Below are 52,846 nucleotides of genomic sequence, written 5' to 3'. Positions count from 1 at the left end.
CTAAATCTCATTTTTACGTGTCCACTTTTTAGACTAACCTCAATAGAAACCGTCTAAGGGACATTTTGCCATGGGCTGCTGTTCGAAATGTCCAATAAAATCCATTTAAAAGACATTTTGCCATCGAATGGTGCCAGAAATGTCTAATAAAAGCTATTTAAAATACACTTAGACATCCACAGTGCGAAATGTCTAAAAAGTCGTTTTAAAGACAGGACTGTCTGACCAGAAGGGGAAAAAAGTCTTTAATCCTCGTTCTTAGGAATTGTTTTTCAGTAGTCTCGAACCGTCCCCATGAACCATGTTACCCTCTTTTCTTTAAGCGTCCTACAAGAGGGACTACAATGATGCCTGCTATTACGACCTGCATGATGTTTCCAGGGATGGAGCCGAATGGCTGGATCCAGTTCCCGTAGAGGATGACTTCGGTGAAATAGTAGCCTACAACTTTTATGACTAGTGCAGCTACAACGGCCAGAGAATATACAAGTACTCTTTTTCCGGGTACCTTTTCGGCAATGAGACCGACTACAAAGCCCATTGTACCTACGATGACAAAGGTAAATGGTGACCATAATGCCCATCCTGAGACAATATCAAACAAACCCATACCAAACGCCCCAGCAATGGCTCCGGTTCTTTTACCGTAAACCAAGGCTGCGATAAAAAGAGGAACGTTACCCAAATGGATTAAACCACCGTTCCCCATGATTGGGAGCCTTAAGTTGATGAACATCGTGGCTACGAAGGTTAAGGCAATGAAAAGTGCACTGATGACAATGGCTTTTGTTTTTGTTGATTCTGTTGTTGAAAATGTCGTATTCATATTTAACCTCTTCTTTTCTAAAAAAGTATTAGATTTAAATATATACGTAAATCTATTTGAAGAAAAGATAATTTTTGTACATTTATAAACTTGGGTTGAAGAAAGGGGTTGCGGCTATTCCCATTTTTCTTGCACTTCCGTTTTTTTGATTTTTAATTACCTTAGTAAAAACCAAAATATGAGTAAAGTGTTCCTCCAACTCATTCAAAAATAAAAAAATGGGTTACCCATTTTTGGCACAAACGATGCCTGTCCATACAAAGGCAATTACTATTGCATATGATGAGATAGAAAGGTGGTGGAAAACTTATGAGTTATTCTAATGGTAATGGGTATGATTACTGCAATGGGTGTTATAAACAAAAACAGTTTTGCACATGCCCAACTTCCTATTCTTCAGACCTGGTTATTCCGGAAGAACCTTGTAACCAAACGTTTACTGAACATAATCCATCATGTCAATCGATTGGGGAACAGGAGCAACAGCAGAAACAAGAACAAGGTGGACTTGAACAAACGCAAGGTCCACAAACGCAAGGTCCTCAACTGCAAGATCAAATTCAAGAAGGTCAGAGGCAAGGACCTCAATCTCAAGAACAAACACAGGGTCCTCAAACGCAAGGTAACCAAACGGAAGATCAACACCAAACCCAAGGTTCACAGGTACAAGCCCAAACAGAAGATCAAGACCAGACCCAAGGTCCACAGCTCCAACTCCAAAGACATGGGGATCAAACGATGACCAACAACCAAACCATTTCCACTCCGATAGATGTGGATGGGGTCACCTTGAATGTAAAGTGTGGAGATTGCCAGCCTATTATTTTCCCGGATTTTGAATTCTTTAAGAAGCGTAAGAATAGAAAACGTTGCGAGAGGGGGTGTCATGTTATGGAAAATTGCGATTGCGGGCAGTGTAATGAAGATTCATGTTGCAATTGTTGCGTCCGAAATCTTGCTAATTTGTTAAATAGCGTTCGACAGCTACAAGCGACAGCTACAGTTTCCAATCCAATCGATATCTTTTTTAGCGTCAGCAGCACATTGTCCAATCCTGCCACAGGTCAAATTATCACGAACGTAGTGGATTGTTCTACTGTCAGCTTTAGAAGTCCTGCCACAGCAGTACCAAATACAAGAGTGCAATTATGTGATGTCGCAGGGTTTTGCGTTGCCAATACCTCCCCTGATGTCTTTCAATTTCTGCTGGATCAAATCAATGCTACGGCACCGGTCACTGAAGACGACGATTGCAGTAAGAATCAGCCGTGCATTTGTCCAAGCTGTGCCGAGGGAATTGGACAAGAGTTGATGTGTGCTGCCAGCTTCGGACTACAAGTCAATATATTTATCAGAGGGTTAGTAACCAATCCCACAACGCCACTCCCTAATTATGTATTAGCAGTAAGAGACTGCTTGGTATTCTTGGGTAATGCCCCGATCAATCCGACCGAGATTTGCGTCTTCTCTTTATGTGCCATCACTGGATTCACTGTTCCTCCGCAAACGATTCCTGCGCCAACGATCTAGTTTACAGTACAAACTGTTCCAAGGTTCTATTCATTCAATAGGTTGTTTTAAAAATGGATGTATATACTGATTGATTAGCCTGTACCAAGAGTTCAATAGGACATACATTGATAGTGTGAAAAGTTGAAAAATCAAGGAGGAAATTTTAAATGAATTTCATGTCGGAGGTAAAAAAGTGTAACTGCGGACAACAGGAACAATGCACATGCAAAAAGAGGCATATGGTCCATTCCGGAGAATGTGAACAGAAACACCATCATTATGCAATGGGGGAAATGCGGAACCACTGTAATCATCAACACGAAGTATGTCCGGAGAAGGTGAAAGGGTTTAATTTATGTCGTCGGAGAAATGAGCTACGATGCTTTAAACAATGTGAACCTATTTCTCAACCATGCGATGGTTTATTTTATAACTACTTTACCAGCAGAACTAATTTTGAATTTAGCGGATTAGTTGTTGTTACCAATACAGGGAATCCAACTAGCGGCTGTTCTATGCAAGTTCGTGTGACAGATCGAGCAGGGACAGCGGCAGTAGTCGCAACCGTCAGTCCAGGTGCATCCGTACCAATTTTTGTGGAAGGTTTAACCTCACTGGATATTGCATGTGTTCCAAATCCAATAGAACTACCAGTTCCATCCATTTGTAGTGGTGAAATCCGCTTCGATTTGGAATATTGTGCTGCAACAGTATGTTTTTAAAAGAGTAAGAGATTATCATTCTTTCTAACACGTATGTATTCATTATCCCCCTCTCCACCGAAAATGGATGTTTGTACTGATTAAATAGCCTGTACGATAATTGCCTATTAGACATATATAGAAAGTATGGGAATATCTAAGGAAAACTTAGAGGGGGAAAAATAATTGAATTCTATGTCGGAAGAAAAAAACTGTGACTGTAAGGAAAAAGAATGTTGCACTTGTAAAAAAAGTTATAGGGGCTATTCTAGAGAACCTATAAAGAAACACCATCATTATGAAGCTTGTGAAATACAAAAAAACTGTGAACGTGAAAAAGAAAAGTGTCATCATGAAAAAGAACATTGTGATCACAAAAAAGAAAAGTGCCATCATAAAAAAGAACATTGTGATCACGAAAAAGAAAAGTGTCCAGATACTGTAAAAGGGTTTAATTTGTGCAGGAGAAGAAATGAATTAAGATGCTTTAAACAATGTGAACCTGTTTCGCAACCATGTGATAATAAATATTATAACTATTTTACCAGTAGAACTAATTTTGAATTTAACGGATTAGTTGTCGTTACCAATACAGGGAACCCGACCAGCGGTTGTTCTATGAAGGTTAGTGTGTCAGACCGGGTTGGTTCTGATGTAGTCGCAACCGTCAGTCCAGGGGCATCCGTTCCCATTTTTGTGGAAGGTTTAACCATGCTGGATATTAAATGTGTTCCGAATGAATTAGAACTTCCGGTACCACCCATATGCAGTGGCGAAATCATTTTCGATTTAGAGTACTGTGCTTCAAGAGCATGTTTCTAAAGATTTGAACAGCCTAGATATAATGAAAAAGGAATGTATTATTTTTTTAAAAATGACAATTAAAAAAACTAGCCTTTTCACTTTTACCGGGTAGGTCAATCCTGGGTGTGGGTGGAAATAGAAATTCTATATTATAAAAGAAATGACCCAGTAAAGTGGACTGGGCCATTTCTTTTTGCTGAAATCTTTTTTCTCATGTAATCATGCAGCCAGTTTCTTTTCCATACGATCATTTGGTAAAAAGACCGCGATCAACGAGCCTGCAAGCGGGAGCAGCGAGAGAATGGTGAAAACGGTCGCGATCCCAAAGATGTCTGAGATGCCGCCCATAAACACTGATCCAATTCCACCAGCCCCTACACCGAAACCAATCGAAAGACCGGAGGCCAGACCAATGTTCTTCGGAAGCATGCGCTGCATGTAAACCACACTGACCGAGAAAGATGAAAGAACACTGAAACCAAACAAGAGCAATACGAGAACCGACAACACCCCATGTACATGTGGAAAAATAAGAGCAAACGGTGTTGCAAGCAGCATGGAACTGACCAGTAAACGTTTCATGCCAAGTTTGTCTGCCAGAACCCCGCCGACAAAAGTACCAAGTGCTCCTGCCCCGACAAAGACAAAGCTAAGAATCTCTGACTGTTGGATGGTGAGGTTGTGCAGGTAAAAAGGCAAAAAGACGACAACGCCAATTTGGCACCAGGAACGCAGGATGATAACACAAGAGAGCAGGGTAGCTCCCAGTAAATTGTTGTCTCCAGTTATTTGTTTCTTAGATTGAAGTTTAGTAGTCTCTAATTTTTCACGCAGCCAAGGCAGAATTTGGCCAGTTAATAGAAGCGATAGGAACGCTACTGGAATGAGCCATAGGAGTCCCTGAATCCCTGAGTGACTTACGTAGAGGGATACTAATAATGGCCCAAAGGCTTGCCCGGCATTTCCACCGACTTGGAAAATAGCTTGGGCGAGTGCTTTTTTAGATCCAGAAGCAAGGTGGGTTGCTCGGGAGGCTTCTGGATGGAACGCGCCCGATCCGAGACCGGAAATCGAAATAAACAAAAGCAGCCAAGGCAGAGATGGTGCGAGTCCTGTTAAAGCCAGCCCCATAATCGAACAGAACACTCCTGCCGGATACAGCCAGACACGAGGCTTACGGTCCGCGAACATGCCGAACAGAGGCTGGGAGATAGAGGATGTTAGGTATGACATTAAAACTACTAAAGTAGACTGGGTATAGTTTAGGTCAAATGCTTGTTTATAAAGCACAACCATTGCCGGAACCATACCTGTGGTCACTAAATCATTTAAAAAATGTGATCCGCTGAAGGTAAAAACACCCCGGCGAAAGATGGGTTCTTTTTCTTTCATTATGGGTTGTGATGCTGTTTCCAATGGTGTGCTCCTCCAATCGATTGCAAAGCGATATTTTGTGGTACAAATTTTTTCCTTTTTTAATAATATCTCAGCTTCATATAATTGTCACTTTTTCAAACCTTAATTTGTAAAAGCACTTTTTGGAAGGACAATTGGTGATTAATGAAAAAAAGATGGGTGTTCCCCGTAAAAAATAGGGGAACACCCATCAATTTTTTAGATTGGCAGATGATTCACTTCATGGGCAACGCGAATGCCTGATTCAATGGCACCCTGCATCCAACCGTGGGTAAGTGTCGTATGTTCTCCTGCAAAGTGAACTCTGCCTTCTGGAATTGTAATATAAGGAAACAATTCATTTTCCTGACCAGGCTCAAATGCTACAACCGCTCCGGTGGCATGGGGATTATCCACCCAGCTATAAGAAATACCAGAAACAAATTCGGAATAGACCTGGCTGCCGAAAATTTGAGCTAGGTTGTTTAAGGCATATTGAATACGCTCTGCGTCGGAAAGACCATTCCATGTCATCGCTTCATCCGCCCATGTATAGCTTGCGACCACAACAGCAGGTTCAGATGTGCCGATCCCGCGACTCGGGTAATAGGTGAACCGAATGGGCAGGTCCGTGATAGATTTACCGCCGTATTGGCCGTACCTCTCCCAAAAATGGCTCTTAAACTGAATTCCGATTTTTGTCGCGGCCATATAGTTGATTTCACGAATGGCTCTGTGCTTGTAATAAGAAAAAGAATGGTAGGGTTCAATGGTTACAAATCGCATAACAGAAAAGGGGATGGTAATGATGGCAAGGTCACTAGTGGTAGTCGAATTTTTAAATGTACGAGGATCAGTCGAATGGATAGTGACACCTTGGTTATGTTGGGCAATTTTAGTGATTCTTTGGTTGAACCTAATCTCCTCTTTTAATTGAGGCAAAAATGCCTTCGGAAGCAGATCCATTCCACCAGTGATTTCATAGAAACGATTAGTTGAAAGGCCCGACGTTTCGCGCAAAACTTCAAGAAACGACATCCCCATAAAAGCTTCGTAGTCGAGAAGGACATCAATCATATCAATGGCACCATCTGAAAAAGTCGTTCCGTATTGATCATGAAACGAATTCAAGAACGTACCCAGTGACTGGTTTTTAAATTCTTTTTCGATAAGCGGCCAATGTCTCTCCGGGTCCTTATTAATAAATTGCACAACCGGATCTGTAGCTAATTTCCATAGTTCTTCTGCGCTCTTGCCTCTTTCATTCGGCCGGACAGGAAAGTTTAGAATTTCAGGATTTTTTTCAAATATGCTGAGACGGGTCATTACCCCATTTACATAAAGAATGTCTGCGGGAGTCCGGTTGATAAAAGGATTTACGGGCAACCCAAATTTTTTAATATACTCTAGAGTCAATAAATGGGTATCAGGAATACGCATAGGGCCGGCGTTTAAATAAAGTCCATTGCTGAATGGGCTGCGAATCGTATAAATACGGCCGCCCACCATGCTGTTGGCTTCTAAAATAGTAACTTTGTGCCCCGCCTCTTTCAAAAGGGAGGCTGCCACAAGCCCTGCAATGCCCGCACCGACCACGGTAATCTGCTTAGGAGTTTGTGTTTTATCAAGCCCATTCCTAATCATGTGAATCATTTGTTGGGGTGATATTGTCATTGGTCCATTCATATTTATTGGCATCTCACTACCTCGTTTAAATAAGGATTAATACATTTTATTCACTGGTTGAGATGTCTATGTGTGATGCATGGGGCCGGTTCTGATGCATCAATTATTTATGTATTTAAACTAAAAGAGAGGGTGCCTCTTCTTGTATTGATCCGCAAATATAACAGGAAGATTCGCAAATAAAAGGAGGAGATTCGCAAATATATAGCTGATTTGCGCAAATAACTTGAAGAGGCAGCCGCAACTTGTTTAGATCCGCAAATATAACAGGGGGATTCGCAAATAAAAAGGGGAATTTCGCAATTATTCTGCTCGGATTCGCAAATATTTTGTTTGAAATCGAAAATTAGGTTCAAAAAAAATGAGGAACATCACTCAGATGTTTCTCATTTTTTAAAGTTTTTTGGCGCGGTGCAAACAAGATCACGGTAGCTCCAAATAAGCAGATACCAGCACCGATCCAGTCATATAAGTCAGGTGTTTTTCGATCAATTCCCCATCCCCATAAGATAGACAGAACGATAAATACTCCTCCATAGGCAGCATATACTCTGCCGAAGGATGGGAAGGATTGAAATGTTGCTATGACACCATACAATGCCAGGATAAGCCCTCCGAAGATCCCCCAATACAATGGTTTCCCTTCTCTTAACCATAGCCAAACCAGATAACCGCCGCCAATTTCGGCAAGCCCTGCAAGTATAAATATTACGATTGATTTAATCAAATGACATACACCTTTCAAAAGCCTATCTAATTGGAATTATATTTTTCAAATAAGTTTGGGTCAAATCACAAACTGGTGTACTTCGGCAAAAGCAGCTTGGAAATCAGTCTGGTGAGTTGCTTTTATCTTCATTTTGATTATCACTGGTCCCGTCCAAAAAACGTTCAAGAGCTTCTTTATTTTTCACGAAATCTACTTCCAATACATCACCGAGCTCATCATCCCGTTTATTTTGAAAACTGCCATCCTCAGGAATGCGTAAAGTTTCAATCTCGCTGTTCTTTCTCGTAAGTATGTCTTTTCCAATTTCAATAAGGGTTGAACTGTTCATATTTGTCTCTAAATATTTATTCAAAAGACCGATTAGCTCTGGGAGTTTTAACACACTTTTAGGACCTAACGCTTCTTCCTTTAATTTTGAAATCACTTCCTGCTGCCTTTGAATCCGTCCGAAATCACTTAAACGATCATGTCGAAACCTAACATAGCCTAACAGCTCTTTACCATGGAGCCGCTGCTTGCCTTCTTCTAACGTCATGCCAATTCCATAAGACATCTCATACGGTATGTCCACTTCGATTCCCTTTGGAACAAGCAGGTCGACCGCTTTTTCGAAACCTTTAAAATCGATGATCGCATAATAGTGAATATCGAGTCCGAAATTTTCTTTGATCGTTTTACTTAGCAAATCAGTACCGCCAAAAGCGTAGGCGGCATTTAGTTTTTGCTGTCCATGATTGGGTACGGAAACAAGCATATCGCGCATTAAGGAAATCAGTTTAAATTGATGTGTTTTTGAATCGTAATGGGCGATCATAATGGTATCTGTTCGGGATTGTTTTTCTCCCCGTGAGTCACTTCCTAATAAAAGCACATTGACCTCATCGAGGTTACTCTTTGCATCTTGAATTGTATGTTTTCCCTCCACTTTTTTAAGCGGTGGGTTAATCGTTTTAATTTTTCCTTCTATGTATTGAAAAATGGTAAAGAGACCAACTGTGACAATACCAATTACAAGTAGGGCGGCAAAAACTCTGCCCCATCTTATTTTAATTCTTTTCTTTTTCTTTCGTGTCAAAACTTGCACCACCTAGGCTGAAATAATACTATCATCAATGGTTTATTTTATACTATTAAGCTCCCATATAGGAATAATTTAGAAAGCTCTGAAGTAATGATTATCCCATAAATAATTTTCAACTATTTAACTATCAGGTTACATTTATTTTTCATTTCTAATTAATATAGTACAAAAACAGGTATGACTAATTAGTAGTCATACCTTCCAAACTGTCCCTGTGTATCGTTAAAAGATTTCTTTAATGAAAATAAAATTCTTAAGAAGTTCTCTTTCATTGATGGATATCCGATTCGCCAAATCTTTCGTTCTCAAGACAAATTCTTTAACTCCGATAAATTCTGATTCACTAATCAAGTAAAAGTGAGTTCCTTTTTTATATCCATTAAACTGTCTTTTTAATCTATATACCTTCATTCAATAACCTCTAGTTTATTTTTTAACTATTCCTGAATTTACGCTAATTATAGTTCCTTAGATGTCAGCGGCAAGAACAGTTTAATCCCTCGCTTGTTAAATGGCAAGATTTTTAAATCAGCGATCAGGTGACTGATGTAACCAGCTAAACAGGTATAGAAAACACCGAGAATTCCAAGTGAAGATTCTAAATGGAAAGCAATGATCCCGAAGAAAACAACGCCTAAGATGGAATGAGTATAACTCCGATGAGAAGTCAAGGAAGCAACGATAAAGTAAATTCCTAATAGGATGATCCAAAGCTCCCCTAAAGATAACCCTCCAAGCAGAACAGCAATTCCCGAAATGGTTAACATATGTTTTTGCTTAATGAGGGAAGCAACCAAAACAATCAAAAGCCCGATTCCGACCCCCATCCATCGTTCTGCCGCCAGTTTCTCCAAGACACTATAGAAAATCATCAGCAATCCAATGATCATCGCAGCTAGCCGAACCATCTTATGCGATAGTGTAATTTTTCCACGAAGCTTCCCGTCAATATCCAAATCAGGCATCAATCCTGACACGGCTCCTAATCCGACAAACAAGAGTGTCGCAGAAGGAGACGTCTGATAGGTATTAGCCACAATATATCCTGTTGCTGATCCAATTACTGCATGTGCTGTACCATTCAATTTCATTCCACCTCAAAAATTATTAATCTAGTCAAACAGAAACAGATATTCCTATTCTACACCAAAACATCTGTTCTGTTTACAGATAAATAATTTATGAATAAATACGTTAGGCGGCGTAGTATTAGCTAGCGACGATTTTTTAAAAATTTGATTCAAAAATTTGGACAAATTAACGTGTCCCTCTGCTGTTTATATGAATAAGCTATTATAGTTTGATAGGAAAGGAGTGATATTGATATCTATGAGCAACAACACTAAAAAGTTTACTGCCGTATTAAGGCAGGAATTTTCTTTTTATGCGAACGAGGAAGTCCTTGACTCGGTTTTAGATGATATTGCGGATCAAGGAGTAACGATAGTTGCATTTACCATTACAAAGTTGGACATGGGCAGGGTGAACTTTGTCCGAATGGTTGTCGGTCCTGATAATTCAAATAGTTCCCGTGCTAACCAGATCGCGCGGGACGCTCTTCGCCGAGCAGGTGTACGGTTCCGTCAAGAAGAAGTTATCCAGATCATTGTTTCACCTGCTCCGGGAATCTTAAGAAACGTGTTACGAGCTTTGTCCCCTCGGGTAGTAGTGTTCGCTGCGTACAGTGGAATAAATTCCATCATCCTGAACGTCTCCGATATCCCAACTGCTCTACAATTGTTAAGGCAAAATAACATTATAGCTTAAGAGTTTTACCTTTTAATGTCTAATTGTGAAAGCAATTAGGCATTTTAATGTCAGGTTCAATATAAACTGATGAAGACCAAACGATTCGAAGTGCCCTTCATGAAGTACATTGGTTATATAAATCTGGTACAATTCAGTTAGATTCGATTGATTATATACGAGGAGATATTACAATGCAAACCATACATAAAATAGGCAATTCATTTTGGTATATGACAGCTGTTTCGGATACAGATCGACCGATTTTAGGGATGGTCGTGGGAAAAGAAAAAAGATTAATGATTGATGCTGGGAATTCGGAAGCACATGCTCAATTATTTTTAAAAATGCTGGAGGAACAAAATATCGGCCGTCCTGATATGGTTGTGTTAACCCATTGGCATTGGGACCATATTTTTGGACTTTCGGCATTAAAGGATAGTGTATCGATTTCTTCTAAAGCAACAAAATTAGAAATAGAAAAACTAATGCCTTTAGCATGGTCGGATGAGGCTTTAGATGAGCGGGTGAAGGAAGGCACAGAAATTCAATTTTGTGCCAGCTGCATTAAAAACGAGTTTGCAGATCATAGGAATATAGATATCACATTGCCACAAGTCGTTTTTGACAACGAGCTCGAAATCGATCTTGGCGGGGTAACTTGTGTATTGAAGCATGTCGGAGGGGACCATGCTTCTGATTCTGTTGTCATCTATATGAAAGAAGAGAAGATATTGTTTTTAGGTGATAGCATTTATCCTGATATATTTTCTCCCAAACGGAACTATACAACCAAACGAACAAAGGAACTAGCGGCAATCCTGGAACAGTTTGATGCAGAGACCTATATCCTTTCCCACTGGAAACCAATATCGCGGACTGAGTTTAACAACGAAATGCAACTGTTAAAGACAGTGGCCGATTACACAGAAAAATATAATGGTGATGCAGAACAAATTAAATCGGAATATGTACGAGAGTTCAATCGAGATTTAAACGAAGACGAATCTGAAACGATCGATTATTTTGTGAACGGATATGAACTAAAACGATAAATTTTCACTCAATCTCGTGAACTCAAATGCTTAAGATTCTCGTAATGTTCATTAAACACTTTAAAAAGTCTTTCATCCCCGCCGCGGTCGGGATGGAGGGCTTTTAGCAGTTTCTTAAATTCTTTTTTCATTTGATGGCTGCTAGAGTCTTGATTTAATCCCAATAACTCACCGTAGTGAAAAGTACTGGGTTCGGTGACTTCAATCTGTGTGTTTAGCATTTTTTTTAAGGTGCGTACCTTTGATTGTTCAATATGTATTCGGGTATTTAATATCTCTATTTGTTCCGTAAGACCACGTTTTTCTTGAAGTGACTCTTCTAATTGTGCAGTAAGTTGAGAGGCATGCGTTTGGATGATAAATTCAATTAGATCCTTAACATTGATTTTGTAGGTAGTTGTTCTTCTTTTGTTTATCTCGGCCTTCATTTTGCCTTTCTTAATCCACGCCATTACGTCATCGTCACTGGCTGCTATGCCAGCCGAGGTTAATTGCTCAACCGCTTCTTTTATATTCAGCATCATTTTTCACTCGCTTTTTTTAAAATCTAGCATTCTGTATTACAGATAGAACCATCATATCACTGAATTTTTTCAGAAAAAGAACAGGAGTGTGACATTAAATTAAAGTCTCTTTACATTGAGACATTTTTAATAAAAAGGATGCTCAAAAGGTACGAACATCCTAAATTTTATGAACAGCTGCGTTATTTATGAATAAAAACCTGCGTGCCAATTGGGACTAAAGATGACAATTCTAGAACATCGTGATTAAACATTCTAATACAACCATGGGAGACGTTCTTACCGATAGAAGATGGATTATTTGTTCCATGTATACCGTAATGAGGTCTTGACAATCCCATCCAAAGGACCCCGAATGGTCCGCCGGGATGAGGATCTTTGTTAGTAATCGAGTATGTTCCGGTAGGAGTTGGTGTCAATATTTTTCCAACTGCAATGGGGTAAGTTTTTAAAAGCTTATGACGATCAAAGAGTTTTAATTGGTGTTTTGATGTTGATACATCAATCCATTTCGCCATCTGAATCAACTCCATTTTTTGAATAGTGTATTAAATAAAACATGCAAATGTTCATTAACAAGAATTAGTGGACAGTTATTTTTACTTGCGAAACCAATTAATCTATTAATTTTAAACGTGTTTTGGAAACATTCTTTAAACCATCACCGTAAAATAGGCTCTTGATTTAGTGACAGCGACCTATTAGTAATCATAATTTGTTGAAGAGAGTACACTTTGAATCTAATGTTTGATTTACACAAAAATAATCATACAACTCTCGATATTTGATTAAATACAAAGGGGAGGACAAAATGCAGAATTTTCAAAATGAATTACAAGGGTTGGGAATCGATCCTTATCAAACTAGTCAGCTAGTTACAATGGATCCACAGAGCCAGGATCCGCGCCTGTTTGGTATGCGCTGTGGCGGCTTTCGTTGCGGCGGCTTTGGTCGTTGCGGAGGCTTTGGTCGTTGCGGCGGCTTTGGATTTCGTTGTGGAGGCTTTGGTTTCGGTTGCGGTGGCTGTTTCGGTTGCGGCGGCTGCGGCGGCTGCGGCGGCTGTTTCGGCTTCGGGTTTGGTTGTTTTGGCTGTGTTGGCATTGGTTTCGGTTTTATTTAATTGGTTTGGCTTTTGGCGATCACCGAAAAAAATATTTTCTTATGAAAAAAGGTGCCCCTGCACGGACTTGTGCCGTCAGGGCACTTCTTTACTATGTTTATCATATTGGACAAAAAATGATACATAAACTGATAGTGCGGAAGTTGTAACGATTAGAAATAAGGAGGAGCGCCAGTGACAGAACTTACCTCGTCCTCACGACTGAAGGTCAAAAGGGATACGTTTTTTCTCCCAGATAAAAAGGGGGGTGTCTATTTTAGAAATAACCAAAGTTCATTCCGAATGGAAGGCAATACCATCTATCAGTGGATTGAAAAATTGCTGCCGATGTTCAATGGGGAGCAAACAATGGGAGCTTTGACTCAAGGGTTAACGGGACCGTATCGTGACAGGGTATACGAAATCGGCGAAACGTTGTACAAGAATGGGTTTGTTCGCGATGTCAGCAAAGATACTCCCCATCAATTAAATCGTCAAGTTCTTGAACAATATGCTTCACAAATTGAATTCATCGAGAATTTTGTCGAATCAGGTCCATACCATTTTCAAGAATACCGCCAGGCTAAGGTTCTCACTGTCGGCTCTGGCCCCTTCATGGTATCACTGGCTGCTGCATTACTTGAATCGGGAATGCCCAAATTAAATGTCATGATAACAGATGCGGTTCTAACCAATCGGCAGCGGCTCCATGAACTGGTGCAGAATGCGAGAAAAATAGATTCCGATGTGGAAATGGTAGAAGTACCTTACCATCATGGTACAGGGATCAATTTTTGGAAAGAAGCTGTTCAGGATTATGATTGGATTCTTTACGTCTCTCAGGATGGAAATGTCAATGAATTGAGAGCTCTAAATCAGGTTTGTATAGAAGAAAAGAAGTCGTTCCTCCCGGCCATCTGTTTAGAAAAAGTGGGGCTATCCGGTCCGTTAACACATCCAGAATCAGATGATTGTTTCGAGTCTGCATGGCGAAGAATTCATCAATCTTTCGTGCAAGCCGATGGGAAGCCTCGAGGTTACTCTTCCACATCAGGAGCGCTTTTGGCAAATGTCTCTGTATTCGAATTTTTCAAGAAGGCTACAGGAGTTGCAGGTTCAAATCAAAGTAATCAAATTTATCTGCTTAACCTTGAAACGATGGAAGGAGACTGGCTTTCTTTCATCACACATCCTTCATTAGCAGCTAAACGTAATACACCTGAACTGATTGAAAATCTTGATGAAAGACTAAAACAAGAAACGGACAGGGAAGAGGAACCGGGTTTGATTTTGGACTATTTCAGTCGATTAACTTCAAAGGAAATAGGAATTTTCCATACCTGGGAGGAACGGGATTTGCTGCAGCTTCCTCTTTCCCAGTGCTTTGTTCAGGCCGTTGACCCTATGTCAGAGGGACCGGCAGAACTGCAGCCGGAAGTTGTTTGTTCGGGGATGACACATGAAGAAGCAAGAAGAAATGCTGGTTTGAAGGGTATTGAAATGTATGTGTCAAAACTGATAGATTCCCATATTTTTAGAGGCAAGAGTCATCCAGAGGGGTTTATTGGCATCGGTTCAGGAGAAACAATCGCAGAGGCTGTTTGTCGAGGTCTGCAAGCCTATCTGGATGAAGAATTGAAAAAAAGAAAGTCTAGTCAGCCAAATACGGTTTATCGTGTACCGATGGGAGCCATAGAGGATAAAACATGCAGATTTTATTTAAATGCCCTGACTACCTTGCAGGGTCCACCGGCGATTGGTGTAAAAGAGGAGGTAGCAGGCTTCCCGGTTGTTTGGGTAAGGTCAAACGGCCATTGGTACACAGCGGCCGGTTTAAATATAACATTGGCATTGCAAAACACACTCCAGCAAGCCCTTTTCGATGCTCAAAACGGGATCAGTTCCGTGGAGAGGAAAGCGACGGAATCGATGATTTATTTGGAAAAAAAGGATAGCAAATTTGATATCCGCTCTTGTGAAGACATGACACAATTGGAACTATTACAATCTGCCATTCAGGTCCTACACAGAAACAACATACAGTTAGTGGTCTATGATTTGTCGATGGAGCCTTTTGTAAAACAAGGGCTGGCAGGGGTGTATGGTGTGCAGGTTCGAGAGGGGGATTCCAAATGACTCCACAGATCCTCATTGACGGAGAAGGTTTATTAGCTGAATTTGTTTGTAATCAATTGTCCTCCAGCTATCTAGTAAATCGTCAAAGCATTTTTGAAGAGATTCCCGAAGAAATAGAATTGGTCTTGGTGCTAGACGATGCTTGGAATCCAGCCGTTCATCAAAAAGCGGAACAGAGATTAAAGACAGCCGGTATTCCTTGGCTTCGAGGTTTCGTTTCATTCGGAGAGGGGATCATTGGTCCATTGATACGCCACGACAAACCGGGATGCTCTCTCTGTGCTGACAAACGGCGTTTGATAGCCGGACCTGACCGCCTTGAAATGTGGGATATTCAGATGAAATTCGCATCAGGAGCAAATGTACTGCGTGATGCATGGGTTTCCCGGACGGGGTTATCGCAAATGGCTATCTTGATCAGTAACGAAGTGCAAAAAATTCTTAAAGGAGAACCCTCCTCCTTGGAAGAAAGAATGTTCATGACCAATCTGAGAACTTTAACGACCTCCAGCCACTTTTTCCTGCCTGATCCATTGTGCCCGATTTGCAGTCCAATCCCTGAAGACACACCGGAATTAGCACAAATTAGCTTGACATCCAGTCCCAAAATCAATGGGGAAGGGTATCGCTGCCGTTCAATAGATGAATTGAAAACAGTGCTAACCGCAGATTATCTGGATGAGCGGACTGGAATCATGAATGGGAAAATGGCGGATTTCAGGCTCCCATTTGCCGATGTATTGGTGAACATGCCGTTGTTTGGAGCGGACGAGGGGGTAGCGGGCCGTACTAATTCCTATGAATTGAGTGAACTGACGGCCATTTTGGAGGGGTTGGAGCGATATTGCGGAATCGAGCCTCAAGGCAAAAGGAAGAAAGTTCGAGAAAGTTATAACAATGTTAAACATATCGCATTAGATCCTGCATCAGTTGGTCTGCATGACCAGGAACAATATGCAAAGCCCCATTTTCCGTTTAAACCGTTTCATCCTGATGCCCCAATGAATTGGGTTTGGGGTTATTCGTTTTTACAAGAACGTCCGTTACTGGTTCCAGAGTTACTCGCGTATTATAGTTTGGGCCAAGGGGAGGGCTATGTTTACGAAACCTCCAATGGGTGTGCATTGGGAGGAAGCTTGGAGGAAGCCATTTTCCATGGGATTATGGAGGTTGTCGAGCGGGATTCCTTCTTGTTAACCTGGTATGCCAAACTGCCCCTTCCGCGTCTAGACCCTTTTTCTGCTAACGATAAAGAAGTAGAGCTGATGGTCGACCGGTTACGTGAGGTGGCGGGATATGATGTTTATTTATACAATTCGACGATGGAACAGGAGATTTCCAGCGTCTTTGCAATAGCAAAAAACAGGCAAGATAAGGGGGTAAACCTCATTTGTGCAGCAGGAGCGAATCCTGATCCCGTAAGAGCTGTTAAAAGTTCGCTTTACGAGCTTGCTGGAATGATGGTTCGGCATGACAAAATACTGGAGGAAAACCGGCACAAATATGAACAAATGCTGAAGGATCCATATGCAGTCCGTTTGATGCCGGACCATGGCCTGCTCTACGGTCTGAAGGAAGCGGAGAACCGGCTGGACTTTTTATTGGATGACAATCGTCCATTACGAACGTTTGCTGAGGAATTTAAACAGCCTCCCACGAATACAGATTTGAAGGATGACCTGCAGGATATTCTTCAGCGGTTCCGAGAGTTGGACCTCGAGGTTATTGTGGTGGACCAAACAACACCAATCACCAAACGGAATGGATTATACTGTGTAAAGATATTGATTCCTGGCATGCTCCCGATGACATTCGGACATCACCTGACCCGTGTCAAAGGGCTGGAAAGGGTTCTCCAAGTGCCCGTGAAACTTGGATACGCCAAACAGCCGTTGACGTATGAACAACTAAATCCAGATCCGCATCCATTCCCATAATGGAAAGGAAGGAGGTTTACTCTTGAAACTGGAGACATTTTTGCACCACCTTCACTTTGATCCGGAAAAAATCACTCCGCCAGAATGGCAAGTCGATTGGGACGATGCACCGCTTCCCTATAAACTATACCGCGGCCTACCCGAGATTCCATTAACCGGTGATGTACCGTTAACGCTTGAGAAGCGAGAAGCCCATGCAGAGAACGGACTAGAGGAGCTCGGGGCTTTCTTATGGTATGTGTACGGTCTAACGCGTTACGCACAATATGGTTTCCTTGAAGATCCCGAGGATAAAACTACTGTAAGCTATCTTCAGTTATTGCGAAGATTTGTTCCTTCTGGCGGGGCATTGTATCCCAATGAATTATATGTGTATGCAAAGATTAAGGACGTCCCAACGGGAATTTACCATTACGATGTAGCCCATCACAGCCTTCGCTTGCTCCGGGAAGGAAATTACGATTCCTACTTGTCCAGGAGCCTTGGGGATTGTGATGTTTCTGAGTGCTTCTGCACGGTTTTTGTCTCGACGGTTTTTTGGAAAAATTTTTATAAATATAATAATTTTTCCTACCGTCTACAAGGTCTTGATGCCGGTGTGGTCATTGGGCAAACATTAGAAGTAGCAGATCGGATGGGATTCTCGTCACGGGTATGCTACCAATTTCTTGATCGTTCGATTAATCATTTACTTGGGCTAACCGAACAGGACGAAAGTGTATATGCGGTGATCCCGTTATCTATTGATCCCTCTATCCAATGGGGTGACGACTTTAATAAAGAAGAATATGTGTCTACCGCTGAATTGTCCCAGGAAGTGCCGTTGCTGAAAACGGAAACCTATAACCGTTCAAAGAGAGTCCTTGATTACCCACTGCTCAGAGAGATGAATGAAGCATCGATATTTGAAACAACCCAGTCATTTGTGAAGATAAAAAAGGATGGTCGTGTTCAAAAGTCCTATGGTACGGAATTGATCATGCTCCCATTTACGGAGTCCTTTTCGTACGACCTTGCTTCTGTTTGTAGAGAGAGGCATTCTCCTGATATTGATTTTATTTTAGAAAAGGTCAGTCAAACTCAACTAGCAACTTTGTTTAAAGAGGTTTTTTCCAGACCTTATCAGAATGATCTTGACGGCACAGATGGAAAAACGGGGACTCGTGTTTCGTTGTACGGCTTTTTTTATAACGTGGAGGGTGTTTCAAATGGCGCTTACGCCTATGACAAAGGCTCTCATGCACTGAGTAGAATAACAGACGGGGATTTCCGTGAGATATTGCAAAATGCTTTAACCATGCCCACTGTCAATCTGTTTCAAGTACCGCTCTGCCTGCATTTGGTTGCAGACAAGGATCATCTTAAAGAAGAACTGGGCTATAGAGGATACAGAATTCAACAGATGGAAGCGGGAATACTCTTGCAACGGCTGCTATTGATCTCATGTGCCTTGGGTATGGGGGGACACCCTTTATTAGGGTTTGATGCGAAACTATGTGATGAACTTTATCAAGCTGAAGCGAAACAAATAACAAGCCTTATCCAAATCCCTGTGGGACCGTACCGTTCGCGTGCCTGGTTAAAAGGAAGTTTAAATAGTTAGACCAGTTTACCTTGTATATCCGATATCAGGTGCCCTAGTCCAAGGTTAATTTAAAGGACTAGGGTCATTTGTTATGATCCTAACCCTAAGTAACCTATCGATAAAAAATCCAGGCGAGTACACAATTGGGTATGTAACCCTCCAGGACATTTCTAGGGGGTTTTTATAGTGGTTAGCCCATACAAATTTTCTCCATTTACATAGTCTGTATTGACAGTTCGAAAGGAAGTATCAAATACGTGGTAGGTAACAGCAGTGGATTTGCATTAATCGTTGTTTTGTTTATCCTGCTAATTATTATTTGTGCTTCTTTTTGTGGTGTCTGGTAAAAAAATTTGAATGCTTTAAAGAAAGGATGATTATTGATGGATGGATTCGGTGCTTATGGCTACGGAGGTTGCGGATGCGTCGGTTATGGTTACGGAGGTTTCGGTTGCGGAAACCCGTTTGTTTTAATCGTTGTATTATTTATCCTGTTAATTATTGTTGGATGTGCCTGTTACTATTAAGCTTTTTTTAAGGTCCTTTAAAGGGCCTTTTTTCATGCAGAATCATTTAAGATATAATAAAGAAACGTTTGCGATAAACGCAAACGTTCCTTAAGAGAGGTGTATATGTTATGGTGCTTTTGGCGGCGGTCTAGTAATATTATATGCAACTAGAATAAAAGAGAGTGGACAAGCGTTGAATTTACAAAAGATTATTTTTTACAAGAAGAATCCGCCTCTTCTTCTTCTTCTTTCGATTTCAATTGCGATTCGTCTTCTTCTCTCTATTTCGATTTCAATTTCAATTACTCTTCTTCTTCTTTCAATTTCAATTTCAATTTCAATGGGAACGAATCGTCTTCTTCTAAAGCCGTCTGGAAAGGGAAACATGCATAAAACCTCCTTTCCTAAATATTAATATCGGGTAAAAGGACAGATTAATCTTACCCAACCTGTCCTTCACCAATTGGCAGTGCCATTAAATTAATAGCCGCCCATAAAGGAAGATCCTACGATGATTAGGAGAATGAACAAAACTACAATTAATGCTGCAACATTGTTTCTGCGTTCTCTGCGTTCTTCCATGTATACCACCTCCAGTCTAAATGGTTTTTATTCATTTGATTCTCTCATTTGGAATTAATAAGCAAAGCTAGTTAGTACAATGATTAACAGAATAAACAATACTACGATTAAGACAAAGCTGCTGCCACCGTAATACATAATCCTCACCACCCTTTGTTGGCTTCCATACGATTATCACCGATTAATAAGCAAAGCTTGTTAGAACGATAATTAAGAGAATAAACAATACTACGATTAACACAAAGCTGCTGCCGCCGTAATACATAATCCTCACCACCCTTTGATTATTAGGAGGAAAGAAACTTTCCTCTATGTATATATATTTATTTGGACAAGGATTGCGTGGACAAGCATCATGGTATTCTGAAATAATTATTATTTTTTAAATTTTTCCTTAAAAATATAAAAAAGAGGCGTCTGCAATTCGTGCAAACGCCTTAAAGGAGGTTTTGATATATGGTTGACGGAGGTAATAATAACATATTCATTCATTGTTAAAGTGTGTGGACAAGCGTATAAAAAAAGAAAAAACTTTTTTAGAATAATTTACAGTATATGCTTGAAATCAAAATGTAAATATTCTGTCACTATAATATCGTTGAGGTTATGAAATGATAAGTTTACACTTTAATTACTATTTGAGGAGTGATTAAAGTGAAAACAGTTTCAGTAAATGAGTTAAAGTTTAAGAAAAATTTAACGATGATTGAGCAATTTTCAATCCAAGATTTCCTATTTAAATATATTAGACAAACCACAGAAGAAATTGCTGATATTCTAAAACTTGAGTATTCAGAGAATGTCTTTGCCAAGATGGAGGCAAAGCTGGAACCAGCAATAATTATTAATGGGGTTGAACAATTCAGATATGTGACAATAACTGAAGATAATCAAATTGTAATTGGTGTTTTAGATTCCAATAAAGAGTTAAAGCATAGAATCATTTTTCTAGATGAAGTTTAATCGCTAGCATATATGGGGAAGGTTAAATAATTGTTCTACCTACATAACAAATCTTTTAATATAGTAATCTATTTTTGGACTTTTTTGAGAACATCTCATAAAACTTCAACGAAAAATAGGCTCTTTATTTAGTGACAGCGACCTATAAGAAATCATAAATTGTTGAAGAGAGTGCAAGGCGTGTTGAATGTTGTATCTTACACATTTATCTCTCTATTCAGGTTTAACCTGATGAAATACAAAGGGGAGGAAAAAATGCATAATTTTCAATTTGAATTGCAAGGGTTGGGAATCGATCCTTATCAAGCTGGTGAGTTAGTTGTGATGGATCCACAGGGCCTGGATCCGCGCCTGCATGGCGGCGGTATGCGTTGTGGCGGCGGCATGCGTTGTGGTGGCGGCATGCGTTGTGGTGGCGGCATGCGTTGTGGTGGTGGAATGCGTTGTGGTGGCGGCATGCGTTGCGGTGGCTTTCGATGTGGAGGATTTCGATGTGGAGGTTTCCGCTGTGGTGGATTTGGCTGTGTAGGTGTTAGCTGTTTCGGCATTGGTTTAGCGGTAGGCGGATGTGGCAGCTGCTATGGCGGCTATTATGATGAATACTACTATAATGGCTACTATTAACTGCTATAACTGTGTCAGCGTTGTTGTTATATAAACTATTCAAGGAACCAGCAGGATAGTTAAATAAGCATATAAATAATAAAGGGACAGTACTGTTTTTCGTAAGCTAATAAGAAAGTATAAACTTTCTGTCGAAAGCTTTATACTTACTTAACGCATAAATTCAACTACGCCTCTGTCTTCGTCCTCGCGGACTCGCCAATCGGCGAGTTTCCATTTTTGTCCCTTTCCGTTGAATTTGTATAAATTTTAATGTGCGAAGCTTAATTGCTTCGCTTTTTTGTTTTCCCAGTGAGACGTAGCTATTAGAATTTCATTCTTTATTTTTTAGACTCCCGTTGATTTATTGAAAAAAGGGTACAAGTCTAAAGCCTGTCTTATTCGTTTTTCATAGGATAAAGTACAACAACACAAGAGGGATAGATGGTAGGGGGGGACATCAGCGGAACAATTGAAGAGGAAGGTATGTGGTCTCAGGGATACGTCCTGAGAAATCACAAAATGAAGGGAGAAAAAATATGGTCCATTTAACCGTTTGGATCACCATCGTGACTTTTTTGGTTACCCTCGGACTTATTCTTTGGCGGCCAAAAGGCATCAATGAAGCGATACCTGCAGCAATCGGAGCGGTTATTGTCGTCCTTAGTGGAAGTGTTTCATTATCAGACCTGGGGATCATTTCAGAAACCATAAGTGGTGCCGCGATTACGATCATGGCAACGATTGTCATGGCGATTGTATTAGAAAGTTTTGGGTTCTTTAGCTGGATGGCTGAGAAACTCGCGGAAAGAGCAAAGGGGTCAGGGGTAAGATTATTCTGGTATGTCAACCTTTTATGCTTCCTCATGACTCTTTTTTTCAATAACGATGGAAGTATTTTAATCACAACCCCAATCTTAGTCATGCTGTTAAACAATATGGGCTTAAAAAACAAGCAAAAAATTCCATACTTGCTATCTGGTGCTTTAATTGCGACTGCTTCGAGTGCCCCAATTGGAGTAAGTAACATTGTAAATTTAATTGCGCTTAAAATCGTTCATATGGATTTGTGGCTGCATACAGCCATGATGTTTGTACCTGCAACACTTGGGTTGCTGCTGCTGACTTGGTTCTTGTTCCTTCGCTTTAAGAAAATCTTACCGAAAACCGTTCCTACGAATGTTTCGGGGCTGACAAGTTCCTCTTATCATCCCCTCAAACCAGTGAAAGGCATTGAACATCCTTCAGAAAAAGCACGTTCAAGATTTATGCGAAATGTTCTTCTGTTCGTGTTTGCTGTCCGTTGCAGCCTGTTTGTTGCTTCGTTTTTGGGTATTCCCGTTTCCCTCATGGCTGTAATCGGCTCGCTTATTCTTTTAGCATGGAGATGGGCATACTTAAAAATCTCCCCAGCCGATATGCTGAAGAAAACACCATGGTACATTATCGTTTTCGCCTTTTGTATGTATACCATCATATACGGTCTCAATAACATCGGATTGACAGACTGGTTGATTGGTTTCATGGAACCGATGGTTTCTGGAAGCCTTCTCCACGCGAGTGTCATGATGGGCGTGCTTCTATCCGTTCTATCCAATATATTTAATAATCACCCAGCCCTCATGGTTGGAACACTCACATTAACCCATATGGATCTTAGTTTGCTCGAATTGAAAATTGCCTACTTGGCGAACGTGATTGGCAGTGATATGGGCTCGTTACTGCTTCCGATGGGAACCCTTGCTACATTGATGTGGATGCATATCGTAAGGAAAGGAAAAGTAATGATCAGTTGGTGGGAGTATATCAAAATCACGCTCGTCGTCATACCGCCCGCAACTCTGTTTACCCTAGTCGTTTTATATTATTGGGTTTCTTGGCTATTTGGCGGTGCTCTTTCGCATTAAGATATTTTAGTAAAAAAGGAGAATGAAGATGCCGATCGATTTTGTTGATTTAATAGGAAAGAAAATTGAAGTTGAACTTTCGGGAGGAAATTTTCACAAAGGAATCCTGTTAGATAGCGGATTAGACATTATCGTCTTATACGATAGCAAAAACCATCGTTTCATTTATATTCCATTCATTCATGTACAAAGATTAAAAGAAACTGAATTAGAAGAAGAAGATCTTACTAATACTCCACCGGCGGAAAAACCAATTGAAACGGATGCCATATCTTTTCGAAAGGCATTAACTGTTGCTAAAGGATTGTTCTTGAAAGTTTATGTCACAGGGAATAAATCCATCCATGGCTACCTAACCAGCATTATGAACGACTATTTCGTATTTCACTCACCTGTATATAAAACAATGTGTATCTCAATGAATCATGTGAAATGGCTCATTCCCTACCCACCAAATACAACGCCATATTCCTTAAACAGTGAAAACTTGCCTCTTATGCCAAAGTCCACTCCTTTAGCAAGGTCGTTTGATGAGCAGTTGAAAAAATTTGAAAATCAACTTGTGATTATTGATGGAGGAGACCATCCTGAAAAAATCGGCGTACTCCAAAAGATTCAAAATAACAAAATTGCTTTAATCACAGCAGAAGGGGAACGGATCTATCGGAATGTGGAGCATATTAAAACAGTACAATTACCTTAACAACGATGTGAAAACTCGAGAGATTGATATAACAACATTAAAGAAAGTGAAGAGTGATGTCATGTTGGGTCAATATTTACAAAATGAATAATCCATCCTGTTGGCAGACGAGGATGGATTATTGAATCACCGTTAACACTGTATTTGGCCGTGTCGCTTTTGTCACGGTCTTTTTTTCTGGTGTCCTACCTATGGTTATGATATGTTATTGACTTTAATTTTGTTCAGGCTAAAAAGATTTTGTCCGTTCATCTTTCTTAAAATAAGTAAAATAAAGCAGCAAGTATTGGGACAGCACTGCTTGGGTTGGGGATTGTGTTGTTACTTATAATCTATTTAATAGCCCATCGGATAAGTAAGGCTAAATCATTTGAGCCTTTATAATAAATAGGGTCCGTCCCTTCTTTAAAATCTAAATTCTATCCCATTTTCTAGATAGATTGTGTTTTGAAATCCAGTTTGGTTTACCAGATATTCAAATACATTTTTTGCGGTCCTTCTGGTTATCACGACCAGACCTAAGTTGTCAAACACGCGCGCATAGCAACGGATAATCAACGTATCATTTTCTGAAAACAGATGATAATAGACGGTTTCTTTTTGTTTTTTCGAAAAACAGTGGATAAATAAATATTCATCTGTTGGTTCTATTCCTTTTATCAAAAGTTCTTTTTGAACGATTTGTTTTATTTCCGCTATTTGATTTTCTGATAAATTTATTCTCATTCGAAGTTCACCATCTTATTTTTTATCGATAATTTTAGCATGAAATAGGGCTTCCGGCAGGGGCCTTTTTTGTGTAAACAGAAAATAGAAAATTGTAATCAAAAAAGACATAAAACATTTTTCATTCGAATATTTAACATTGAATAGAACAAATGAACTATCAAAAGGGGGGAACACGATTGAAAAATTTTTTAAGTGCAATACCCTTGTCATTACAACATTTGTTTGCGATGTTTGGTGCAACTGTTTTGGTCCCAGCACTCACCGGTCTTGATCCGGGAAGTGCCCTAATTGCCAGTGGTTTGGGAACCTTGATTTTCCATCTTATTACGCGTGGAAAGGTTCCTACTTATCTAGGTTCATCGTTTGCCTTTATTGCTCCGCTTGCGTTGTATGTGGGGAAGCTGCACTCTCCGGGTCAAGCGGTCGCAGGACTTATTAGCGTTTCCATTGTTTATGCCATTGTATCATTGATTATTTCTTTTTTCGGCTTTGAAAAAGTCCGCAAGGTTATTCCTCCAGTTGTTGTCGGACCGGTTGTAAGTATTATCGGCCTTTCACTGGCAACCACAGCGGTGACCAGTATGGCGTCAACTCAATGGGATGTCGCGATCGTCAGCCTTCTTGCAGCGGTTATCGCAACGCTAGCAGGCACAAAGGTAATCCGCCTTTTGCCGATCATCATCGGTCTTGTTGTCGGGTATGTTTATGCCGCGATACGTGGATTTGTTGATTTTGAGACAATAGCTACTGCACCGGCTTTTGCACTTCCACATTTTGTTATGCCGGAATTCACCTGGGTCGTGATTTTCGGAATGGCACCGATTGCCCTGGTTACCATCATTGAAGACCTTGGTCATATGTTTGTATTAAATGAAATTACAGGAAAAGAAGTTACAAAGGAACCTGGATTTTCGAGCATCCTTTGGGGGAATGGCATTGCAACATTAGTCTCCGGCTTCCTGGGCGGACCAGCGCAAACTACTTACGCTGAAAATCTCGGGGTACTAGCCATCACACGCCAGTTTTCCAGCAGGATCATTCAAGGCGCTGCCGTTATTGCAATTCTCCTTGGATTGTTCGGTAAAGTTGGTGCGGCAATTCAATCCATTCCAGTTGCAGTGATGGGCGGCATATGTATCCTGTTGTTTGGGATGATCGCCGCAATGGGGATCCGTCACCTTTTAGAAGAAAAAGTGAGTCTAGCTAATATGAAAAATTTAGTAATAGTTGCAATCATCTTTATCATCGGTGTTGGATATGCCCACAATGGTATCGCCTACGCTACTATTGCTGGATTGCTTATCCATTGGCTCGTACCCGATTTTACGACAAAAAACGAGAGTTAAAATGACACATGGGGACGGTTCTTGTGCATCAATTTTTAGTTCGCACTTCAGTGAACCAAAATGACACAAGAGAACCGTCCCCATGAACCATTCTTTAATCGCGCATTGCTCCTGCCTCTCGGGAAGTCATCGCACCTTGTCCTGCACTTACATCTTTTTGAATTTCTTGTTTTACTTTTTGTGCATCAGTTCCAGCAAATTCCGGTTTCATCATGGAACCCGCATTCCCTTTAGCTTGTTGGTTCTGCTGCATATAAATCCTCCTTAATTTGTGGTTAAACGCTCTTATTATGGCTTAATTAAGGAAAACCATCCAATCTTCGAAAATCGACTTAAAAATTCATCCTTGATTGTCCGCCATCAACATTGATGCTGGCCCCGACAATCCAGGATGCTTTTTCAGAAGCAAGGAATACCGCAACATTAGCGATTTCTTCTGGGGTACCGAAGCGGCCAGCGGGAATTTCCTTATTCACAAACTCTTTGATGCCCTCCGGGTCTTCGTTCATGCGTCTTATCCAATTGCCAGTCTCGTGCAAAATACTTCCGGGAGCAATACTGTTCACTCGTATACCATAAGGAATCACTTCGTCAGCCAAAGACTTCGTAAAACTGATGAGTGCAGCTTTTGCATTATTGTAGGTAACTTTTCCGCCGCTTTCCCTACCATAAACAGAGGTAATATTAATGATTGATCCCGACCTCTGATTTTTCATGTGAATTGCAGCCAGTTTACTCAAATGTACTGCGGAAAAATAGTTCAGTTCCATTGCCTGATAAAAAAGCTCCATATCGGTTTCAATTGTTTTACCACCGTTGCTGCCACCGGCATTGTTAATCAGGATATCAATCGTTCCATTTTCCTCGATAAACGTGTGAATCAATTTGTCCCGTTCCACTTGATTAGTAAGGTCAGCCTGATAAATTGATACGTTGCCGCCAAGTACCGCTTTTGCCTCTTCTAAATAACCTAAACCTCTGGCGGTAATCGTAACATTTGCGCCTTCCGCAATAAATGCCTCGGCAATCGCTTTTCCGATTCCTTTTGAACCGCCAGTAATAAGTACGTTTTTGCCTTGTAATTGCAAGTCCATTGTTTAAAGCTCCTTTATTCAGATCATTTTTGTGTTATGTATGGGGGCGGATCAGCGGCTTGAGGGTTACCATCAATAACCGTCCCGGTGGTTTCCCGATTCCTGTTCATGAGCGATTTAAGTTGTGTGAGACTTTTTCTTTTTATTTAAAATAAAAATTTCTCTTATAAATGCACCCACTATCGAGGAAAGTATGATGACAACGATAAGATTCAACACTTTGATAAATACATAGGGTGAGCCAATCACTAATACACTATCAAAAATCACAATGATTCCAAAAAGAATGCAAAAAATAATGAGTTTGGCCGGCGTATTTACTTTCTCATTACCTATCTCTTTCCCCTCCTGGTCTGCTCCTTTATATACAACTTTCTTCTATTTTAGCACAAAATGGAAATGGGGTTTTTTGCTTTCTTAAAACAACTATAAAAATAATGAAAACAAATCCGTGATTAATCCGTTGAAACCTTCTCGAGTTATTAACGTATATGAGTACAAATATAGCGGTTTGTAGGAGAGGGGAACAAGTATATCTGAGAAGTGCTCTATAAAATGTGGAAGCAAAAATGCAGGAACAAAAGGGTCCCCGTGGCTTAGATTAAATAGAAGTAGAGGTTGTTAACAATGATTGGAAAAAGAACAATACATATTCTAAATGGACTAGCTATGTATAATTTTTACAAAAAGACAAATTTTCTTGAACAAGAATTAATGGTTCCCTTTAACGAGGCGATGTGCTATGGAAATACGAGTCCCAATCTATTTTCCAAAGAATTCATCCAAATACGTGCGAAGGTCCATCATGTAACGCCTAAACAATACACTGAACACACACTAACACCATTGCAGCCGCTCTTCTGCGGAAAATTTACTCATATTTCCTTATGGTTTGATGCCGATATGTTTTGTCAAATCAATATTCTGACCATCCTAGCTTGGTTAGACAAAGCAGAGCATATAGATGCTATCGATCTTTATATAGTCGATGATCAGTTTGAGCCTGTGAGCCAGTATACCTTAAAGGCGAAAGGATATTATGACATTTACAAACAAGTGTTGATTGATAAAACTATGTCTCAAAATATCAATCCCGAACCATTAAAGAAGGGGATAGGGCTATATTTGAATTACCTAAGAAAAGACAGTGATCTTATGCAGTATATTCGCAAACACCGTGATATTCCAGAAGAAGAACTTATGCTAACTTTACTGGAAAAATTTAAAGATTATGGTCTGGGCGATACACAATATTTTGAGATTATAAAATCTCAACGGCAAAATCATCTTTAAGAATCTATTTCCTATATTCCAGGAGTTGCGGATAGGAATGAATAGGGATGAACAGATTAAATCGTTTATTTTTCAGAAAATATAGAATACAATAACTATATTCACATTATTTACATACAACCCTAATTGGAAGGAGGACTAAGAAAATAGCAAATAGGGATCGTAAGTGGACGTTGTTACCAGACGCATCGAGCGAATTAGAGAAACTGAAAGAGATTTATGAAACGTATCAGCAAATGTTTCAGCATTCCGTAACAGGAGTGGTCATCACTGATAAGGACGGCAGGATTACCGAAGTAAATCCGGCATTTAAGGAACAAACAGGATTATCTGCAAGTGATGTGGTTGGCCGGAGGCATCGGGATTTAATAATCGAGGAAATTATCGACCAAACCGCTGAACTGCAGGTTTTTAAAGAAGGAAATCCTATTACCCAACTGACAAAACTCTATAATGGCAAGGAAGTTTTAGTAACCGCCATCCCTATTAAAAATAAACAAGGACAAATCATTAAAGTTGTCAGTCAGATGTTAGACGTAACGGTATTAAACCAGCTCAAGCATGAAATTTTTCAATTAGAGCAGGAGCATGAGGAAATTACTCAGCAGCTTGAGGAACTAAAATCTAATAAAAACGCCATTCATTCCATTGTTGCCTACGATATGAAAATGAAAAAAGTCATTGACCGCGCCTTACGAGTCGCTCAGCATGATTCGACCGTCATTTTATATGGGGAATCAGGAGTAGGTAAAGAGGTTGTTGTAAAATTAATTCATGAAAACAGCAATCGAAGCAGCCAGCCGCTTATCAAAGTGAATTGCGGGGCCATTCCCAATGATCTATTAGAATCTGAATTGTTCGGCTATGAACCTGGAGCGTTTACTGGAGCCAGTCCTAAGGGTAAGGTTGGTTTATTTGAACAGGCTGCTAAGGGGACTATTCTTTTAGATGAAATTGGCGAAATTCCCTTACACCTACAGGTCAAATTACTAAGGGTGCTGCAGGAATTTGAAATTACCAGGGTCGGCGGGACAAAGCCGATAAAAATCGATACCAGGGTGATCGCAGCAACTAATCAAAATCTGGAAGATTTAATCAAAAAAGGAGGGTTTCGGAAGGACCTCTATTATCGATTAAACATCATTCCCATTCATATTCCTCCGCTAAGGGAAAGACCAAATGATATCGTTCCGTTAACCTATCACTTTATCCATAATATAAGACAAAAATATGGCGTGAATAAGATTTTTTCAAAAGAAGTTTTGGATAGCTTTCAACGTTATCATTGGCCGGGAAACGTGCGAGAACTTCAAAACATAGTTGAGCGGCTGTGCATTATGATTGAAAAACCGATCATTACTGCTGAGGACATCAGAAATGAATTGTTTATACAGCAGCATAACGAAAAAACGCAGACTGAACCACAAAGGGAAAGTGACAACATCATCACTGAGCCGAACAATTTAAAGTCCCTAAAAGAGCAAATGGAACATTATGAAAAACAGCTCATCGATCGTGCCTTGAAAAATTACCCCAGCATTCGCGCGGCAGCAAAAGCACTAGACGTCGATGCATCCACGTTATCAAGGAAAGTACAAAAATATTCTAATTTCTAAAAACAGTGCGGAAATGCAACGTGTTGCAATTTTGCACTGTTTTTTTTGTTGTGTTTTTGCATTACCAAAGGAATGGAGCCTAAATAACCTGTCAATTTAGTTTGGCACAGAAATTGCATTATAAAAGAATAATGACCATGGGAGGGGCAATGGAATTGATTCAGGAAGAGATTCAAATGGTTCGTCATTTTATCCGGTCTATTGCTGAAGATTGCTTTCTTCCTGCAGCAAAAGATGTGGACCAACTTCAAAGAATACCGGACACCCACGTCAGGAAGTTAGCAGAAAATAGATTATTCGGAACAAGTGTACCTACTAGTTTTGGAGGTGGCGGCTTATCGCACTTGAATCAGTTGATCATGATTGAAGAGATTGCTCGCTGCTGCGGTTCGACATCCATGCTGTTGACGAATCAGGAAATGGTGATGAACCCCATTCTTCTAGGTGGTACGGAGGAGCAAAAAAAGAAGTATTTACCCCCTCTCACATCAGGTGAGTTAATAGGGGCGATTGGGATTACGGAAGAGGGAATCACCAGCGATCTCGAAACGGTTTATACAACTGCTGAGAAAATGGGCGATTATTATGTTTTAAATGGTAAAAAGTTATTTGTGTTTAACGCTGGGGTAGCTGATATTTACATGATTGTGGCAACCATGGACCCCAGAATAAAAAATGCAGGAATCACCTATTTTATTGTCGAGCAAGGTACACCTGGACTAATAGTAGGAAGAGAAACAGGGAAAATGGGTGTAAAAGGGATTCCCGCAAGAGAGGTTATTTTAGAAAATGTAAAAATTAACCAATCACAACTAATTGGAGGGGAGGGCAAAGGATTTAAAATTTTAAAAGAAACGCTTAATCGAACGAGATTAAATGTTGCGGCTCTAGCTTTGGGGATTGCACAAGGCGCATATGAAGAGGCAATAAAGTATGCCCATAAATTTATGCGCTCTTCGAGGGAGAGTTTGAGATTTCATAATACCCAGCTAATGCTGGCTGATATGGCAACAGAGATTGAGGCGGCAAGAAGATTGCTTTACTACGGTGGAGAATTGCTGGACAGCGGATCAGCTGAAGTGGCAGGTTCAGCCTCTATGGCAAAGCTATTCTGTTCGAATACCGCGGTGAAGGTGACCACGGATGCGGTTCAAATGCTAGAAGGCAGCGGCTACACCGATGACTACCCTGTGGAAAGAATGCTGCGGGATGCGAAAATTACCCAGTTTTATGAAGGTTCAAATTTGATACAAAAGCTTGTCATTGCACGACAGGTTTTACTATAAACATAGTTAATAGATGAATAGGGAGGAAAAAAGAATGTCAAAGAGAGATGCAGTGATCGTATCAGCCGTAAGGACTCCAATAGGAAGGCAGGGTGGGGCATTAGCCAGCCTGAATGCCCATGAATTTGGTGCAGTCGTGATTAAGGAAGCGCTAAATCGAGCAGGTGTTAACGCGAATCAGATTGATGATGTTATTTTTGGAAACGTTTTAAGCGGCGGCGGGAACATTGCCAGGTTAACAGCTCTGCAAACGGGGCTTTCCCTTGAAATTCCTGGTTTAACCATTGACCGTCAGTGCGGATCCGGTATCAATGCCGTCGTTTTAGCTGCCCAGGCGATTAATGCCGGAGCAGGTGATATTTATGTGGCAGGTGGGACCGAAAGCATGAGCCGTGCTCCTTATTTAATGGATCGCGCAACAAAAGCGTACAGTGCAGCGCCCCCAAGTTTTCGCAAATCGCAGCTTTCACCAAAGGAAATCGGTGATCCTCCAATGGGAATCACGGCTGAAAATCTAGTGAAAAAATATAATATTTCTAGAGAAGAACAAGATGCCTATTCATTAAGGAGTCAGCAAAGAATGGCAGCCGCTATGGAACAAGAATTTTTCAAACAACAAATTGTGCCTATTGAAATTCCTGTTAGAAAAGGGCAGCCTATCACATTTGCAGTGGATGAACATCCGAGATCATCAACGACGCTTGAAGGATTAGCTAAATTACCGCCAGCCTTCCTTGAAGGAGGAACTGTTACAGCCGGAAGCAGCTCAGGACTCAATGATGCAGCCAGTGCATTAGTGATCATGTCCCGTGAAAAGGCTGAAGAATTAGGCTTAAAGCCGCTGGCAGTTGTACGTGACTCAGCCGTAAGCGGTGTTGATCCTAATATTATGGGAATTGGTCCAGTACCGGCAACTAGAAAGCTATTACAGCGGACAGGTTTAAAAATCGATGATTTTGATTTGGTAGAATTGAACGAAGCGTTTGCTGCTCAAGTTCTTGCCTGTAACCGCGAGCTGGAAATTGACGAAGCAAAGCTCAATGTAAACGGAGGAGCAATTGCACACGGCCATCCACTTGGAGCAACAGGAGCCATTTTGATGACGAAAGCCGTTTACGAATTACAAAGATCAAATAAACAGCGAGCTTTGATTACGGCCTGTATCGGCGGTGGCCAAGGTATTGCAGCGTTGATTGAGCGAGAAGGATAAGTTTTGAATATTGCTAAAGTACTAACCGGTTAGTACCGGAAGGAGTGAAATCATTGAATATACAGGATGTAAAACATATTTCGGTGTTAGGTGCAGGGTCTATGGGACACCAAATTGCCATGTTATGCACGTTAGGCGGGTTTTCAACAACCATCTACGATATCCAGGAGAAGGCGTTGGAACAGGCAAAGGAAGCCCTTGATTTTCAAATGGGAAAATGGGTTCAAAAAGGGAAAATCAGTCAGGAAGGCTTGGATCAGGCCTTCGCCCGGTTGTCTTATACTACTAATTTAGAAGTGGCGGTAGGGAATACAGACTTTGTCATTGAGGCTGTAGTTGAAAAGCTAGATGTTAAACGAGAGCTTTTCGCTGTTGTTGATCGTTTGGCACCACCTCATGCCATTTTAGCATCCAATAGCTCCACGATTGCTAGTTCAAAAATTGCCGATGTAACTAGGAGGCCGGAGAAAGTCTGCAATATGCACTTCTTCTTTCCAGCTTTAGTGATGGATTGCGTCGAGGTCGTCATGAGTGAGACTACGTCTGAAGAAACGGCTGCTGTCACAATGGCTGTTTGTGAAAAAATCAATCGTACCGGCGTGTTGCTGCGCAAGGAAACATGGGGCTTTATAGCCAACCGTCTGTTGTTTGCCCTAAATAACGAGGCGCTCAAGCTGTATGAAGAAGGCATCTGCGATTATAAAGACATTGATACGATTGTCAAAAAAGCATTAAACCACCCGATGGGCCCTTTTGAACTGATGGATTTATCCGGCATTGATGTCGGCTACTATGCACTGGCGGAAAAATATAAAGAAACAGGAAATGAAGAGGATAAGCCTTCTGCAAGCCTAGAAGAAAAAGTGAAGGCCGGGACTCTTGGCCGTAAAACCGGCAAAGGCTGGTATGAATACGAAAAAACAGGGGTGAAGGCAAAGTGAATACGCAATTGGTAAAATTGGAAAAAAGTGATCATATTGCGATAGTGACGATTGATAATCCGCCGCTAAATGTTTTAAGCGGGCAGGTAACCAGTGAGTTAAAGACTGTCTTTGATGATATTGCCAGCGATCACGACATTGTGGTGGTCATCTTGACGGGGGCAGGAAGCCGGGCGTTTATGGCGGGAGCAGATATTAAAGAGTTTCCACAATCCATTGGCAAAGCAGGCATGAAGGACCGAGTATTGGAGCAGCATGCTGTCTTTAACCAAATCGATTTCCTGCCGAAGCCGACGATTGCCGTCTTAAATGGCCTGACCTTCGGCGGCGGCTGTGAGCTTGCCATCACTTGTGACATCCGGATTGCCGAAGAACATGCGCAGCTTGGCCTGCCGGAAATCAAATTGGGAATCTTCCCAGGCGGAGGGGGAACCCAACGTCTTCCGAGAATAGTTGGAGAGGCAAAAGCGAAAGAGCTCATGTTTGTCGGCGACCCTATTTCGGCACATGAAGCGGTGAAGCTTGGACTCGTGAACAAAGTTGTCGCAACAGGACAAGGAATGAACGCGGCGCTGGCGATGGCCAAGAAAATCAGCGGGTATTCTCTGCAGGCCCTATCTCGGATTAAAAAGGCGGTAGATGAAGGAACAAATATGGAATTCCATGCCGGAATCGAGAGAGAAGCTGAACTGTTTGGAGAGGTCTTTTTAACAGAAGATGTAAAAGAGGGAGTTTCAGCATTTATCGAAAAAAGAAAGCCCGTTTTTGCCCATAAATAAAATGGGTAACAGTGAACATGCCAACACTCGATTCAGGTCTATTGTACAATCTTAAATTTATCTAAAAACATGAAAAGGGGATGGATAGGATGAATTTTTCATATTCTGAAAAGGTTGTTAACTTGCAAAAGAGAGTTATTAAGTTTATGGAGGAGTATGTTTACCCAAATGAAAAGTTGTATAAGGAGCAGCTGAATCAACAGGAAACACGCTGGTCTGATATTCCTCCGATTATGCAAGAACTGAAACAAAAGGCAAAAGCGGAAGGGCTATGGAATTTGTTCTTGCCGGAAAGTGAGTATGGGGCTGGATTAACCAATCTGGAATATGCACCGCTTTGTGAGATTATGGGGAGATCCATGATTGGTCCGGAAGTATTTAATTGCAGCGCACCAGATACAGGAAACATGGAAGTTCTTGTTCGGTATGGTACGGAAGCCCAAAAGAAACAATGGCTTGAACCGCTTTTGGCCGGCGAAATTCGTTCCTGTTTTTCGATGACAGAGCCAGATGTGGCTTCCAGTGACGCAACCAATATTGAAACAAGTATAGTCAGAGATGGCGATGAATATGTCATCAATGGCAGAAAATGGTGGTCCTCAGGAGCAGGGGATCCGCGCTGCAAGATTGCGATTGTAATGGGTAAAAATGATCCAACCGCAAAGTTGCATGAACAGCAGTCTATGATTCTCGTACCATTAAACACACCAGGTGTGAAGATTGAACGAACCCTTTCAGTGTTTGGGTATGATGATGCCCCGCATGGTCACGCGGAAATTGTTTATGATAATGTCCGGGTGCCTGCCGAGAATATGCTATGGGAAGAAGGAAAAGGATTCGCGATTGCCCAAGGGCGGCTTGGACCGGGCCGGATTCATCACTGCATGAGATTAATCGGCCTTGCAGAACGTGCACTCGAAGACCTCACTAAGCGCGTGCTTAACCGGACTGCCTTTGGTAAAAAAATTGCCGAGCAAGGTGTTGTTCAAGAGTGGATTGCAGAATCAAGAATTGAAATCGAGCAAGCCCGTTTGTTGACATTGAAAGCTGCCTATATGATGGACACAGTTGGAAATAAAGAGGCGAAAGCCGAAATCGCAATGATTAAAGTGGTTGCACCAAATATGGCACTTAAAGTGCTTGATCGTGCGATACAAGCATTTGGTGCTGCCGGCGTAAGTGATGATTTCACTCTTGCCAATCATTGGGCGCAGGCACGTACATTAAGACTCGCCGATGGTCCTGATGAAGTTCACCGCCGTCAGATTGCTAGATTGGAACTTAAAAAATATCAAACTCCAGAATTATCAGCCGTCCGGAGTTAAAAATAATATTCGAGTTCAGGTAATGGGAGGTCAGACCTCCATTGCCTGAACTTTTTTTAAAAAGGGAGTGAAAAAAGAAATGAAGGAAACCTTTCGTGACACGATTGATGTGAGAAAAGGGGAGGAGCTCGATAAAGAGAAGCTTCAAAAGTTTATTCATGAACATATCGAGGAAGCCCCTGCGGGTAAATTGGAGATTGAACAATTTGGTGCAGGTCAATCCAATCTGACCTATTTAATACGTGTTGGTGAATGGGAGGCAGTGCTGCGCCGGCCGCCGCACGGACCTGTTGCCCCAAAAGCCCATGATATGGAGCGGGAATATACGATTTTATCGAATGTGAACCCGATCTTTCCGACCGCGCCCAAGCCGTATATTTTTTCCAATGATCACTCCATTGTCGGCAGTCCTTTTTTTATCATGGAAAGAAGAAAAGGGATAGTGTTAGATAAAGAGTTTCCTGCACATGTTCCCTATCAATCTAGTTTAGGGAGAAAAATATCGGAAATCATGGTCGATCAATTGGTAGAACTACATCAGGTCGATTACACGAAAACGGAATTACTAAACATCTCAAGGCCGGACGGATTTATGGAGCGGCAGACTGGCGGCTGGATTAAACGGTACGAAAATGCCAAAACGGAAGAGGTTCCCGGTGTTAAGGAGTTAACTTCCTGGCTGCATAAAAATATCCCTGAATCACCTAAACCCGCCATCATTCAATATGATTATAAATTGAATAATGCGATGTTTTCAGAGGATTTTCGTGAGATGAACGGTTTGTTTGATTGGGAAATGGCAACAATCGGCGATCCGCTTGCAGATGTTGGGGTAGCCTTATGTTACTGGCTGGAATCCGGCGACCCTGACGAATTAAAAGGCGGGTCAGGAAAACAACCTATCACAGCAAAAGAAGGCTTCTTTACTCGCAGAGAATTTTTAGAAAGGTACGCGAAGAAAAGCGGCATTGAGGTTGCTAATATACCTTTTTATCTTACCTTCTCGTACTTTAAATTAGCTGTCATAGCTCAGCAAATTTACTTCCGGTATTTCAAAGGACAGACCCAGGACGAGAGATTTGCACGGATGAATCGAGCAGCTGCCAGCTATATTGAATACGCCTTGTTGTGGACTAAGGGGCTTTAGGAATGATGCATGGGGACGGTTCTCTTGCCTCAAAATGATAGAAATCCGTCCCTATGGCATTTTTTTAGGCTCTTTTCTAAAAAATAGTTGCTAATAAGAATTCGCAAATAAAGAAATAGAAATCGCAAATAAAAGGGGTGAATTCGCAAATAAAAGTGTCAGATTCGCAAATAAAAATTGCAAAATTCAATAAAATTGGCGGATTCGCAAATAAAAATTATAAAATCGCAAATAACAAGGTTGGATTCGCAAATAATACTCGTAAAATCGCAAATAAAGGTGCTGGATTCACAAAAAAGATCTGAAAACCCTCTGAAAAAGTATAATATTACTCTTTGTTACGCCAATTCTATAGAAAGAAGCAACTGTATTTACGAAAAAAGCCTTTTTAAAAAGCTCTTTGAATAAACCACACAAGACCAAATGCTAAAATGGCTGCTGATGTTCCGGGAATGACCCATTTTATTGGTTTCACCGTTAATTTCTTGATCCATAAAATAAGCGGGTATACCAACGATACAATGATTAGTTGGCCGATTTCGATTCCGATATTAAAAGATAAGAGGGATGCAGCCATATGGTTTGTGTCTAATCTCATTTCCGATAATATTCCGGCAAAACCGAATCCATGGATTAAACCAAAAGCAAAAGCAAGCCAAGGCTGGTGTTTGGAGTCCTTATTAAAAATATTCATCAGGGCAACGTAGACGATGCTTAAGGCGATAGCGGATTCCACAAATCTGCTTGGCAGCTGAACAATGTCGAAAGTAGCAAGAGCCAGTGTGATACTATGGGCAATCGTAAAGGCAGTGACTAAAGAAAGAATGTGACGAAAAGTTTTTGCCCCAAAAAGTAAACTAATGATAAACAGGATATGGTCATAGCCTGTAAAAATATGCTCTAAGCCAAGAACGACAAACTGTTTAACATTTTGCAAAAGGCTTACTTCACCAATTTCTAATTCCCTCGATTCAAACGTAAGAACCTTTTCCTGTTGTTTCCCGTCCATTTTAATGGTTGCGAAATTGGCATGACTTGGATCGGAGTCGTCCAAAAACATATTATATTCCATTACTAGTTTTTGGGGTTTATGTTCAATATTATAATTCAAGTTAATGACCGAAAATGGTTTCTCGTTAATCATCTCTATATCTGATTTTTCCAATTTGCCCTCAATAAGTTGACTATCCGCATAAAGTTTTATATGGGAATTAATATATTGCTCCACAATCTTATTGTTAATTAGTTCCTTTTCAGCTGTTGTCTTATTAAGGGCATGCCCTAGTTCTTCTAGATCGAGTTTTAACTCGTAATCTAGCGATTTCTCCTTCACATCAATGCTAGAAAAACCTTCACTATTATTTGTATGAGCAGATGAGGGGGCAGGCAAAAGGGAACCAAATAAAAGTAAAAAGAATAAAGTAGGCAGCCATAGCTTTTTCATTCATTCCACGTCCATTTCAAATGTTTTCTCGCAATGTTGTTGATGATTAAAGATAACGGAAAGACGAGGAGTATAAAATGCCCCTCGTCAAGATCTCTTTGAGATTGAGTTCCTAATTATTTACTTGCTTTCATGAAAATTGGGTTTGAGTAGAACCAAAGATCATTCCATGGGTTTTCACCTTTAGGATCTTTTTCTGGTTCTAATTGATCAGTGTTAGTACCACGTAAACGAATGTAGCTATCTTTATCCACATCTTTTAAAGTATAAGTAATCGTGATGTATTCACCGTCTTGTTTCCAATCATTTTCAGTGAAACGCTTCACAACCTTTGTTGTAGGATTAGAAGCAGTTGAGCGGTCTTCCACTTTTCCGTTCACTTCTCCCATGATTAAGTCAACACGTTGAACATTTGGCTTATCTCCATGAGAGTTCGCAGCGTTTGGATCTTTGATGCGAATAGTTACTGTTACATCAGATTTCTTACTTGGAAGTGTGAGAGTTTCACCGATTGATGCTGTATTTCCTTTTGCCTGTGCATGCAATGGTGATTTTCCTCCTGCCTGCAGTTTAACATCAAGTTCTGAGATAAGGTCACCCGTGGTAACAAACACATTACCATTACGAAGGTTTTCCATTACATCCTTATAATCTTTCTTTGCTTTAACATATGTTTTCGAATATTCACCAGGCCAGAAATCACTTCCTCCATCACGCCAGTTAACATGTGAGTCAGAGGTAGCAGTAATCCACCAATGTCTTCCTTCACCTAACATCGAATCCCATAAACCGCCAACGATAGCTGACATTTGGTCAAATCCACCCATGGTTGGAGCGTTTACGTTTCCGTATGAGCCACGGGATCCTTTAGGATCAAGTGTGCCATCTGGATTAATAGCAGCCGCCTGGTGTCCTGGGGCACCTTCCATACCGATAGAAATGTTAGGTGCAGTATCGTTCCAATTACGGAACTCTTGCGGAGTATCTTGTCCCCAAACACCAACACCTGTTGCTGAACGGGATGGATGATGGGCGATAGAAATTGGAAGCTCGTCCATTTGTTTCATATAGTTAAGAGCTTCAATCATAGTTGATTCCGTATCCCTGCTTCCATCATTTGGATATGGGTCGCGTTTATTGAATTTACTTTCAATTTCATAAAGCACTTGCGATTCATTATCAACTTTTGGGATCATTAGCGTGCTGTGATCAGCTGCTGGTGTATCAAACTCCATTCCATAAAATTGAAGAACTTCAGGAACCGCTGCACGGGATTTTAATAATTCAGGATAAGCCTGTTCTAAATTGACCTTAGAATGGTTAGGGCCGCCGTGATCAGTTGTCATCATCCAATCAAGTCCATACTTTTTACCATTTTCGGCATTTTTAGAGATTGGATAGATAGCATCCCCACCTCTAATAGCAGTCGGAGGATTTGTGGAATTGTCCCAACCAACACTCCATTCGCTATGGACGTGATGATCACCTGCAAGCCATGTAGCATCCTTCTTTTTCACATCTTCATTTGAGACTGACTGTGCTTCAGCTTTTTGATTACCACCCTCATTAAATAATGATTGGGTTGTAAGTGCAGTGGTTGCAAGAACCGTTGTTGCAATGAAAGGAATAGCCTTCTTAAAACGAGTTTTCATTTTTCCTTCGCCCCCTTATTAATTTGCTTGCTCAACAGATTAAATATTAAATAAGTTTTATTAGAGGAGAATAAATATTCTGTAAATGTTGTGTAAATCAGGAAAAATAAGACAAAAGAACTATCTTTGTCGAAATAAATAATAAAAAAATGGAAGGATACGGTTGATGCAGGTATTAAGACTTAAGGTAAATGGAAGGATTTACTTTCCGTTACCATTTCATAAAAATAAAGAGAGGAAGGCAGAAAAAATTATTTTTAATGAAAAGATTTTAGGAAGGGAAGTGGTCGATAGAATGCTTTATATATGGGATATTGAGGAGATTATAAGCAATACTTTAGAAGAGCACAAATTGGATATTAATTATGAGATGAACAATAAATTACCTGCACCGATGAGTTACAACGTATCGACAAATACTATTAAATTTAACTACCTACAAATAAATGGATACATAGCTAATATTAACTTTAAAATTAAACAAACAGATGAAGACTGTGTAAAACTTATTCTTTATCGTCAACTCGGATATTATTTAGATTTTAAGAAAAACAAACATGACTTAAGGACAATTCATTATGGTGGAGATGAAGAAAAAGTACAGCTTCTATCTCAAATAGAAAGGACTTCCTGGGAATACGGCAGAACCTTGGTACCTGAGAAACTATTAATTTCATATGATCAAGTGCGTGAAATTGATAAAATGCTGATAAAACACTATTAGAAACCACGTGGACGGTTCCGCCGGCTTTTTAAAACAAGTAATTAATTAAAATTGCCACGAGAACCGTCCCTATGTTTCACTTTTGTTTAGCCTTTAACCGCTTTAATTTTCTTTTATGGGTTCTTATTGCGGTATCCTTATCTTTTAAACTTGTGGTAACCACTCCATCGCTTTCTACTACGACTAAATTATTATTTCCGCCTTGATAGTTTTTATAGGAAATATTCATAAGTCATCCTACCTTTATGAATAAAATTTGATTTTCCTTAACGTTGTGGCTATTAAATCGGTTACTTACGATAATTGTAGCCTATATTTTTTAAGCTTAGATAAAGAAAGTGTAAAGTTACCTTTAAATATTTCTTGCGAATTTGTCCGCATTGGCGATGAAGGACAAAATGGAGGAACCTAGTGTTGAAAATGTCCTTCATGAAGGTGATGAAGGCCAAAATGAGGGAACCTGGTGTTGAAAATGTCCTTCATGAAGGCGATGAAGACCAAAACGAATGAGCCCTGGGATGGAAATGTCCTTCATGAGGGCAATGAAGGCCAAAACGAATGAGGCCCGGGGTGGAAATGTCCTTCATCGAGGCGATGAAGGCCAAAACGAATGAGCCCCGGGGTGGAAATGTCCTTCATCGAGGAGATGAAGGCCAAAACGAATGAGGCCCGGGGTGGAAATGTCCTTCATGGAGGGGATGAAAGACAAAATGAAAGAACGTCGGGTTGGGACAGTCCTTCATCAAGGCGATGAAGGACAAAAGAGAGGAGCTACAGGGAGGAAATGTCCTTCATTCACTAGCAGGGATTCTATCAGTGAACCTTTTGAACCCGCCCATCAATGAAAGAGAGAATAGGTTGATTAAACTGTTTCATATATTCTTTAAAACTATCGACATCAATAGGTCCAATCTCTTTATACGTCCCACTCCGAAAAACAGTGAAATGATCACCGCCATTTGCCAGATAGCTAGTTACGGTTACGGTGTAGGTTTTTTCAGGTTGAATGCGGGCACCGTCATCCATAAACATATCGACTACTTTGTCACTGCCAGCTTTCGTATCATTCCAGGTGTATCTCAAACCAGAAACCTGCAGCATCCTCACTTGGCCCGGCTGCCATTGTTGATTTAATACTTGACGGATTTGGTCGCCAGACAACGTCATCTTCACGAGGTGATGATGAAAGGGCAATATCGTTAACAGCTGTTCATAAGTGACAGTACCAGCTTGAATATCTGCCCGGATTCCACCTGGGTTCATAAAAGCAAAATCCGTATTCATCATGGAACGCTCGGAATCGGCAATCAGATTGCCCAAAGCGGATTCTCCGTTTTCGTTCCGATTTCCAACTATATCAAAAGAAGCCGTTCCAACAAATTCATCCACCACAGAGGAAACTTCTGTTTCGTATTTTTCAATCAATGCTTTCATCACTGGATCTGGCTTGATAGAGTCATGATAGGTAACAACAATCTCCGCTTTTTTACTCACAATGTCCTTCGTTACTGGGTCAATCTCCAAATCCACATCGGAGAAGGCAGTCCCGTAGGATTCAGCCTGGACTAGCAGTTTTCCATCAACCTCCGTATTAAGGTAAGAATGGCTGTGGCCAGCAAACATGACGTCCACTTCATCATCCACCAGTTTTGCCATTTCAACGATCTCACCGGATGCGGCAGCGTCATGGGAAGACTGTTTGCCCGCATTGTGTGCTAAGACTACGATTGCTTTCACGCCTTGTTCCTTTAATTCAGTCACGGCTTGATTAATGGCAGTTACCTCATCAATGAATTTGACTCCTTCAACCGTGTTCGAATCAACCATGCTGGGTGTGTCATCTGTTACGACACCGATGAAGCCGATTGGAATGCCTGCTATTTTCATAATTTTATAGGGAGGGAGAATGGGAGAATTCGTCTTGGCGTTAAGAACATTGGCACATAGATAGGGGAATCCAGCACCAATAAAGTATTCGGACTTTTGGTTGAAACCTCCGCGAATCAATCTGAGCATTTCCTTCACGCCCCGGTCAAACTCGTGATTCCCTAACGTTCCGATATCAAAGCCGATTTGGTTTAACACTTCGATTGAGGGCTCCTCTTGTAAAAGCGAAGAGACGGGTGCGCTTGCGCCAACCATGTCTCCGGCGTGAACGATAAGGGTGTTTTTGTTTTTCGCTTTTCTTTCTTTTAGATAGGCAGCGAGATAATCCGCGCGGCCAACTGGTCTTCCGTTTACTTCACGAGTTACATTTAATTGGCCGTGAAAATCATTAACCCCAAGCAATTGAACGTGAATGCGCGACTGACCAGTCTCGATGATACGAGAAATGCCTGTCGTTTCAGGTCTCCCTGAGTCTAAAACAAAAGCCGCTGAAAACAAAGTCGTAAGGATCAAAGCAGGTACAGCTTTTCTGATGGCATTCCCATTCAATGCGCCTTTCACTATTTTCCCTCCTAAACTATTTTTTAGGGTGCGGATAACATTTATGGCGGAATTATTATATAAAAAAGAGTGTGAGGATGGGGGAGCAATATTGTGCTATGAACATAACCTGTTATTTCGCTAGTAATCATCCATAATGTTTTTTCCATTTGATCACCCTTTTTTATATTTTTAGTTTTCGAACAACCTGTTTGTATTGCTTCAAGGAATGCAAGGTACCTATAAAGCAATTCTTCATCTTGAAATCAGACGAAATAACTAGAATGGCAACAGTGGGAAAAAATTTTTTGGTACGAAAACGAAGGTCCTTCCAATAAATGAGGTATCCATTTTTCCAAGACCGAACAAACGGAAAGGCATATTGTGTGCTAGAAAGAAAATCGGAAACGGTAGGGTGGTTTTGGCTATCTGAAACGAGTTCTGGAAAGTCTATTTCCTTTGAAAAAGTATGCTCAATGTGTAGACTTCCTTCAGAATAGACGCCAAATAAAAAGTCTGTATTTGTCTCGATTAAGACGTCCCATTGAAACAAGAACGTACGTGGAATCAATTTAATCCGGAGGGACCGGGTAAAGTGGTGCTCTAATTTTCTTTTTATTAAAAATGCGTAAATGGTCCGGACAACAACATATAGGAAGATAAAAAGATAGATAATAAGAAAGGTTTTTCCAGGTTCATTGAAAGGCAGCAGGCAAAATCCTAGGATATGTACGAAAGAAATCGTTGGGTCAAATAAGGGGAGCGAATCAAAGGCAATCCATTTTTTTGAGAAAGGGAGTAAGACTTGCGTTCCATGCACATTAAACAAATCAAAGAAGACATGCAGAATAACGGCTAAGAAGGTCCATAAGAATAGATGGGAAAAAGACGGCACATTGAAAAGGGAAAAAATAATTCCTGAAAGGGCAGCACTCCATAATGGTAAAGCAAGAAGAGAATGGGACCATGCTCTGTGGTTTCGATAATAGCTGCCTTTTCCTTTCAAAAGATACATAAAGTCAAAATCAGGAGCATTGGAACCTATGACTGTACCTAAAACAACAGCTTGTGCCAGGGCAGCATCATTAGCGATCACCGGATCAATTTGAGCAAGGGCACCTAATCCCAACCCCATTAAGATGTGAGAAGTTGTATCCATATCATCACTCCTCTAAAAATGTAAGCTTCTACTTTATTATATTTGAAGTTGGAGTCTACTTTATTAATCTAATGTAAAAAGTACATTATGTTTTTGTAATGTGACAAAAATTAATAAAGATATTAGTAAAGGACGGGGCTTCGTGGAAGAGTGTGAAGAAATCTACTTAAAAGTAACGGAAGTTGAACAAGAGTCACTTGTTACATTGTTTTAAAAATAAAAAACCAGCCATTTTTTTTGCTGGTTTTTTATTGGTAATTAGAAATTAAAAACGTAACGGAACGTATCGTGTTTAATCAAAATAAAAGTACCTAATCCTATTAATACAATGTGAACAATAATGTGACCTTTACGTTCTAAAGTCTGAGCTATTAAGGGGTGGTGTGCAAGGACAAACGGGCTTCAATTATTTAATGCGAACACTAAGACATGGAAACTCTAATTATTAATGCAGTATCCAAAGAAAATTATTTTTACGGGATTGATATTTATTGTTATTGAAATTTTCCACAATGACCGTAAAGTTCAGTCATGTGATTATTTTAATTTTTCTGCTCGTTTTGTGTTTGAGTGTTATCCTGAACAGTTTCCTTAGAAACTCTTTGTTCAATAATGCGAAGTTGTTGGAGTATATTTGATTGTAGTTCATCTATAGTTTTTTCTAAATCTCCGAGTGTTACGGCCTTTGAATAATTCATTAATTCATACCCAAATTGTCCGGTAATTTCAATGGATGCAGTTTTAACATCGGTGATAGAAGAAATTCCATTTTCTCGTAACCTTGCTTCCAACTGATCAACGGTGATGCGTAGCTTTTTTAGATTATTAATAATAATTTTTCCATCTTGGATAACTGGTGTTGACTTCCCTACCAATAATCTTTTAACAAAATTAAATTTAATTGCTAAAAACTGAATTGTTATTAGAATTGCTACAAGAGAACACAAGGCAAGTATGGTTTTAATTAACCCTTGTTCTGAAATAGCGTGACCAGTTGTGGAAGCAATCGCTAAAATTGTTATAACTTCCAATCCTGACATTTGAGCCACTGTTTTTTTTCCGGCTATCCGTATTAAGCAAACTCCTGTGAATAAAATTGCCATCGATTCCCAAATGTAATTCATTTCATAGCTGCCCTCGATTTAGACGTTATAATAAACGTTTTTTTTTAATATTTCCCCTTTATTCTATTAAATATACAGGTGTACCGCTTTCCTTAAAATAATTTATATATGTAAATCTATAAAGGAAAATATATTTCAATTAATCCAAATCAGGTGGTCTTTAATAAACCCCAAATTAATATAATGGCTTAGTTAAACTTAAGTCAGAGGTGGTTAAATTGGAGATATTTGGTTTGTCGTTTGCGGTGCTTTTGGAGGTTATTTTAATCAATATTGTATTAAGTGGAGATAACGCACTTGTAATCGCAATGGCAGCTCGGAATGTTCCAAAGAAACAACAAAAGAAAGCAATATTTTGGGGCACAGTTGGAGCCATTATTTTACGATTAATTTTTGCAGTAGCAATAGTGTACCTGCTAGAGTTACCATTCTTAACTTTTGCTGGGGGCCTTCTTCTCGTATATATAGCCATTAAACTTCTAGTTGATGAGGGTGAAAATCATCATAGAGTAGGAGGGTCAAGTTTAATTTCCGCCGTGAAAACCATTATTACTGCTGATGCAGTGATGTCCCTTGATAATGTACTAGCTATTGCCGGTGCCGTTAAAGGAAATTTAGCTGGGATTTTCATCGGTGTAATCGTTAGTATCCCAATCGTCGTTTTTGGAAGCCAATTCATATTAAAAGCCATGGAAAAGTACCCGATGATCACCTATGCTGGTGCTGGAATATTAGCATGGACAGCAGGCGAAATGATGGTAGGAGAGCCTAAATTCCAGCCAATCCTCCCAAATGATTTTCACTTATTGGTACCAACTGCTATTACCGTTCTTGTTATAGGTTTTGGATATATTATTGCTAAGATAAATACAGCAAAAGAAGGCTAGATAAAAAAATAAGGTTAAATAGGACAACATTGAAACTGTTGTCCTTTTTTGCTTGGTGAAATCACTTTTTTGGCCATGGATTACATCTGGAACCACTGCCGTCATTAGTCTTTTTGTGATAATCAATGGGTCGGTAAAGAAATCGTACTCTAGCTGTAACATTATTATCCACTGTGTAAATACCTTAATAGAATTGGCATAATTGTTACCGATTCTTATAATGAAATGCCAAACCTCTAGTGTTATGATAATGCAAAGCCAAATTTTTCAGGAGGTATTTTTATTGAAAAGATACTCATCCAATGAAAAATGGCGCTTTAAGGAGGTTTTATTTTGAAACTCAAATTAAAGGCAATGTTTATTGCAATAGCGATGCTTGTCTCGATCCCTTCGATCTGCTTTGCAGACGCATCAGAAGGAGATGTCATTGTTACGTTAGGAGAAAACCTGACACAACAGCAAAAAAATGACATGTTAACTGAGTTAGGGGCACCGGAAAACGTGCAAATGATTACCGTATCTAATAAAGAAGAACATGAATATTTAGGGGAGTTTGTTCCCCAAGCACAAATAGGTAACCGAGCTATTTCATCGGCGAGTATCACGATCGGTGCCAAGGATTCTGGGTTAAAGGTTCAGTCGAACAATATTACATGGGTTACGGACGAAATGTATAAAAATGCCTTGATGACGGCAGGTGTTAAGGATGCAACAATCCAGATTACGGCACCATATTCTGTATCAGGTACAGCTGCTTTGACTGGTATTATGAAGGCTTATGAAACGACAACGAATAAAGAAATTCCTGAAGAAGTCAAAAAAGCGGCTAATGAAGAAATGGTGAAAACCGCACAGCTTGGTGATTCTATTGGAGCGGACAATGCCGCAGCTCTGATGGAAAAGGTCAAGGATGAAATTGCTAAAAATGATCCAAAAACTGAAGCAGACATACGTGAAATCATTCAACAAGCTGCAACGGAGCTTGGGATTTCGTTATCAAATGAAGAGTTAAATAAGTTAGTAGACTTCTTCAACAAACTGAAGGGGATGGACATTGACTGGAACCAAGTAAAGAACCAGGTAAGTGATACTGCAGAAAAAGTCTCCAACTTTTTACATTCAGATGAGGGGCAGTCATTTTTACAAAAGTTGCAGGATTTCTTAAATCGGACAATTGAAGTGATTCGTGCCCAATTTAATTAATGGATAAAATTTATTCTTGCGTGTTCCTAATCAAAAAACGAAGGATATATCCTCCACGTCTGAAAGATTTTCGAAATGAAATGCATAATTGTCGATTGAATGATAGATGTATAAATAGGATAGTTGTTATGAAAAACAAGACGGCAACAGCCGTCTTGTTCACTTTTTCCTACTACTTTTCCTTATTGACCAGAATTGTCATCTTCACTTTGTGAACCATCATCTTGTTGAGACCCATCATCCTGTTGAGAACTATCATCTTGCTGAGAATCATCATCCTGTTGGGTGCTATCGTCATTCTGTGAGCCATTATCCTGTTGAGAACTATCGTCATTTTGTGACCCATCATCCTGTTGAGATCCATCATTTTGTAAACTATCGTCGTTTTGTTCCGTGTTCGGATCATCCGTTTTTGAACTGGCATTTGAGCATGCCGTAGCAGCTCCCAGTAACAACAGTGCGGACATCAAAGCAAATAACCATTTTTTGAAAGTTTTCATCTGTATTCCTCCTCGAGTTCCATATTGTCTTACAGTCTTATCATACAGGCCTTCAAGGAAAAAAGAAGGCATTTTTCCAATTCTTTACACAACTTAATCCTATCGAAAAATCTCTTTAATTTTTTGAATTGAAAATTAATAGACAATTAACGAAACCTACAACTTCTTTCACTTTACAAGAGCCTTTATCAATTCCAAGTGTGAAGAAATAACTATGGGCAAAAAAAATGCTGGAAACGTTGAATTATCATGTTTCCAGCTTTATTACTTATTGAGAAATTGTTATAGATGTTACACGGTTTAATGCTGGCGGTTCGATGACCTTCTGCTCCTTTAAATAGTTTTGGAGAGCCCAATAATCAACTTCAGTGCGAACAGGTTCGCGATATTGTGTAAATGTCGGGTATCCATCAGCACCAATGACCATATACGCCAGAGCAGCTACACGGTAGGAACGGTTCAAATCAAGTGGCTCCCCATTGATAATAACCTTCGTTGGATCGATTCTATCATTAATAGTTTTGCTTTTGTCGTAACTATAGTGGACGTTATAGGAAACAGCTAGCGGGTAAAAGCTTTCAGTACCGTTTGCATTTTTTCTCCACTGCTCTTCAAGGATTTGTTTAATTTGCTGGCCAGTTAACGTTACGACTAATAATGGATTTTGGTAGCCATGGGCTTGCCAGGCTTCTCCAAATAGAATCTGCCCGTCACTGTCAGCGGCATTTGTTCCCTTTTTATACAGTAAATCCCCACGCAACGGACTGGCGGCTGTCAAAGCGAATTCGGCTGGATTCTCTGCTTTTTTACCAGAATAATAGTGAGCATCTGCAACAAAATTGGCAAGTGTACTTTCACCGTTTGCATTACGAGCCCGTGTCAAATCGCCTGTCAATTTGGCAATTGGCTCTGCCCAGCGTTCCTTTCCACGTTCTACCCAGTAAGAAACCATCTTCTCAATCTCTGGGTCAGCTGGAAGATCTCGTGTAACCGGGTGGTTTGTAGACGTAGTTAAATTGCGAACAACATCCTTTGTATTTGGATCAATCGACAAGTTGATTTCATTAAGAAGGCGTCCATGATTGGCGGCTTCTACAACAGGACGAGGGTTACCGGCAGGATCTTCGATAAAGGCATTAAACTTTGCATGCCAGTGTCCGGATACAATCGCATCAATTGCCGGTGAAGCTTCTTTTGCAAAATCGAAGATAGGACCAAAAGGACTGTCAGACCCGTTAATGTCAGAGCCATCGCTTTTGGTCGACCCACCTTCATGGACGACTGCAATAATGGTTTCAACACCTTTTTCCTGCAATTCCTTTGCATACCGGTTGGCTGTTTCCACGAGAGGATCCGCTGTTAATACCCCTTCTTGAAACGAAGTGGACCCTGTTATGGTTGTTGGTGTGGTAAGAGCAATGAAACCGACAGGGATAGCACGACCCTTGCCATCATGGATCATTTTAATGGTGTAAGGCTTTAACACCAGTTCCCCAGTTTTTGCATCACGAATATTCGCAGAAAGGTAGTCATAATCACTTCCTTTGAATTTCTTTCCCTTAGAGTCAGTAAATGAACTATCAACACCCGGGACTCCAAAGCTTTTTCCCTTCATGATATGCTCCGTCAAGAACTCCCTGGAAGCATCAAATTCATGGTTGCCAGCCGCAGAAAATTCCAATCCAATCGCGTTAAGGAATTCGATGGTTGGCTCATTATGATGTGATGCCACTTCAAAAGGCCAACCGCTGAAATCGTCCCCAGCGGAAAAAAGGATTGAATTTTCGTGACCTGCTTTTAAGTTTTTGATATGGGCGGCCAAATACGCTGCACCGCCAACTGTAAGCGGTCCATTTGTAGTCATGATTTGACCATTCGACTTGTCATTGAAGGCCTGAAGATAGCCATGCAAGTCCGTCAAACTTAATAATTGGAGATTGACAAGGTCCTTGTTTCCCAGACCTTGATTGGACACTGCTTGTCCAGAATTATTGGATGCTAGAGTTTGTGAAGAGTTCATTAGGATTCCACCGCCAAGGACCGCGGCAGTAGTGACAGCAAATAGACGTTTGAACGACTTTTTCAATTTCATTCCCCCTAAATGATAGTTACAAGAAAATGGTAGCAAATAATTGTTAAATGGTAGTTAAGGAAGGGTAAAAATATTGAAAATTCAATCTCTTTTAATTTATTTATAGAATGCGAATGGAAGTACGCTGTTCATGGTTGTTCATAAAATCTTGGGGAACAAAACTGATTACTTTACCAGTTCTTAACAATTTTTAATGCGCTTTTTACACGTCAGAAATCAATACTTCAAATTGATCAAGTAATATTTAATAGAAAGAAAACAATCAGGGAGGGATGAGAGAATGAAAATCGGCACAAAGAAAAGAGGGAAATGGATGCTAAGCCTTCTGTCTATGGCATTTTTTATGGTTACTTTAACAGGGGTGCAGACAAAAGCAGCAGGGATTGAAATGGAGTTTCCTAGAGGACAATCAGTCAACGTAAAGGTAATGTCTTATAACATTCATCACGCTGAAGGTGTTGACCGAGTATTGGATCTGGAACGAATTGCAAAGGTCATTGAGGATGAAGAGGCAGATATTATCGGACTTCAGGAAGTAGACAACCATTGGTCAGAACGCAGTGATTTTCAAGACCAGGCAAAGTGGCTTGCGAATCGTTTAGGAATGTTTTATGTTTATGCAGCTAACCTGGACAGAGATCCATTACATGAAGGTGAGCCACGCCGGCAGTATGGGACAGCAATTTTAAGCAAATATCCTATTTTGCAGTCTGAAAACCATCCCCTTACAAAAATCGGAAACACGGAACAGCGTGGTCTCCTTGAAGCGACTATTAATGTAAAAGGAAATCATCTTCATTTTTATAATACACACTTGGCGTTGACAACTGCAGAACGACAAATACAGATTAAGGAAATTATTTCTATAGCAGGAGAATCTGAAGGGCCAAAAGTGATAATGGGAGACTTAAATGCTGTTCCAGATAGCATTGAAATGCAGCCGATGTATGGTCATTATCTTGACGTTTTTTATGATAAGCCTGAAGCTTATACGTATTCTGCAGTAAATCCTACCAAACGAATTGATTTTATTTTTACATCAGCTGAAATTAAAACAGTAGAAAAAGAAGTAATAAAAACGTTAGCATCGGATCACCTACCCATAACTGCAGAAATTGTATTGGAGAGAACAGAACCATATGAAAATGGTGGAAACTAAATGCTTCCGAAGGAATCAGAAAATCCCGCAGAGCTGTAATGGCTTGGCGGGTATTTTTTTGAATAAGGGGACGGTTCTCGTGTTTCAAATAGTTAGCTGAATGAAATGAAGTGAAGAAAGCTGCGGAACTTGTGATAAATGCCGAACCCTCGTAAAATAAACATAGAATACATACAATAAACTAGTAGAACAGTATGAAAGTTTAATTGGGAAATGGGAATCCTCCGGGGAAGGAATGAATCGGTATATGCAACAAATTTATTTGGACTATAACGCAAGTACACCTCTGGCTCCTGAAGTAATTGATGCCATGATGCCGCTCCTGCATGACTATTATGGAAATCCATCAGCGCTGCATTGGGCTGGGGCACCAGTGAAAGAATGGTTACAGAAGGCAAGGGAACAGGTTGCTGACTTAATTGGCTGTTTGCCAAGGGAAGTCATTTTTACAAGTGGGGGCAGTGAGGCCAATAACCTGGCATTAAAAGGCTATTATTTTAAGAATAAAAGTAAAGGCAACCATATCATTACATCTAAAGTAGAACATCCAGCAGTGAAAAATCCATGCCAATTTCTCGAGCAAATCGGGGCGAGGGTCACCTACGTAGGCGTGGATCAATTCGGAAGAGTGTCAGTGGAAGAAATTGAACGAGCCATCTCAGAGGACACCATACTGATTTCGATTATGCACTCCAATAATGAAACCGGCACTTTACAGCCGATTCACAAGATTGAGAATCTTGCTGAAAGGCATGGGATTGCCTTCCATACGGATGCTTCTCAATCCGTCGGGAAAGTGCCTGTTAATGTGAACGAGTTAAAGGTCGATATGTTGACCATCGCCGGCCATAAGCTTTATGCCCCTAAAGGAATTGGAGCGCTTTATATAAAAGATGGAATCAAACTGGAATCGCTCATTCATGGGGCCGGTCACGAATTCGGGCTCCGGGCAGGAACGGAAAATACCTTGTTGGCAGTCGGCTTAGGAAAAGCATGTGAAATCGCTGAAACCCATGTAGGAAATAGCGTATTGAAGGAACTTACGGACTATTTTTGGAGCGGATTAAAAGTCGAGTTCGGGGACCGTGTTCAGTTAAATGGACATCCTGAGGAGCGTCTGCCCAATACATTAAACGTAAGCTTTGTCGGAAAAATCGGACAAGATCTGCTGGCGGCGATCCCACAGTTAGCAGCCTCAACGGGTTCGGCTTGCCATGCCGGCAGCATCGAATTATCACCGGTATTGAAGGAGATGGCTGTTCCTGAAAGGGTTGGAATGGGGGCCATCCGCTTTAGTTTGGGCAGGTATACGACGAAGGATGAAATCGATCAGGTATTGCAATGGTTAAGGGAAACGATAGATTAAAGTTATCAGGGACAACAGTGAGATTCAACTGTTGTCTTTATTTATGTTCTTTCAGAATGAGGAAAAAGAACCGTCCGTGACCGCTGAAAAATGATCCTAAGATGCTGGAGCGCTACTATTCTTGAACTCAAGGGCAAAATAGATGGCTTATTTTTACCAGTGCGCTTCTTTTCTATGGTTCACGGGCAGAATAGGGCTGCTTATTTTGACCGGTACGCTTCTTTTCTAGGGCTCGCGGGAAGAATAGACCGCTTATTTT

54 protein-coding genes are annotated in these 52,846 nt (G+C 40.5%); 29 read left to right on the top strand and 25 right to left on the bottom strand.

Annotated features, from left to right (window positions below; translation table 11 throughout):
- Window positions 1-304: 304 nt before the first annotated feature.
- Together KHB02_RS19690 and KHB02_RS19685 are read right to left on the bottom strand one after the other, a co-directional pair.
- Window positions 305-826, bottom strand: a complete 522-nt coding sequence (locus KHB02_RS19690; protein WP_213145594.1) for an ECF transporter S component — start codon at window positions 824-826, stop codon at window positions 305-307.
- Window positions 827-1,262: 436 nt separating this feature from the next.
- Window positions 1,263-1,532, bottom strand: coding sequence for a hypothetical protein (locus tag KHB02_RS19685; RefSeq protein WP_241113982.1), 270 nt, complete (start codon window positions 1,530-1,532; stop codon window positions 1,263-1,265).
- A 257-nt stretch (window positions 1,533-1,789) separates the two neighbouring features.
- Between KHB02_RS19685 and KHB02_RS19680 the strand changes: the two genes are divergently transcribed.
- From KHB02_RS19680 to KHB02_RS19670, 3 genes are all read left to right on the top strand, one after another.
- On the top strand, window positions 1,790-2,356 hold the full coding sequence (locus tag KHB02_RS19680; RefSeq protein WP_241113981.1) for a hypothetical protein: 567 nt from the start codon (window positions 1,790-1,792) through the stop codon (window positions 2,354-2,356).
- A gap of 149 nt (window positions 2,357-2,505) precedes the next feature.
- Window positions 2,506-3,060: an S-Ena type endospore appendage gene (locus KHB02_RS19675; protein ID WP_213145596.1), complete on the top strand. Its 555-nt coding sequence runs from the start codon at window positions 2,506-2,508 to the stop codon at window positions 3,058-3,060.
- Between the two features lie 174 nt (window positions 3,061-3,234).
- A complete protein-coding gene (locus KHB02_RS19670; RefSeq protein ID WP_338088312.1) occupies window positions 3,235-3,861 on the top strand; it encodes an S-Ena type endospore appendage in 627 nt (208 codons plus the stop codon).
- Between the two features lie 201 nt (window positions 3,862-4,062).
- On the opposite strand, the gene KHB02_RS19665 is transcribed toward KHB02_RS19670, so the two are convergent.
- The 6 genes from KHB02_RS19665 to KHB02_RS19640 form a co-directional block, all read right to left on the bottom strand.
- Window positions 4,063-5,235, bottom strand: coding sequence for an MFS transporter (locus KHB02_RS19665; RefSeq protein WP_213146042.1), 1,173 nt, complete (start codon window positions 5,233-5,235; stop codon window positions 4,063-4,065).
- Between the two features lie 222 nt (window positions 5,236-5,457).
- Entirely contained in the window at window positions 5,458-6,936 is a 1,479-nt protein-coding gene (locus KHB02_RS19660; RefSeq protein WP_420848102.1) for a flavin monoamine oxidase family protein, read from the bottom strand.
- Between the two features lie 340 nt (window positions 6,937-7,276).
- Window positions 7,277-7,651, bottom strand: coding sequence for a YnfA family protein (locus tag KHB02_RS19655; protein WP_213145598.1), 375 nt, complete (start codon window positions 7,649-7,651; stop codon window positions 7,277-7,279).
- A gap of 103 nt (window positions 7,652-7,754) precedes the next feature.
- The gene (locus KHB02_RS19650) at window positions 7,755-8,729 is read right to left on the bottom strand and encodes an LCP family protein (protein ID WP_241113980.1); all 975 of its coding nucleotides are present in this window, start codon (window positions 8,727-8,729) and stop codon (window positions 7,755-7,757) included.
- Between the two features lie 228 nt (window positions 8,730-8,957).
- Complete coding sequence (locus tag KHB02_RS19645; RefSeq protein ID WP_213145600.1) at window positions 8,958-9,146, bottom strand: hypothetical protein; 189 nt, start codon at window positions 9,144-9,146, stop codon at window positions 8,958-8,960.
- 47 nt (window positions 9,147-9,193) lie between these two features.
- Complete coding sequence (locus KHB02_RS19640) at window positions 9,194-9,820, bottom strand: metal-dependent hydrolase (RefSeq protein WP_213145601.1); 627 nt, start codon at window positions 9,818-9,820, stop codon at window positions 9,194-9,196.
- A 244-nt stretch (window positions 9,821-10,064) separates the two neighbouring features.
- On the opposite strand from KHB02_RS19640, the gene KHB02_RS19635 reads away from it, so the two are divergent.
- The gene (locus KHB02_RS19635; RefSeq protein WP_213145602.1) at window positions 10,065-10,502 is read left to right on the top strand and encodes a hypothetical protein; all 438 of its coding nucleotides are present in this window, start codon (window positions 10,065-10,067) and stop codon (window positions 10,500-10,502) included.
- Between the two features lie 173 nt (window positions 10,503-10,675).
- A complete protein-coding gene (locus tag KHB02_RS19630; protein ID WP_213145603.1) occupies window positions 10,676-11,536 on the top strand; it encodes an MBL fold metallo-hydrolase in 861 nt (286 codons plus the stop codon).
- Between the two features lie 8 nt (window positions 11,537-11,544).
- Here KHB02_RS19630 and KHB02_RS19625 read toward each other — a convergent pair whose 3' ends face one another.
- Both KHB02_RS19625 and KHB02_RS19620 read right to left on the bottom strand, forming a co-directional pair.
- A complete protein-coding gene (locus tag KHB02_RS19625; RefSeq protein WP_241113979.1) occupies window positions 11,545-12,060 on the bottom strand; it encodes a J domain-containing protein in 516 nt (171 codons plus the stop codon).
- A 182-nt stretch (window positions 12,061-12,242) separates the two neighbouring features.
- Complete coding sequence (locus KHB02_RS19620) at window positions 12,243-12,578, bottom strand: L,D-transpeptidase (RefSeq protein ID WP_213145604.1); 336 nt, start codon at window positions 12,576-12,578, stop codon at window positions 12,243-12,245.
- A gap of 293 nt (window positions 12,579-12,871) precedes the next feature.
- On the opposite strand from KHB02_RS19620, the gene KHB02_RS19615 reads away from it, so the two are divergent.
- From KHB02_RS19615 to KHB02_RS19590, 6 genes are all read left to right on the top strand, one after another.
- Complete coding sequence (locus tag KHB02_RS19615; protein ID WP_213145605.1) at window positions 12,872-13,180, top strand: heterocycloanthracin/sonorensin family bacteriocin; 309 nt, start codon at window positions 12,872-12,874, stop codon at window positions 13,178-13,180.
- A 174-nt stretch (window positions 13,181-13,354) separates the two neighbouring features.
- Complete coding sequence (locus tag KHB02_RS19610) at window positions 13,355-15,295, top strand: putative thiazole-containing bacteriocin maturation protein (RefSeq protein WP_213145606.1); 1,941 nt, start codon at window positions 13,355-13,357, stop codon at window positions 15,293-15,295.
- Entirely contained in the window at window positions 15,292-17,232 is a 1,941-nt protein-coding gene (locus KHB02_RS19605; RefSeq protein ID WP_213145607.1) for a TOMM precursor leader peptide-binding protein, read from the top strand. The genes KHB02_RS19610 and KHB02_RS19605 overlap by 4 nt, the downstream gene beginning before the upstream one ends.
- A gap of 22 nt (window positions 17,233-17,254) precedes the next feature.
- Window positions 17,255-18,835, top strand: a complete 1,581-nt coding sequence (locus KHB02_RS19600; RefSeq protein ID WP_213145608.1) for a SagB family peptide dehydrogenase — start codon at window positions 17,255-17,257, stop codon at window positions 18,833-18,835.
- A 239-nt stretch (window positions 18,836-19,074) separates the two neighbouring features.
- The gene (locus KHB02_RS19595) at window positions 19,075-19,164 is read left to right on the top strand and encodes a YjcZ family sporulation protein (protein ID WP_372447621.1); all 90 of its coding nucleotides are present in this window, start codon (window positions 19,075-19,077) and stop codon (window positions 19,162-19,164) included.
- A 36-nt stretch (window positions 19,165-19,200) separates the two neighbouring features.
- Window positions 19,201-19,344: a YjcZ family sporulation protein gene (locus KHB02_RS19590; protein ID WP_213145609.1), complete on the top strand. Its 144-nt coding sequence runs from the start codon at window positions 19,201-19,203 to the stop codon at window positions 19,342-19,344.
- Between the two features lie 198 nt (window positions 19,345-19,542).
- On the opposite strand, the gene KHB02_RS19585 is transcribed toward KHB02_RS19590, so the two are convergent.
- The 4 genes from KHB02_RS19585 to KHB02_RS19570 form a co-directional block, all read right to left on the bottom strand.
- A complete protein-coding gene (locus tag KHB02_RS19585) occupies window positions 19,543-19,713 on the bottom strand; it encodes a hypothetical protein (RefSeq protein WP_213145610.1) in 171 nt (56 codons plus the stop codon).
- 93 nt (window positions 19,714-19,806) lie between these two features.
- Entirely contained in the window at window positions 19,807-19,908 is a 102-nt protein-coding gene (locus KHB02_RS19580; RefSeq protein WP_213145611.1) for a YjcZ family sporulation protein, read from the bottom strand.
- A 54-nt stretch (window positions 19,909-19,962) separates the two neighbouring features.
- On the bottom strand, window positions 19,963-20,046 hold the full coding sequence (locus tag KHB02_RS19575; protein ID WP_213146045.1) for a YjcZ family sporulation protein: 84 nt from the start codon (window positions 20,044-20,046) through the stop codon (window positions 19,963-19,965).
- 43 nt (window positions 20,047-20,089) lie between these two features.
- Window positions 20,090-20,173, bottom strand: coding sequence for a YjcZ family sporulation protein (locus KHB02_RS19570; RefSeq protein WP_213146045.1), 84 nt, complete (start codon window positions 20,171-20,173; stop codon window positions 20,090-20,092).
- Window positions 20,174-20,562: 389 nt separating this feature from the next.
- On the opposite strand from KHB02_RS19570, the gene KHB02_RS19565 reads away from it, so the two are divergent.
- From KHB02_RS19565 to KHB02_RS19550, 4 genes are all read left to right on the top strand, one after another.
- Window positions 20,563-20,871, top strand: coding sequence for a hypothetical protein (locus KHB02_RS19565; protein ID WP_213145612.1), 309 nt, complete (start codon window positions 20,563-20,565; stop codon window positions 20,869-20,871).
- Between the two features lie 180 nt (window positions 20,872-21,051).
- Entirely contained in the window at window positions 21,052-21,495 is a 444-nt protein-coding gene (locus KHB02_RS19560) for a heterocycloanthracin/sonorensin family bacteriocin (protein WP_241113978.1), read from the top strand.
- Window positions 21,496-22,013: 518 nt separating this feature from the next.
- On the top strand, window positions 22,014-23,381 hold the full coding sequence (locus KHB02_RS19555; RefSeq protein ID WP_213145613.1) for an arsenic transporter: 1,368 nt from the start codon (window positions 22,014-22,016) through the stop codon (window positions 23,379-23,381).
- 28 nt (window positions 23,382-23,409) lie between these two features.
- Complete coding sequence (locus KHB02_RS19550; RefSeq protein ID WP_213145614.1) at window positions 23,410-24,084, top strand: DUF2642 domain-containing protein; 675 nt, start codon at window positions 23,410-23,412, stop codon at window positions 24,082-24,084.
- A 405-nt stretch (window positions 24,085-24,489) separates the two neighbouring features.
- On the opposite strand, the gene KHB02_RS19545 is transcribed toward KHB02_RS19550, so the two are convergent.
- Window positions 24,490-24,810 carry a hypothetical protein gene (locus tag KHB02_RS19545; RefSeq protein WP_213145615.1) on the bottom strand — a complete coding sequence of 107 codons (321 nt, stop codon included), beginning with the start codon at window positions 24,808-24,810 and terminating at the stop codon, window positions 24,490-24,492.
- 179 nt (window positions 24,811-24,989) lie between these two features.
- Between KHB02_RS19545 and KHB02_RS19540 the strand changes: the two genes are divergently transcribed.
- Window positions 24,990-26,159, top strand: coding sequence for a solute carrier family 23 protein (locus KHB02_RS19540; RefSeq protein WP_213145616.1), 1,170 nt, complete (start codon window positions 24,990-24,992; stop codon window positions 26,157-26,159).
- Window positions 26,160-26,253: 94 nt separating this feature from the next.
- Here KHB02_RS19540 and KHB02_RS19535 read toward each other — a convergent pair whose 3' ends face one another.
- Window positions 26,254-26,412 (bottom strand): hypothetical protein, encoded by a 159-nt coding sequence (locus KHB02_RS19535; RefSeq protein WP_213145617.1) that lies wholly within the window; start codon window positions 26,410-26,412, stop codon window positions 26,254-26,256.
- 79 nt (window positions 26,413-26,491) lie between these two features.
- On the bottom strand, window positions 26,492-27,253 hold the full coding sequence (locus KHB02_RS19530; protein WP_213145618.1) for an SDR family NAD(P)-dependent oxidoreductase: 762 nt from the start codon (window positions 27,251-27,253) through the stop codon (window positions 26,492-26,494).
- Window positions 27,254-27,880: 627 nt separating this feature from the next.
- On the opposite strand from KHB02_RS19530, the gene KHB02_RS19525 reads away from it, so the two are divergent.
- From KHB02_RS19525 to KHB02_RS19490, 8 genes are all read left to right on the top strand, one after another.
- Window positions 27,881-28,546, top strand: a complete 666-nt coding sequence (locus KHB02_RS19525) for a hypothetical protein (protein ID WP_213145619.1) — start codon at window positions 27,881-27,883, stop codon at window positions 28,544-28,546.
- Window positions 28,547-28,719: 173 nt separating this feature from the next.
- A complete protein-coding gene (locus tag KHB02_RS19520; protein WP_241113977.1) occupies window positions 28,720-30,162 on the top strand; it encodes a sigma-54 interaction domain-containing protein in 1,443 nt (480 codons plus the stop codon).
- Window positions 30,163-30,311: 149 nt separating this feature from the next.
- Complete coding sequence (locus KHB02_RS19515; RefSeq protein ID WP_241113976.1) at window positions 30,312-31,448, top strand: acyl-CoA dehydrogenase family protein; 1,137 nt, start codon at window positions 30,312-30,314, stop codon at window positions 31,446-31,448.
- A 34-nt stretch (window positions 31,449-31,482) separates the two neighbouring features.
- Complete coding sequence (locus tag KHB02_RS19510) at window positions 31,483-32,658, top strand: thiolase family protein (protein ID WP_213145620.1); 1,176 nt, start codon at window positions 31,483-31,485, stop codon at window positions 32,656-32,658.
- 53 nt (window positions 32,659-32,711) lie between these two features.
- Complete coding sequence (locus KHB02_RS19505; RefSeq protein ID WP_213145621.1) at window positions 32,712-33,599, top strand: 3-hydroxyacyl-CoA dehydrogenase family protein; 888 nt, start codon at window positions 32,712-32,714, stop codon at window positions 33,597-33,599.
- Window positions 33,596-34,378, top strand: a complete 783-nt coding sequence (locus tag KHB02_RS19500; RefSeq protein ID WP_213145622.1) for an enoyl-CoA hydratase — start codon at window positions 33,596-33,598, stop codon at window positions 34,376-34,378. The genes KHB02_RS19505 and KHB02_RS19500 overlap by 4 nt, the downstream gene beginning before the upstream one ends.
- 89 nt (window positions 34,379-34,467) lie before the next feature.
- Window positions 34,468-35,703 carry an acyl-CoA dehydrogenase gene (locus KHB02_RS19495; protein ID WP_213145623.1) on the top strand — a complete coding sequence of 412 codons (1,236 nt, stop codon included), beginning with the start codon at window positions 34,468-34,470 and terminating at the stop codon, window positions 35,701-35,703.
- Between the two features lie 79 nt (window positions 35,704-35,782).
- The gene (locus KHB02_RS19490) at window positions 35,783-36,850 is read left to right on the top strand and encodes a phosphotransferase family protein (protein ID WP_213145624.1); all 1,068 of its coding nucleotides are present in this window, start codon (window positions 35,783-35,785) and stop codon (window positions 36,848-36,850) included.
- 388 nt (window positions 36,851-37,238) lie between these two features.
- Here KHB02_RS19490 and KHB02_RS19485 read toward each other — a convergent pair whose 3' ends face one another.
- Window positions 37,239-38,294, bottom strand: a complete 1,056-nt coding sequence (locus tag KHB02_RS19485; protein WP_213145625.1) for a HupE/UreJ family protein — start codon at window positions 38,292-38,294, stop codon at window positions 37,239-37,241.
- A gap of 116 nt (window positions 38,295-38,410) precedes the next feature.
- Window positions 38,411-39,946, bottom strand: a complete 1,536-nt coding sequence (locus KHB02_RS19480; RefSeq protein ID WP_213145626.1) for a CehA/McbA family metallohydrolase domain-containing protein — start codon at window positions 39,944-39,946, stop codon at window positions 38,411-38,413.
- 166 nt (window positions 39,947-40,112) lie between these two features.
- On the opposite strand from KHB02_RS19480, the gene KHB02_RS19475 reads away from it, so the two are divergent.
- Window positions 40,113-40,670 carry a hypothetical protein gene (locus tag KHB02_RS19475; protein WP_338088311.1) on the top strand — a complete coding sequence of 186 codons (558 nt, stop codon included), beginning with the start codon at window positions 40,113-40,115 and terminating at the stop codon, window positions 40,668-40,670.
- 76 nt (window positions 40,671-40,746) lie between these two features.
- Here KHB02_RS19475 and KHB02_RS19470 read toward each other — a convergent pair whose 3' ends face one another.
- From KHB02_RS19470 to KHB02_RS19455, 4 genes are all read right to left on the bottom strand, one after another.
- Entirely contained in the window at window positions 40,747-40,899 is a 153-nt protein-coding gene (locus KHB02_RS19470) for a hypothetical protein (protein ID WP_213145627.1), read from the bottom strand.
- Window positions 40,900-41,483: 584 nt separating this feature from the next.
- A complete protein-coding gene (locus KHB02_RS19465) occupies window positions 41,484-43,118 on the bottom strand; it encodes a bifunctional metallophosphatase/5'-nucleotidase (protein ID WP_213145628.1) in 1,635 nt (544 codons plus the stop codon).
- 163 nt (window positions 43,119-43,281) lie between these two features.
- Window positions 43,282-44,256, bottom strand: coding sequence for a metal-dependent hydrolase (locus KHB02_RS19460; protein WP_213145629.1), 975 nt, complete (start codon window positions 44,254-44,256; stop codon window positions 43,282-43,284).
- A gap of 542 nt (window positions 44,257-44,798) precedes the next feature.
- Complete coding sequence (locus tag KHB02_RS19455; RefSeq protein ID WP_213145630.1) at window positions 44,799-45,380, bottom strand: DUF421 domain-containing protein; 582 nt, start codon at window positions 45,378-45,380, stop codon at window positions 44,799-44,801.
- 209 nt (window positions 45,381-45,589) lie between these two features.
- On the opposite strand from KHB02_RS19455, the gene KHB02_RS19450 reads away from it, so the two are divergent.
- Together KHB02_RS19450 and KHB02_RS19445 are read left to right on the top strand one after the other, a co-directional pair.
- Window positions 45,590-46,267: a TerC family protein gene (locus KHB02_RS19450; protein ID WP_420848100.1), complete on the top strand. Its 678-nt coding sequence runs from the start codon at window positions 45,590-45,592 to the stop codon at window positions 46,265-46,267.
- Between the two features lie 354 nt (window positions 46,268-46,621).
- On the top strand, window positions 46,622-47,470 hold the full coding sequence (locus KHB02_RS19445) for a DUF1002 domain-containing protein (RefSeq protein ID WP_213146050.1): 849 nt from the start codon (window positions 46,622-46,624) through the stop codon (window positions 47,468-47,470).
- A gap of 182 nt (window positions 47,471-47,652) precedes the next feature.
- Here the strand turns inward: KHB02_RS19445 and KHB02_RS19440 are convergent, their stop codons facing one another.
- Both KHB02_RS19440 and KHB02_RS19435 read right to left on the bottom strand, forming a co-directional pair.
- Entirely contained in the window at window positions 47,653-47,970 is a 318-nt protein-coding gene (locus KHB02_RS19440) for a hypothetical protein (RefSeq protein WP_213145632.1), read from the bottom strand.
- A 268-nt stretch (window positions 47,971-48,238) separates the two neighbouring features.
- Window positions 48,239-50,056 (bottom strand): bifunctional metallophosphatase/5'-nucleotidase, encoded by a 1,818-nt coding sequence (locus tag KHB02_RS19435; RefSeq protein WP_213145633.1) that lies wholly within the window; start codon window positions 50,054-50,056, stop codon window positions 48,239-48,241.
- Window positions 50,057-50,342: 286 nt separating this feature from the next.
- Here KHB02_RS19435 and KHB02_RS19430 point away from each other — a divergent pair, with 286 nt between their 5' ends.
- Together KHB02_RS19430 and KHB02_RS19425 are read left to right on the top strand one after the other, a co-directional pair.
- Window positions 50,343-51,221: an endonuclease/exonuclease/phosphatase family protein gene (locus KHB02_RS19430; protein ID WP_241113975.1), complete on the top strand. Its 879-nt coding sequence runs from the start codon at window positions 50,343-50,345 to the stop codon at window positions 51,219-51,221.
- A 235-nt stretch (window positions 51,222-51,456) separates the two neighbouring features.
- Entirely contained in the window at window positions 51,457-52,587 is a 1,131-nt protein-coding gene (locus KHB02_RS19425; RefSeq protein ID WP_338088309.1) for a cysteine desulfurase family protein, read from the top strand.
- Window positions 52,588-52,846: the final 259 nt, after the last annotated feature.

It is taken from the genome of Neobacillus citreus (assembly GCF_018343545.2).
Classification (GTDB): Bacteria; Bacillota; Bacilli; order Bacillales; family Cytobacillaceae; genus Neobacillus; species Neobacillus citreus.
This window is presented reverse-complemented; position numbering and strand designations above follow the sequence as displayed.

Excerpts from the sequence above, each read along its gene's own strand:
- KHB02_RS19690 (WP_213145594.1), bottom strand. The coding sequence starts at position 826 with ATGAATACGACATTTTCAACAACAGAATCAACAAAAACAAAAGCCATT.
- KHB02_RS19675 (WP_213145596.1), top strand. The coding sequence starts at position 2,506 with ATGAATTTCATGTCGGAGGTAAAAAAGTGTAACTGCGGACAACAGGAA.
- KHB02_RS19670 (WP_338088312.1), top strand. The coding sequence starts at position 3,235 with ATGTCGGAAGAAAAAAACTGTGACTGTAAGGAAAAAGAATGTTGCACT.
- KHB02_RS19665 (WP_213146042.1), bottom strand. The coding sequence starts at position 5,235 with ATGAAAGAAAAAGAACCCATCTTTCGCCGGGGTGTTTTTACCTTCAGC.
- KHB02_RS19660 (WP_420848102.1), bottom strand. The coding sequence starts at position 6,936 with ATGCCAATAAATATGAATGGACCAATGACAATATCACCCCAACAAATG.
- KHB02_RS19645 (WP_213145600.1), bottom strand. The coding sequence starts at position 9,146 with ATGAAGGTATATAGATTAAAAAGACAGTTTAATGGATATAAAAAAGGA.
- KHB02_RS19635 (WP_213145602.1), top strand. The coding sequence starts at position 10,065 with ATGAGCAACAACACTAAAAAGTTTACTGCCGTATTAAGGCAGGAATTT.
- KHB02_RS19630 (WP_213145603.1), top strand. The coding sequence starts at position 10,676 with ATGCAAACCATACATAAAATAGGCAATTCATTTTGGTATATGACAGCT.
- KHB02_RS19625 (WP_241113979.1), bottom strand. The coding sequence starts at position 12,060 with ATGATGCTGAATATAAAAGAAGCGGTTGAGCAATTAACCTCGGCTGGC.
- KHB02_RS19620 (WP_213145604.1), bottom strand. The coding sequence starts at position 12,578 with ATGGCGAAATGGATTGATGTATCAACATCAAAACACCAATTAAAACTC.
- KHB02_RS19615 (WP_213145605.1), top strand. The coding sequence starts at position 12,872 with ATGCAGAATTTTCAAAATGAATTACAAGGGTTGGGAATCGATCCTTAT.
- KHB02_RS19605 (WP_213145607.1), top strand. The coding sequence starts at position 15,292 with ATGACTCCACAGATCCTCATTGACGGAGAAGGTTTATTAGCTGAATTT.
- KHB02_RS19590 (WP_213145609.1), top strand. The coding sequence starts at position 19,201 with ATGGATGGATTCGGTGCTTATGGCTACGGAGGTTGCGGATGCGTCGGT.
- KHB02_RS19585 (WP_213145610.1), bottom strand. The coding sequence starts at position 19,713 with ATGTTTCCCTTTCCAGACGGCTTTAGAAGAAGACGATTCGTTCCCATT.
- KHB02_RS19580 (WP_213145611.1), bottom strand. The coding sequence starts at position 19,908 with ATGGAAGAACGCAGAGAACGCAGAAACAATGTTGCAGCATTAATTGTA.
- KHB02_RS19575 (WP_213146045.1), bottom strand. The coding sequence starts at position 20,046 with ATGTATTACGGTGGCAGCAGCTTTGTCTTAATCGTAGTATTGTTTATT.
- KHB02_RS19570 (WP_213146045.1), bottom strand. The coding sequence starts at position 20,173 with ATGTATTACGGCGGCAGCAGCTTTGTGTTAATCGTAGTATTGTTTATT.
- KHB02_RS19555 (WP_213145613.1), top strand. The coding sequence starts at position 22,014 with ATGGTCCATTTAACCGTTTGGATCACCATCGTGACTTTTTTGGTTACC.
- KHB02_RS19550 (WP_213145614.1), top strand. The coding sequence starts at position 23,410 with ATGCCGATCGATTTTGTTGATTTAATAGGAAAGAAAATTGAAGTTGAA.
- KHB02_RS19545 (WP_213145615.1), bottom strand. The coding sequence starts at position 24,810 with ATGAGAATAAATTTATCAGAAAATCAAATAGCGGAAATAAAACAAATC.
- KHB02_RS19535 (WP_213145617.1), bottom strand. The coding sequence starts at position 26,412 with ATGCAGCAGAACCAACAAGCTAAAGGGAATGCGGGTTCCATGATGAAA.
- KHB02_RS19530 (WP_213145618.1), bottom strand. The coding sequence starts at position 27,253 with ATGGACTTGCAATTACAAGGCAAAAACGTACTTATTACTGGCGGTTCA.
- KHB02_RS19525 (WP_213145619.1), top strand. The coding sequence starts at position 27,881 with ATGATTGGAAAAAGAACAATACATATTCTAAATGGACTAGCTATGTAT.
- KHB02_RS19515 (WP_241113976.1), top strand. The coding sequence starts at position 30,312 with ATGGAATTGATTCAGGAAGAGATTCAAATGGTTCGTCATTTTATCCGG.
- KHB02_RS19510 (WP_213145620.1), top strand. The coding sequence starts at position 31,483 with ATGTCAAAGAGAGATGCAGTGATCGTATCAGCCGTAAGGACTCCAATA.
- KHB02_RS19495 (WP_213145623.1), top strand. The coding sequence starts at position 34,468 with ATGAATTTTTCATATTCTGAAAAGGTTGTTAACTTGCAAAAGAGAGTT.
- KHB02_RS19490 (WP_213145624.1), top strand. The coding sequence starts at position 35,783 with ATGAAGGAAACCTTTCGTGACACGATTGATGTGAGAAAAGGGGAGGAG.
- KHB02_RS19485 (WP_213145625.1), bottom strand. The coding sequence starts at position 38,294 with ATGAAAAAGCTATGGCTGCCTACTTTATTCTTTTTACTTTTATTTGGT.
- KHB02_RS19480 (WP_213145626.1), bottom strand. The coding sequence starts at position 39,946 with ATGAAAACTCGTTTTAAGAAGGCTATTCCTTTCATTGCAACAACGGTT.
- KHB02_RS19475 (WP_338088311.1), top strand. The coding sequence starts at position 40,113 with ATGCAGGTATTAAGACTTAAGGTAAATGGAAGGATTTACTTTCCGTTA.
- KHB02_RS19470 (WP_213145627.1), bottom strand. The coding sequence starts at position 40,899 with ATGAATATTTCCTATAAAAACTATCAAGGCGGAAATAATAATTTAGTC.
- KHB02_RS19460 (WP_213145629.1), bottom strand. The coding sequence starts at position 44,256 with ATGGATACAACTTCTCACATCTTAATGGGGTTGGGATTAGGTGCCCTT.
- KHB02_RS19455 (WP_213145630.1), bottom strand. The coding sequence starts at position 45,380 with ATGAATTACATTTGGGAATCGATGGCAATTTTATTCACAGGAGTTTGC.
- KHB02_RS19445 (WP_213146050.1), top strand. The coding sequence starts at position 46,622 with ATGTTTATTGCAATAGCGATGCTTGTCTCGATCCCTTCGATCTGCTTT.
- KHB02_RS19440 (WP_213145632.1), bottom strand. The coding sequence starts at position 47,970 with ATGAAAACTTTCAAAAAATGGTTATTTGCTTTGATGTCCGCACTGTTG.
- KHB02_RS19430 (WP_241113975.1), top strand. The coding sequence starts at position 50,343 with ATGAAAATCGGCACAAAGAAAAGAGGGAAATGGATGCTAAGCCTTCTG.
- KHB02_RS19425 (WP_338088309.1), top strand. The coding sequence starts at position 51,457 with ATGAATCGGTATATGCAACAAATTTATTTGGACTATAACGCAAGTACA.